This window comes from Thiomonas sp., assembly GCF_054608695.1.
In genome coordinates, this window is record NZ_JBTRXV010000005.1 from 1 (window position 1) to 57,339 (window position 57,339).

The 57,339-nt window shown below is 65.5% G+C and carries 45 protein-coding genes and 1 pseudogene; 11 read left to right on the forward strand and 35 right to left on the reverse strand.

The genetic code is table 11. The features are described 5' to 3' along the window. Positions 1 to 1,208: porin (locus tag ACYCUK_RS03885; protein WP_461593522.1), on the forward strand; the 1,208-nt coding region annotated here is incomplete at its 5' end. A gap of 169 nt (positions 1,209 to 1,377) precedes the next feature. Here the strand turns inward: ACYCUK_RS03885 and ACYCUK_RS03890 are convergent. The 6 genes from ACYCUK_RS03890 to ACYCUK_RS03915 form a co-directional block, all read right to left on the reverse strand. Continuing rightward, positions 1,378 to 5,376, reverse strand: coding sequence for a DUF3683 domain-containing protein (locus tag ACYCUK_RS03890; protein ID WP_461593523.1), 3,999 nt, complete (start codon positions 5,374 to 5,376; stop codon positions 1,378 to 1,380). Positions 5,377 to 5,537: 161 nt separating this feature from the next. After that, the gene (locus ACYCUK_RS03895; protein ID WP_461593524.1) at positions 5,538 to 6,098 is read right to left on the reverse strand and encodes a TlpA disulfide reductase family protein; all 561 of its coding nucleotides are present in this window, start codon (positions 6,096 to 6,098) and stop codon (positions 5,538 to 5,540) included. Then, positions 6,076 to 6,645: a copper chaperone PCu(A)C gene (locus ACYCUK_RS03900; RefSeq protein WP_461593525.1), complete on the reverse strand. Its 570-nt coding sequence runs from the start codon at positions 6,643 to 6,645 to the stop codon at positions 6,076 to 6,078. Before ACYCUK_RS03900 ends, ACYCUK_RS03895 begins: the two co-directional genes overlap by 23 nt. Positions 6,646 to 6,742: 97 nt before the next feature. Continuing rightward, positions 6,743 to 7,801, reverse strand: a complete 1,059-nt coding sequence (locus ACYCUK_RS03905) for a transporter (RefSeq protein ID WP_461593526.1) — start codon at positions 7,799 to 7,801, stop codon at positions 6,743 to 6,745. Positions 7,802 to 7,918: 117 nt separating this feature from the next. Beyond that, on the reverse strand, positions 7,919 to 8,404 hold the full coding sequence (locus ACYCUK_RS03910; protein ID WP_461593527.1) for a hypothetical protein: 486 nt from the start codon (positions 8,402 to 8,404) through the stop codon (positions 7,919 to 7,921). A gap of 110 nt (positions 8,405 to 8,514) precedes the next feature. After that, positions 8,515 to 9,276, reverse strand: coding sequence for a class I SAM-dependent methyltransferase (locus ACYCUK_RS03915; RefSeq protein ID WP_461593528.1), 762 nt, complete (start codon positions 9,274 to 9,276; stop codon positions 8,515 to 8,517). Positions 9,277 to 9,421: 145 nt separating this feature from the next. Between ACYCUK_RS03915 and ACYCUK_RS03920 the strand changes: the two genes are divergently transcribed. Both ACYCUK_RS03920 and ACYCUK_RS03925 read left to right on the forward strand, forming a co-directional pair. Further along, complete coding sequence (locus ACYCUK_RS03920; protein ID WP_461593529.1) at positions 9,422 to 10,237, forward strand: helix-turn-helix transcriptional regulator; 816 nt, start codon at positions 9,422 to 9,424, stop codon at positions 10,235 to 10,237. A gap of 38 nt (positions 10,238 to 10,275) precedes the next feature. Further along, positions 10,276 to 11,346: a homocysteine S-methyltransferase family protein gene (locus tag ACYCUK_RS03925; protein WP_461593530.1), complete on the forward strand. Its 1,071-nt coding sequence runs from the start codon at positions 10,276 to 10,278 to the stop codon at positions 11,344 to 11,346. A 392-nt stretch (positions 11,347 to 11,738) separates the two neighbouring features. On the opposite strand, the pseudogene ACYCUK_RS03930 reads toward ACYCUK_RS03925, so the two are convergent. Both ACYCUK_RS03930 and ACYCUK_RS03935 read right to left on the reverse strand, forming a co-directional pair. Next, positions 11,739 to 12,113: pseudogene (locus tag ACYCUK_RS03930) on the reverse strand (PAS domain-containing protein); the annotation flags it as partial. A gap of 80 nt (positions 12,114 to 12,193) precedes the next feature. Continuing rightward, positions 12,194 to 12,790 carry a cyclic nucleotide-binding domain-containing protein gene (locus tag ACYCUK_RS03935; RefSeq protein ID WP_461593531.1) on the reverse strand — a complete coding sequence of 199 codons (597 nt, stop codon included), beginning with the start codon at positions 12,788 to 12,790 and terminating at the stop codon, positions 12,194 to 12,196. 90 nt (positions 12,791 to 12,880) lie between these two features. Here ACYCUK_RS03935 and metH point away from each other — a divergent pair, with 90 nt between their 5' ends. Further along, positions 12,881 to 15,628 carry a methionine synthase gene (gene metH, locus ACYCUK_RS03940; RefSeq protein ID WP_461593532.1) on the forward strand — a complete coding sequence of 916 codons (2,748 nt, stop codon included), beginning with the start codon at positions 12,881 to 12,883 and terminating at the stop codon, positions 15,626 to 15,628. Positions 15,629 to 15,782: 154 nt separating this feature from the next. On the opposite strand, the gene ACYCUK_RS03945 is transcribed toward metH, so the two are convergent. From ACYCUK_RS03945 to ACYCUK_RS03955, 3 genes are all read right to left on the reverse strand, one after another. Then, the gene (locus ACYCUK_RS03945; protein WP_461593533.1) at positions 15,783 to 18,878 is read right to left on the reverse strand and encodes an efflux RND transporter permease subunit; all 3,096 of its coding nucleotides are present in this window, start codon (positions 18,876 to 18,878) and stop codon (positions 15,783 to 15,785) included. Between the two features lie 74 nt (positions 18,879 to 18,952). Then, the gene (locus tag ACYCUK_RS03950) at positions 18,953 to 20,095 is read right to left on the reverse strand and encodes an efflux RND transporter periplasmic adaptor subunit (protein ID WP_461593534.1); all 1,143 of its coding nucleotides are present in this window, start codon (positions 20,093 to 20,095) and stop codon (positions 18,953 to 18,955) included. A 48-nt stretch (positions 20,096 to 20,143) separates the two neighbouring features. Next, the gene (locus ACYCUK_RS03955) at positions 20,144 to 21,631 is read right to left on the reverse strand and encodes an efflux transporter outer membrane subunit (protein ID WP_461593535.1); all 1,488 of its coding nucleotides are present in this window, start codon (positions 21,629 to 21,631) and stop codon (positions 20,144 to 20,146) included. 245 nt (positions 21,632 to 21,876) lie between these two features. Here ACYCUK_RS03955 and ACYCUK_RS03960 point away from each other — a divergent pair, with 245 nt between their 5' ends. Continuing rightward, positions 21,877 to 22,737, forward strand: coding sequence for a helix-turn-helix transcriptional regulator (locus ACYCUK_RS03960; RefSeq protein ID WP_461593536.1), 861 nt, complete (start codon positions 21,877 to 21,879; stop codon positions 22,735 to 22,737). Between the two features lie 557 nt (positions 22,738 to 23,294). Then, entirely contained in the window at positions 23,295 to 25,007 is a 1,713-nt protein-coding gene (leuA, locus tag ACYCUK_RS03965) for a 2-isopropylmalate synthase (protein WP_461593537.1), read from the forward strand. A gap of 44 nt (positions 25,008 to 25,051) precedes the next feature. Here leuA and fabA read toward each other — a convergent pair whose 3' ends face one another. Then, positions 25,052 to 25,567, reverse strand: a complete 516-nt coding sequence (gene fabA, locus ACYCUK_RS03970) for a 3-hydroxyacyl-[acyl-carrier-protein] dehydratase FabA (protein WP_461593538.1) — start codon at positions 25,565 to 25,567, stop codon at positions 25,052 to 25,054. A 97-nt stretch (positions 25,568 to 25,664) separates the two neighbouring features. Here fabA and ruvA point away from each other — a divergent pair, with 97 nt between their 5' ends. Both ruvA and ruvB read left to right on the forward strand, forming a co-directional pair. Further along, positions 25,665 to 26,243, forward strand: a complete 579-nt coding sequence (ruvA, locus tag ACYCUK_RS03975) for a Holliday junction branch migration protein RuvA (RefSeq protein WP_461593539.1) — start codon at positions 25,665 to 25,667, stop codon at positions 26,241 to 26,243. 5 nt (positions 26,244 to 26,248) lie between these two features. Then, positions 26,249 to 27,298, forward strand: a complete 1,050-nt coding sequence (ruvB, locus tag ACYCUK_RS03980; RefSeq protein ID WP_461593540.1) for a Holliday junction branch migration DNA helicase RuvB — start codon at positions 26,249 to 26,251, stop codon at positions 27,296 to 27,298. A gap of 66 nt (positions 27,299 to 27,364) precedes the next feature. Here the strand turns inward: ruvB and ACYCUK_RS03985 are convergent, their stop codons facing one another. The 17 genes from ACYCUK_RS03985 to ACYCUK_RS04065 all read right to left on the reverse strand — a co-directional run bounded on the left by ACYCUK_RS03985 (position 27,365) and on the right by ACYCUK_RS04065 (position 45,855). Beyond that, positions 27,365 to 28,624, reverse strand: a complete 1,260-nt coding sequence (locus ACYCUK_RS03985) for a DUF3443 family protein (RefSeq protein WP_461593541.1) — start codon at positions 28,622 to 28,624, stop codon at positions 27,365 to 27,367. 86 nt (positions 28,625 to 28,710) lie between these two features. After that, positions 28,711 to 29,211 (reverse strand): DUF2844 domain-containing protein, encoded by a 501-nt coding sequence (locus ACYCUK_RS03990; protein ID WP_461593542.1) that lies wholly within the window; start codon positions 29,209 to 29,211, stop codon positions 28,711 to 28,713. 313 nt (positions 29,212 to 29,524) lie between these two features. After that, positions 29,525 to 30,169 (reverse strand): histidine phosphatase family protein, encoded by a 645-nt coding sequence (locus ACYCUK_RS03995; RefSeq protein ID WP_461593543.1) that lies wholly within the window; start codon positions 30,167 to 30,169, stop codon positions 29,525 to 29,527. 118 nt (positions 30,170 to 30,287) lie between these two features. Continuing rightward, entirely contained in the window at positions 30,288 to 30,833 is a 546-nt protein-coding gene (locus ACYCUK_RS04000; RefSeq protein WP_461593544.1) for an acyloxyacyl hydrolase, read from the reverse strand. A 56-nt stretch (positions 30,834 to 30,889) separates the two neighbouring features. Continuing rightward, entirely contained in the window at positions 30,890 to 32,494 is a 1,605-nt protein-coding gene (locus ACYCUK_RS04005) for a DHA2 family efflux MFS transporter permease subunit (RefSeq protein ID WP_461593545.1), read from the reverse strand. A gap of 33 nt (positions 32,495 to 32,527) precedes the next feature. Further along, positions 32,528 to 33,769: an HlyD family secretion protein gene (locus tag ACYCUK_RS04010; RefSeq protein WP_461593546.1), complete on the reverse strand. Its 1,242-nt coding sequence runs from the start codon at positions 33,767 to 33,769 to the stop codon at positions 32,528 to 32,530. Between the two features lie 51 nt (positions 33,770 to 33,820). Next, complete coding sequence (locus tag ACYCUK_RS04015; protein ID WP_461593547.1) at positions 33,821 to 35,356, reverse strand: efflux transporter outer membrane subunit; 1,536 nt, start codon at positions 35,354 to 35,356, stop codon at positions 33,821 to 33,823. Between the two features lie 149 nt (positions 35,357 to 35,505). After that, positions 35,506 to 36,060, reverse strand: coding sequence for a MarR family winged helix-turn-helix transcriptional regulator (locus ACYCUK_RS04020; RefSeq protein ID WP_461593548.1), 555 nt, complete (start codon positions 36,058 to 36,060; stop codon positions 35,506 to 35,508). Between the two features lie 90 nt (positions 36,061 to 36,150). Continuing rightward, entirely contained in the window at positions 36,151 to 37,380 is a 1,230-nt protein-coding gene (locus ACYCUK_RS04025) for a deoxyguanosinetriphosphate triphosphohydrolase (protein WP_461593549.1), read from the reverse strand. Then, positions 37,377 to 38,516 carry a 3-dehydroquinate synthase gene (gene aroB / locus ACYCUK_RS04030; RefSeq protein ID WP_461593550.1) on the reverse strand — a complete coding sequence of 380 codons (1,140 nt, stop codon included), beginning with the start codon at positions 38,514 to 38,516 and terminating at the stop codon, positions 37,377 to 37,379. Before aroB ends, ACYCUK_RS04025 begins: the two co-directional genes overlap by 4 nt. Positions 38,517 to 38,744: 228 nt before the next feature. Then, on the reverse strand, positions 38,745 to 39,365 hold the full coding sequence (locus tag ACYCUK_RS04035; protein WP_461593551.1) for a shikimate kinase: 621 nt from the start codon (positions 39,363 to 39,365) through the stop codon (positions 38,745 to 38,747). Between the two features lie 77 nt (positions 39,366 to 39,442). Continuing rightward, positions 39,443 to 40,471 (reverse strand): hypothetical protein, encoded by a 1,029-nt coding sequence (locus tag ACYCUK_RS04040; RefSeq protein WP_461593552.1) that lies wholly within the window; start codon positions 40,469 to 40,471, stop codon positions 39,443 to 39,445. A gap of 55 nt (positions 40,472 to 40,526) precedes the next feature. Next, the gene (pilQ, locus tag ACYCUK_RS04045) at positions 40,527 to 42,776 is read right to left on the reverse strand and encodes a type IV pilus secretin PilQ (protein WP_461593553.1); all 2,250 of its coding nucleotides are present in this window, start codon (positions 42,774 to 42,776) and stop codon (positions 40,527 to 40,529) included. 92 nt (positions 42,777 to 42,868) lie between these two features. Beyond that, positions 42,869 to 43,486: a pilus assembly protein PilP gene (locus ACYCUK_RS04050; RefSeq protein ID WP_461593554.1), complete on the reverse strand. Its 618-nt coding sequence runs from the start codon at positions 43,484 to 43,486 to the stop codon at positions 42,869 to 42,871. Beyond that, positions 43,483 to 44,166, reverse strand: coding sequence for a type IV pilus inner membrane component PilO (locus ACYCUK_RS04055; RefSeq protein ID WP_461593555.1), 684 nt, complete (start codon positions 44,164 to 44,166; stop codon positions 43,483 to 43,485). Before ACYCUK_RS04055 ends, ACYCUK_RS04050 begins: the two co-directional genes overlap by 4 nt. A gap of 7 nt (positions 44,167 to 44,173) precedes the next feature. Continuing rightward, complete coding sequence (locus ACYCUK_RS04060) at positions 44,174 to 44,797, reverse strand: PilN domain-containing protein (protein WP_461593556.1); 624 nt, start codon at positions 44,795 to 44,797, stop codon at positions 44,174 to 44,176. Further along, the gene (locus ACYCUK_RS04065; RefSeq protein WP_233224353.1) at positions 44,794 to 45,855 is read right to left on the reverse strand and encodes a pilus assembly protein PilM; all 1,062 of its coding nucleotides are present in this window, start codon (positions 45,853 to 45,855) and stop codon (positions 44,794 to 44,796) included. The genes ACYCUK_RS04060 and ACYCUK_RS04065 overlap by 4 nt, the downstream gene beginning before the upstream one ends. Positions 45,856 to 46,249: 394 nt before the next feature. Here ACYCUK_RS04065 and ACYCUK_RS04070 point away from each other — a divergent pair, with 394 nt between their 5' ends. Beyond that, positions 46,250 to 48,619: a penicillin-binding protein 1A gene (locus tag ACYCUK_RS04070; RefSeq protein ID WP_461593557.1), complete on the forward strand. Its 2,370-nt coding sequence runs from the start codon at positions 46,250 to 46,252 to the stop codon at positions 48,617 to 48,619. A 2-nt stretch (positions 48,620 to 48,621) separates the two neighbouring features. Here the strand turns inward: ACYCUK_RS04070 and cyaY are convergent, their stop codons facing one another. Further along, complete coding sequence (gene cyaY, locus ACYCUK_RS04075) at positions 48,622 to 48,939, reverse strand: iron donor protein CyaY (protein ID WP_461593558.1); 318 nt, start codon at positions 48,937 to 48,939, stop codon at positions 48,622 to 48,624. A gap of 37 nt (positions 48,940 to 48,976) precedes the next feature. Here cyaY and lptM point away from each other — a divergent pair, with 37 nt between their 5' ends. Together lptM and lysA are read left to right on the forward strand one after the other, a co-directional pair. Further along, complete coding sequence (gene lptM / locus ACYCUK_RS04080) at positions 48,977 to 49,135, forward strand: LPS translocon maturation chaperone LptM (protein WP_112484679.1); 159 nt, start codon at positions 48,977 to 48,979, stop codon at positions 49,133 to 49,135. 92 nt (positions 49,136 to 49,227) lie between these two features. Continuing rightward, positions 49,228 to 50,526, forward strand: a complete 1,299-nt coding sequence (gene lysA, locus ACYCUK_RS04085; RefSeq protein ID WP_461593559.1) for a diaminopimelate decarboxylase — start codon at positions 49,228 to 49,230, stop codon at positions 50,524 to 50,526. A 29-nt stretch (positions 50,527 to 50,555) separates the two neighbouring features. On the opposite strand, the gene ACYCUK_RS04090 is transcribed toward lysA, so the two are convergent. The 5 genes from ACYCUK_RS04090 to ACYCUK_RS04110 all read right to left on the reverse strand — a co-directional run bounded on the left by ACYCUK_RS04090 (position 50,556) and on the right by ACYCUK_RS04110 (position 57,323). Further along, entirely contained in the window at positions 50,556 to 51,248 is a 693-nt protein-coding gene (locus ACYCUK_RS04090) for a protein-methionine-sulfoxide reductase heme-binding subunit MsrQ (RefSeq protein ID WP_461593560.1), read from the reverse strand. A 14-nt stretch (positions 51,249 to 51,262) separates the two neighbouring features. Then, complete coding sequence (gene msrP, locus ACYCUK_RS04095; RefSeq protein WP_461593561.1) at positions 51,263 to 52,273, reverse strand: protein-methionine-sulfoxide reductase catalytic subunit MsrP; 1,011 nt, start codon at positions 52,271 to 52,273, stop codon at positions 51,263 to 51,265. Positions 52,274 to 52,615: 342 nt separating this feature from the next. Then, positions 52,616 to 54,064, reverse strand: a complete 1,449-nt coding sequence (gene ccsB / locus ACYCUK_RS04100; protein ID WP_461593562.1) for a c-type cytochrome biogenesis protein CcsB — start codon at positions 54,062 to 54,064, stop codon at positions 52,616 to 52,618. Between the two features lie 13 nt (positions 54,065 to 54,077). After that, positions 54,078 to 56,276: a cytochrome c biogenesis protein ResB gene (locus ACYCUK_RS04105; RefSeq protein ID WP_461593563.1), complete on the reverse strand. Its 2,199-nt coding sequence runs from the start codon at positions 56,274 to 56,276 to the stop codon at positions 54,078 to 54,080. 318 nt (positions 56,277 to 56,594) lie between these two features. Beyond that, on the reverse strand, positions 56,595 to 57,323 hold the full coding sequence (locus ACYCUK_RS04110) for a c-type cytochrome (RefSeq protein ID WP_461593564.1): 729 nt from the start codon (positions 57,321 to 57,323) through the stop codon (positions 56,595 to 56,597). Positions 57,324 to 57,339: the final 16 nt, after the last annotated feature.

Here is a 57,339-nt window from a genome sequence, read left to right on the forward strand (position 1 = left end):
CGGCCGGCACCGAGCCCAAGCCGGCTTGCTACGCAGCGGTAGGCAGCATCGCGGCAAACCGTTTTATCCAACAATCTTCTGGAGATGCATCTATGAAAAAATCACTACTCGCCCTGGCAGTTCTGGGCGCATTCTCGGGCGCAGCTTTCGCCCAAAGCAGCGTGCAGCTGTACGGCATCATCGACCTGGGCGTGGCCCACTACAGCAACGGTAATAGCAGCGTCACCAAGCTGGGCACCGGGATTCAGGCCGGCTCACGTATTGGCATCAAGGGCACGGAAGACCTGGGCGGTGGTCTGTCGGCGTTCTTCGACGCTGAAACCGGCTTCTGCGCCAACGGCGGCACGTACGCCAGCGCGCCGGGTAACGTCGGCTTTTGCACCGGCGGTAATCTTGGTTATGGTGGCGGCGGCGGCTTCATGCAGCGTCAAGCCTTCGCCGGCTTGAAGGGTAATTTCGGTGCCGTGTCCTTCGGCCGCCAATACACCCTGACCTTCCTGGACCAAGCCAATATCGACCCGTTCGGTTACGGCATGACCGGCACCATCAGCAACATCGGCTTGATCGGTGCTCCGGCTCGCGCCAGCCAGTCGATCATTTATCAATCGCCGAATTTCAGCGGTTTCAATGTCGCCGGCCTGTATGTGTTTGGTGATGGCATGTCGTCTGGTGGTGCGCTGACGCCGCCTGCCGGCTCGACCTACAACACGACTGGCCAATATAACCTGCACGGCGGATACAACAACGGCCCGATCATGGTCGGCGTGGACTACCTGCGCGAAAATTGGTACAATGGTAATGCGGCCGCAAAGCACACCATGATCGTTGGCAGCTATGACTTCGGCGTGGCCAAGCTGGCGGGCATGTATGCCCAAAACCAACAGGGCACTGTTGCTGGTACAAGCGGCGACAAGCTGGACGTCTGGATGCTGGGCGCGACCGTGCCCGTGGGTCCTGGCTCCATCCTGGCTTCCTACACGGCGGAGAAAGACAAGACCACGGCAGGTCTGGGTGCCAAGCAGTACGCGATCGGCTACACCTATTCGCTGTCGAAGCGCACCAACCTGTACACCTCGTATGCGCACATTTCGAACGATACGGGCGCTGCCTTCACCGTGCAAGATGCGACTGGCAACAACGACGCACTAGTTGCCGGTACGGGCTTCACCTCCAGCGGCTTCGCCCTGGGCATCCGTCACCAGTTCTGATCAGCGCAAGCTGCTTCGTCTGTGATTTTGAAAGCCGCCTTCGGGCGGCTTTTTTTTCGCCCCTGCGATCCAAAATAGAAAAAAGGTTTTGCCTGTTTTGGCTTGACGCCGCCGGGACTGGCTGCGAGATCGCACGGCCCTCTCGAAGAGGGCCCCATCGGACGCGCCGCTACACCAGCACCCGCTCGATGCCACCCGCATTGGCCGCTTGCACATACTTCGGCATCCAGTCTTCGCCGAGGATGTGGCGGACCATCTCGATCACGATGTAGTCCGCCTCCAGCAGGCCGCTTTGCAGGTCGTCGCGGTAGCGCGACAGGCCTTGCAGGCAACTCGGGCAGGAGGTGAGGATCTTGATGTCGCCGCTGTGGCCCTGCGCCCGCAGCGCGGCCTCGTCGGCGCGCAGCTCCTCTTCCTTGCGAAAGCGCACCTGGGTGGAGATGTCGGGCCGGCTCACCCCCAGGGTGCCGCTCTCGCCGCAGCAGCGCTCGCTCTTGCGCACGCCGTCGCCCAGCAGGGCTTTCACCGTTTTCATCGGCTCCTGCTGTTTCATCGGGCTGTGGCAGGGGTCGTGGTAGAGGTAGGCGGTGCCGCTGGCGGGCAGGGCCACGCCCTTTTCGAGCAGGAATTCGTGGATGTCGACGATGCGGCAACCGGGAAAAATCTTGTCGAAGTCATAGCCCTGCAACTGGTCGAAGCAGGTACCGCAGCTCACCACCACGGTCTTGATGTCGAGGTAGTTCAGCGTGTTGGCCACGCGGTGGAACAGCACCCGGTTGTCGGTGATGATCTTCTCGGCCTTGTCGAACTGACCCGCGCCGCGCTGGGGGTAGCCGCAGCACAGATAGCCCGGCGGCAGCACGGTCTGCACCCCCACCTGCCACAGCATGGCCTGGGTGGCCAGGCCCACCTGTGAAAAAAGGCGCTCGGAGCCGCAGCCGGGGAAATAGAACACCGCTTCGCTGTCCACCGTGGTGGTGGCCGGGTTGCGGATGATGGGGACGAAGTCCTTGTCCTCGATGTCGAGCAGGGCACGCACGGTTTTCTTCGGCAGCCCGCCCGGCATGGGTTTGTTGATGAAGTGAATGACCTGCTCGCGCAGCGGCGATTTGCCGGTGGTGGCGGGCGGCGCGGCGGTCTGCCTTTTCGCCGGGCCGCGCAGCAATTTCACCGCCGCGTTCTGCGCCTTGAAGCCCCATTGCATCAAGCCGGTTCGCACCGTCTTGATGGTGCGCGGGTCGGTGGCGTTGAGGAAGAACATGGCGGCGCTGCTGCCGGGGTTGAAGCTCTTCTTGCCCATCTTGCGCAGCAGGTTGCGCATGTTCATCGACACGTCGCCGAAGTCGATGTCCACGGGGCAAGGTGTGAGGCATTTGTGGCAGACGGTGCAGTGGTCGGCCACGTCCTCGAACTCTTCCCAGTGGTGGATGCTGATGCCGCGCCGGGTTTGCTCTTCGTACAAAAACGCTTCGACCAGCAGCGAGGTGGCGAGGATTTTGTTGCGTGGCGAATAGAGCAGGTTGGCGCGCGGCACATGGGTGGCGCACACCGGCTTGCACTTGCCGCAGCGCAGGCAGTCTTTGATCGAGTCGGAAATCGCGCCGATGTCGCTTTGCTGCATGATCAGCGACTCGTGCCCCATGAGCCCGAAGCTCGGCGTGTAGGCGTTGGTCAGGTCGGCGGGCAGCTTGGGATCGCGCAGCAGCTTGCCCTTGTTGAAGCGGCCTTCGGGGTCGACGCGCAGCTTGTAGTCGCGGAACGGGCCGATCTCGGCCTCGGTCAAGAACTCCAGCTTGGTGATGCCGATGCCATGCTCGCCGGAAATCACGCCGTCCAGATTGCGCGCCAGCGCCATGATGCGCGCCACCGCAGCTTGCGCGGCTTGCAGCATGGCGTAATCGTCCGAGTTCACCGGGATGTTGGTGTGCACGTTGCCGTCGCCGGCGTGCATGTGCAGCGCCGCCCAGACGCGGCCCTTGAGCACGCGCTTGTGGATGGCGTCGAGCTCGCGGCGCAGCGGCTCGAAGGCGCCGCCGGCGAACAGCGCGTGCAGCGGCCGGCGTATGTCCGCCTTCCACGACACCCGCAGGCTGTGGTCCTGCAGCAGATGAAAGAGCTGCGCCCGCGGCTGGCGGTGCAGCATCTGCATCGCTGCGGTTTCGGCCGGGGGCAGCCCGAGTGCGGCGAAGTGCGACAGGGCCTGCGACAGCGGCGCATCCAGCGCCTGCAGCAGGAAGCTCCAGCGGGCGTGCACGCCGCCCAGCAGCTCCAGCGCCTGTTCGCGCGCGGCCTCCAGCTCGTCGGCCGCGACCGGGGCCTCGCCCTCGCTCAGCTCCTCGTTCTTCGCCAGCGGCAGGCGTCCGCGCAGGAAGCGGTCCAGCTCGGCGGCGAGCTGCAGCTTGTTCGTCAGCGAGAGTTCGATATTGATGCGCTCGATGCCGTCGACATACTCGCCCATGCGCGGCAGCGGAATCACCACGTCTTCATTGATCTTGAAGGCGTTGGTGTGGCGGGCGATGGCGGCGGTGCGCTTGCGGTCGAGCCAGAATTTCTTGCGCGCCTCGGCACTGACGGCGACGAAGCCTTCGCCGACGCGGGCATTGGCCATGCGCACCACCTCGGCCGTGGCGCGGGCCACGGCGGCGGCGTCCTCACCCACGATGTCGCCGAACAGCACCATTTTCGGGAAGGCGCCTCGCTTGCTCTTGGGCGCATAGCCCACGGCTCTCAGATAGCGCTCGTCCAGATGTTCCAAGCCGGCGAGGATGGCGCCGCCGGGGCGGTTCTCCAGGAAGTTCTTGATCTCGACGATGCTGGGAATGGCCTCGCGCGCCTGGCCGAAGAACTCCAGGCAGAAGGTGCGCACTTGCGGCGGCATGCGGTGCAGCACCCAGCGCGCGCTGGTGATGAGCCCGTCGCAGCCTTCCTTCTGGATGCCGGGCAGGCCGGCGAGGAATTTGTCGGTCACGTCCTTGCCGAGGCCGGCCTTGCGAAAGCGCGCGCCTTCGATTTCCAGCACTTCGCTGCTCAGCAGCGTGCGCATGTCGGCGGCGAAGGTCTCCACCTGGAAGCGCGCCAGTTCGACGTCGTGAATCTTGCCCAGGTTGTGGTCCAGGCGCGTGACCTCGACCCAGCGGCCTTGCGGGTCCACCAGGCGCCACCAGGCGAGGTTGTCGATGGCGGTGCCCCACAGCACGGCCTTCTTGCCGCCGGCGTTCATGGCGATATTGCCGCCAATGCAGGAGGCGTCGGCGGAGGTGGGGTCGACCGCGAACACCAGGCCGGCGCGGTCGGCGGCGTCGGTCACGCGCTGCGTCACCACCCCGGCGCCGCTGCGGATGGTGGCCACGGGCTCGGCCAAGCCGGGCAGTGCGATGTGCTCCACCGCGCCCAGGTCTTCCAGCTTCTCGGTGTTGATGACGGCGCTGTTCCACACCAGCGGCACCGCGCCGCCGGTGTAGCCGGTGCCGCCGCCGCGCGGCACGATGGTCAGGCCCAGCGATACGCAGGCCTGCACCAGCGGCGCCATCTCGGCCTCGGTGTCGGGGCAGAGCACGACGAAGGGCACTTCGACGCGCCAGTCGGTGGCGTCGGTCATGTGCGAGACGCGCGCCAGACCGTCGAAGCGGATGTTGTCGCGCCGGGTGTGGCGCGTCAGCTCGCGCAGCGCCCGCTTGCGCAGCGCCGCGACCGCGTCGAACCAGGCGGCGAACGCGCCCACGGTGGCGCGGGCGCGCTCCAGCAGTTGCAGCACCAGGGCGTCGCGCGCGCTGGCGTGCGCGTCCTGCGTGTCGGTGCCGTGCCTGCGCTTGTCGATTTCGCGCAGGCGGTGCCAAAGGGCGTCGATCAGCGCACGCCGGCGCTTGCCCGAATGCAGCAGGTCGTCCTGCAGGTAGGGATTGCGCTTGAGCACCCAGATATCGCCCAGCACCTCGTACAGCATGCGCGCGCTGCGCCCGGTGCGGCGCTCCTGGCGCAATTGGTCGAGCCAGCCCCAGGCTTCGGCGCCGAGCAGGCGGATGACGATCTCGCGGTCGGAAAACGAGGTGTAGTTGTAGGGAATCTCGCGCAGGCGCGCCGGGGCGTCCGCCAGCGACAGGGCCGCGGCAGGCGCGGCGTCGGGGGTTGGCGCGGGAACTTCGAGCGGCGGAATTTGAGGGGCGTTCATGGCGGGCACCGAAACCGGCATTGTAGAAACTGGGGTTTCTCCTGGGGCGCGAGGGGCTGTCAGGCGCAGCGATGCTCGCCGCCGCGTCGAGGCGCGGTCGGGGTTGCCGGTGCGGCGTCATGACGCGCGGCCGGACGGCGCACGCGGCGGGCTTGACCAGCCTAGGTCGCGCGCGACAGCAACGGGGTGACGACCTGGCGGAGTCGTGCCTCGGTCCAGGCCGGCTGGTCGTCGTCCCAGCCGTTGTCGGCGAGCTTGCCGGCACGGTCGATGGTGAAACTCACCGGAATGCGCCAGACGCGGCCATAGCCTCCCGCGTAGGCGCTGCCCAGCAGGCCGACGGGAAAGCTCAGCGTGGCGGCCACGTCCCGCACCTTGGGCAGGTCGGCCGGCGCGTCCAGGCTGAAGCCCAGCACCTGCAGGCCCTGCGCGGCGTGCCGCTTTGCATAAGCGGAGAGGATGGGCAGCTCCTCGCGGCAGGGGTCGCACCAGGTGGCCCAGAACGTCACGATCACCACCTGGCCGAGCAGGTCCCGCGTGGCGATGTTGCGTCCGTCCAGCGCGTGCAGCACCAGGGGCGGTGCCGGTTGCCCGAGTTTGAGCGCGTCTGCCCGGGCCAGCGGCGCGAGCAGGCCGCCCGCCGCGGCTAGCCCGAAACCGGCCGCGCGGCGCAGCAGGGCCCGGCGGGCGGGGACGTGGTCAGTGTTGGCCGTGCATGTCATGTTGTCCGCTCATATCCATGCCTTTCATGCCGCCCATGTCCATGCCCTTCATGGTGCCAGGACCGCTGGCGCCGGGCTTGCGCACCTCGAAGTCCACGGTCAGCATCTTGCCGCCTTCGAACTGGAAGGTGATGGGCACCTTGTCGCCGGGCTTGACCTCCTTCTTCGGCTGCATCAGCATGATGTGGTAGCCGCCGGGCGAGAAGGCCATGTGGCCGTGCGCGGGGATGGTGATCTTGTCGACGTGGATCATCTCGCTCACGCCGCCTTTGCTGACGGTCTGGTGCAGCATGGTGTTGCCGTAGTCCGGGCTTTCGGCGCCCACCAGCACCGCAGGCTTGTCGCCGGTGTTGCTGAGTTGGACATAGCCGCCTGCCGGCAGATTGGCAGGCAGCCAGCGGATCCAGGCGCCCTTGGCCTGTACGGTGGGCGCGCCCACGGCGAAGGCCGGCGCGATAGTCACGGCCGCCACGGCGACGCAGGAAGCCAGCAGGGCGCGGCGCGCGATGCCGTGGGACTTGTGGTGTGGGGTAGGCATGCTGCTCATCTCAACTCTCCTTCAGGATCGAAACAACAAAGCGGGCGCGGCGGCCCGCGGAAATGCCACCGTGCGCAAGGGGGCGTTCTCCTGCGCACGGCGGGCATCAAAATGCGTAACTCACGCCCGCGCTGGCGGTCCATTTCGGGAACACCTGGTAGCCGTCGAGCTTGCTGTAGACCGGCAGCTGGACGAAACCATACAGCTGCATGTTCCGCATCAAGCTCACGCTCACGCCGGGGCTGAGATAGGCCACAGTGCCGGCGGTGTCCAAAGTATCGGCCAGCGCGCCCTGGTCATGGCTCTTGCGGCTGATGTTGACCTGCAGCTGCGGCACGATGGTCGGGTCTTTCTCGTAGCGCAGCCCAAAGCTCACCGTGGCCAGATTGCCGGGGCGATAGTCTTCGCCGGGTTGGTCGAGCTTGTGCAGCATCGCGGCCTGGAATTGGCCGTTGACGAAAGCATCGAAGTTCTGGCTCACCGCCTGGTAGTAGTAGGCGCCGACGATGAGGTCGGTGCTGCCGGTGCCGGGTTGCAGGCTGGTGTCGAGCCACTGCCCGGCGCTCGGTCCGCTGGAGAAGGCCACGGGGCTGTTGCCCACCACCCCGGTGCCGGCCGCGTTCGGTCCGCCATAGCGTCCCGTGGGCAGTTTCACGCCCAGCTGCAGACCCAGGGCGTGGGTCGGCAGCAAGCCCTGCCAGCTGCCGATGAGCTTGACGTCGCCCAGGCTGGAGCTGTGCGAGCCGCTGAGATTGGCCGCGTTCAGCTGCGCGCTGTCGAACGGCGCCGAGGTCGTGTCGGTGTAGCTGGTGTGGCTGCGGTCGACGTAGGGAATCTGCAGGTTGATGTTCCAGTCCGCGTTGGGGCTGTAGCTCAGGCCCAGGGTCGTGTAGCGGTTGATGGTGTCGTGCTCCAGCTCGCCGGTGGTCGGGGCGTTCACCACCTGGGCCGGCGAAACCGTGCTCGTGCCGCCGCGAAGCTGGTTCTGGTTGATGTAGTCGTACTGCAGGCTGATGCGCCAGCCGGAGGCGGCCGAATAGCCCATGGCCGCGTCGCTGGACAGCGAGCAGCCGCAGGTGGCGCAGGCGAAGGCCGACACCGGGGCGGCGGCCAGGAACAAGCCGGCCAGCGCGGCGCGCGGCAGGCGGACAAAAAGGTGTTGCATCGATGGACTCCCGCGCTTTGCGCACCGTGCCTTCGGGAGCATGGCCCGGAGGGATGGCGTGCGCAAAGCGCCGCAGGAAAGAAACCGGCATGGCCCACGGGGCCCTGCCACGGTCGATCAGGCTGCGGTGTTTTCTGCGGGAGGTGCGCGGGTCTGCGGCCGCGAGTAGGCCAGCGCGGCGGGTTTGGGGGCGTCTTGCCGGGGTGCGGTGCAGGCCGCGCAAGGTGTGATGGCGGGCAGGAAGGCGGCGCCGGCCGGCAAAGCCGCTTGCGGACCGGAGCCTGCCGGGCAGGCGTTGGGCGTGAACAGCACCAGCAGGTGCGCATGCGCAGGGGTGTGGCCCTGCACCGGGCTTTGTCCGGCAGCTTCCGGGGCGAGTCCGCTGGCTTCGGCCACGCCCCGCAGGGCTGATTCGTGCTGGGTGGCGTGTGCCCGTTGCGCCGAGGCCGCGCTCACAGCGCCTGCGCAATACGGCATCTCCACCCATTGCGCCTGGGGCTGCAGCGCCTGCGCCAGCGGCATGGCCGCATGGGCCAGCACCAGCAACCAGACCAGGCTGGCTTGGCGGCGAGCCCACAGACGCAGGCGGGGCAGGAAGGGCATGGATGTCAGGGGCATGCGAGGCAAGCGGGCAATCTTAGTCCCGCCGTGCGGAGCGGGGCTGATTTTGCGTCTGGGCAAAAATGCCAGGCCCGCTCCCGCGCCACATTGCGTCAAGCCACAGGCCGCGTCTGCAGCCAGGCCACATCCAGGCGGAACGAGCCGTCGGGCTTCACGTCGAAGTGCTGCCGGGCCTCCTGCGCTGCGTGGGCGAGCACGTCGCGTACCGCGTCGGCGCGCAGCGCCGGGGTGCGCATGCGGGCGGTCCAGGAGGCGAACTCCATCGGCAAGGTCCAGCTGTCCGATGCGGGCGCCGCGAAGCCGGCGGCCTGCAGCATGGCGCTCCATTCAGACACCCGGTAGTCGCGTATATGCGAGGCGTCGCGCAGGATTTCCACGGTCTGCAGCACGGTATCGAACAAGGGGTTTTCGGGGGCGACCGCATCGATCACCACCAGCGTGCCGTCCGCCTTCAGCACGCGTCGCGCCTCGGCCAGAGCCGTTTTCACGTCCAGCCAGTGGTGCGCCGAGAAGCGCGTGGCCACGAGATCGAACGTGGCGTCCGCGAAGGGCAGGCATTCAGCCGGCCCTTGCTGGGTGCGCAGGTTTTCAAGGCCGCGCTGACGTGCCTCGGCGGCCACCACGTCGAGCATGGCCTGGGAGATGTCATAGGCCGTCACGCGTGCGCCGCCCTCGGCCAGCGCATAGCTGGCGTGACCGGCGCCGCAGCCCAGGTCGAGTGCATCTTGGCAGCCCAGTTCGCGCGCCAGGCGGCCCAGGCGCTGCAAGTCAGCGCCTTGCAAGTGCACGCAGCTGGTGAGGTAGGACTGGGCGGTGGCGCCGAACTGCGCGGCGGCGAGGTTTTGCTGTTTCATGGCGTTTTGCGTGGTTGAGGGGAGAGATGTGGCGCAGCATCGCGTCCACTGGGATGAACATAGTTCTGCTTCCATCCTGGTACAAGATAAGAAAATATCCTGGTATAAAAGATGCCAGCGCTACCGCCGCAAGATTCGAACACCCATGTCCAGCCCCGAGCTACAGACCGCCGATGCCGCGCCCGCGCTGCGGCGCGAACACCTCGGCGCCTTCATCCGCCTGCACCGCCAACGTCTGCAGCCGCAGTCTGCCGGCATCGCACCCACCGCGCGCCGGCGCACGCCCGGCTTGCGCCGCGAGGAGCTGGCCCAGCTATGTGGGGTGAGCGCCGCCTGGATCACCTGGCTCGAACAGGGGCGGCCGGTGGCCGCGTCCGCCGCCATGCTCGCCCGGCTTGCGCAGGCGCTGCAGTTGTCCGGGGCCGAGCGGGTCTATCTGTTCGAACTCGCCGGGCGACTGGACCACGCAGCACCCGGCGAGAAGCCTCGCCCCGTGGATGCCGTGCTGCGCAGCGTGCGGCACATGACCTGCCCCGCCTATGTGCTCGACCGCCGCTGGGATGTCGCCGCCAGCAATCCGCAGGCTGCCGAGCTTTTCCTCGATTGGGGCGCGGCGGGGGCGCCGCAGCCACCCAACCTGCTGCGTTTTCTGTTTCTCGATCCCGCCGCGCGCAAGCTGATCCACGATTGGGACGCCCGCAGCCATCGCCTGGTGGCCGAATTCCGCGCCGACTGCGGCTTGCAGATCGACACGCCGCCCTTGCGCGAACAAGTGGATGCGCTGGCCGCCGAAAGCGTCGACTTTGCCCGCTGCTGGCAGCGCCACGATGTGCTCGCGCGCGAAGGCGGCGAACGCCGCTTCCACCATCCCCGGCTCGGCGAGCTGGTGTTCGAGCAGATCACCCTGCGCCCCGCCCTGCATGGCGACCTCAAGCTCGTGATGCTGCTGCCGCAGTCCTGAGCGCGCCGCATGAATCCATCCCCTCCTAGAATCCGCGCATGACCTCCGCCACCCCAGCACAGCCCCAGCCCGCCTACACGCGCGGCGCGCAACTGCCGGCGCTGTTGCGCCAGCGCATCCTCATTCTCGACGGCGCCATGGGCACCATGATCCAGCGCTTCAAGCTCAACGAGGCGCAGTACCGCAGCGAACGTTTCAAAACTTGGCCGAAGGACGTCAAGGGCAACAACGAGCTGCTCAACCTCACCCAGCCGCAGATCATCCGCGACATCCACGATGGCTATTTCCAGGCCGGCGCCGACATCGTCGAGACCAACACCTTCGGCGCCACCACCATCGCGCAGGACGATTACGCCATGGCCGGACTGGCCGACGAGATGAACCGCGCCGCCGCGCGCATCGCCCGCGCCAGCGCTGACGCGCACAGCACGCCGGCCAAGCCGCGCTTCGTCGCCGGCGCTTTCGGCCCCACGCCCAAGACCGCCAGCATCAGCCCCGACGTGAACGACCCCGGTGCGCGCAACATCACCTTCGAGCAATTGCGCGCGGCCTACTACGAGCAAGCGAAGGCGCTGGGCGAGGAAGGGGTGGACCTGTTCCTGGTGGAAACCATTTTCGACACCTTGAATGCCAAGGCGGCGCTGTTCGCCATCGACGAGTGGTTCGAGGCCAGCGGCGAGCGCCTGCCGCTGGTCATCAGCGGCACCGTGACCGACGCCTCCGGGCGCATCCTGTCCGGCCAGACCGTGCCCGCGTTCTGGGCCAGCGTGCGCCACGCCCAGCCCCTGGCCGTGGGGCTGAACTGCGCCCTGGGCGCCGCGCTGATGCGGCCGTATCTGCAGGAACTGGCGAAAGCTGCCGGGGACACTTTCATTTCCTGCTACCCCAACGCCGGCCTGCCCAACCCGATGAGCGACACCGGCTTCGACGAAACGCCGGACGTGACCTCGCGGCTGCTGCACGAGTTCGCCGCCGAAGGCTTGGTCAACATCGTCGGCGGCTGCTGCGGCACCACGCCCGAGCACATCGCCGCCATCGGCCGCGCGGTCGATCACCAAAAGCCACGGCTGCTGGCTGGGCGCGGTCCGTTCTACCAGCGGGCGGCGTAAGCCGGGCGAATCTGGCGCGGCAGCAGGGCTGAGCTCGCCCGCCGGCCCGCCGTCCTTGCGCAGCTGACTGCGCAGAATGGCGGCAAAGTGCTGCAAGACCAGATCGCCCCTGGCATGCCCGTAGCCATCGTTGATGCGCTTGAAAGGGTCGAGGTCGCAATCAGGACCGTCGCCCTGGCCTGGGGCGAGCTGCGCAGGCGGGCCAGCTCCTGCTCCATGCGCGCCATGAAACTGCGTTGGTTGGGCAGTTGCGTCAGGTCATCGACCGAGGCGGGCAGGCGCAACTGCCGCTCGGCCTCCTTGCGCTCGGTGGTGTCGGTGACGAAGCCGCGCCAGACGGTGCTGCCGTCCTTGCAGCGGATGCGGTGCTCCACGGTGTAGTCGGGCGTGCGCTGCTCGAAATGCGCCTGCATGGCGGCGCGGACCTTGGGCAGGTCGTCGGGATGGATGCGCCCATAGCTGTCCTCGATCCGCGTCGAGAGTTCGTCGGCGTCAAAGCCCAGAATGGCCGTCCAGCCTGGGGAGTCGCGAATGGTTCCAGCCTGGACGTCACGATCCCAAACGCCGGTGCCGCTGCCTCCGATGGCCAGGTCCAGGATGTCGAGGTGTTCGCTGCGCTCCTGTTCGACCCGGGCGACATAGTCGGCGATGCGCGCGCTCCGCCGCAAGCGCCGCGAGCGTGGCCGGGTCGCGCTGCTGCAGGGCTTCGAGCAAGCAGGCCATGATCTCGGCCAGGGGCGCACCCCGGTCCATGCAGGCGAAAACATCGGCGTGGGTGAGGTGCTGCATGGGTGGCATCGAGGCGGTCTGGGACGGCGGCGGTCGCACTGGCGATGCTTGCCGCCGCCTACTGCCGGCGCGCCTTGTTGCGCTTGAGCCCGCCGACGAGGGTGGAGGCGTCGAGCGTGGGATGCATGGCCGCCGTCACTTGCGACAGCGTGGACAGCTTGCTGGACGTGGAGCGCAGGCGCTCGGCCAGGCGCGAGGCGATGCCCAGGGCCAGCTTCGCGGCCACCGGCGGAAATTCGCTGACCAGACGCTCCAGCGCCTCGCGCGTGAGCAGCGCCAGCACCACGTCGGTGTAGGCCACGCAACTGGCGGAGCGCGGCGCGTCGTTCAGAATGCCCATCTCGCCCAACAGCGCGCCAGGCTGGGCGATGGACACGACCAGGCTGTCGGCCTGCTGGTTGGCGCTTTTCTCGACGCTGACCTCACCGTCCAGCAGCAGCATCATGCCGTCGGCGTGGGTGGGGTCGTCCTGGCGGATGAAGACGATGCCGGCCGGCACGAACTGAATGTCCATATACCCGGCGAGGATGCGCGCCTCGGTCTTGCTCAGGCGCAGCCAGGCCGGCATGCGCAGCAGCACGTCGACGATGCGCGGCGTCCAGTCGCGCAGGGTGGGCGAGGCGCGCGACGCGGGTGGGCGGCGAAACAAGGGCATGGAGCGTTGCCTAGAATCTTCTGGTTTTGGGAATCGCTCTACATTCTCGCACCGCGTCAAGCAGCGCGGGTTTCCCCAGACACCAGATCCATGACCGCGCCCGCAGACACCGCCTCCTTCGACACCACCACACCTCCACCGCTGATGCTGTCGGGCCTGGAGCCGCTCGTCGTTGGGCCGGGTTCGCTGTTCGTCAACATCGGCGAGCGCACCAACGTCACCGGCTCCAAGGCCTTCGCCCGCATGATTCTGGCCGGCGAGTTCGACAAGGCGCTGGCCGTGGCGCGTCAGCAGGTGGAGAACGGCGCGCAGGTGGTGGACGTGAACATGGACGAGGCCATGCTCGACAGCCAGGCGGCGATGGTGCGCTTCCTCAACCTGATGGCCTCCGAGCCCGACATCGCCCGCGTGCCGCTGATGATCGACAGCTCGAAGTGGAGCGTGATCGAAGCCGGCTTGCGCTGCGTGCAGGGCAAGGCCATCGTCAACTCCATCTCGATGAAGGAAGGCGAGGCCGAGTTCCGCCGCCAGGCGCGGCTGGTGCGGCGCTACGGCGCCGCCGCCGTGGTCATGGCCTTCGACGAGAAGGGACAGGCCGACACCTTCCGGCGCAAGATCGAGATCTGCGAGCGGGCTTACCGCATCCTGGTGGACGAGGTGGGTTTCCCGCCCGAGGACATCATCTTCGACCCCAACATCTTCGCCATCGCCACCGGCATCGAGGAACACAACCATTACGCGGTGGACTTCATCGACGCCACGGCCTGGATCAAGAAGAATCTACCCGGCGCCAAGGTCTCGGGCGGGGTGAGTAATGTGTCGTTCAGCTTCCGTGGCAACGACGGCGTGCGCGAGGCCATCCACACCGTGTTCCTGTATCACGCCATCAAGGCCGGCATGGACATGGGCATCGTCAACGCCGGGCAGATGGGCGTGTACGACGACCTCGACCCCGAGCTGCGCGAACGCGTGGAGGACGTGGTGCTGGACCGCCGCCCCGACGCCGGCGAGCGCCTGGTGGAGATGGCCGAGTCGGTCAAGGGCAAGGTCAAGGACGAGAGCGAGAAAAACGCCTGGCGCGTGCATCCGGTGGAGCAGCGCCTGAGCCATGCGCTGGTGCATGGCATCACCGACTTCATCACCGAAGACACCGAGGAGCTTCGCGCCCGTTTCGCCGCCGAAGGCCGGCGCCCGCTGGCCGTGATCGAAGGCCCGTTGATGGAGGGCATGAACATCGTCGGCGACCTGTTCGGCCAGGGCAAGATGTTCCTGCCGCAGGTGGTGAAGAGCGCGCGGGTGATGAAGCAGGCGGTGGCCCACCTGCTGCCCTACATCGAAGAGGAAAAACGCCTGATCGAGGCGGCTGGCGGCGATGTGAAGTCGCGCGGCAAGATCGTCATCGCCACGGTCAAGGGCGACGTGCACGACATCGGCAAGAACATCGTCACCGTCGTGCTCCAGTGCAACAATTTCGACGTGGTGAACATGGGCGTGATGGTGCCGTGCCAGGAGATTCTGGCGCGCGCCAAGGTGGAAGGGGCCGACGTCATCGGCCTCTCCGGCCTCATCACGCCCAGCCTGGAAGAGATGCAATACGTGGCCGCCGAGATGCAGCGCGACGACTATTTCCGCATGAAGAAGATTCCGCTGCTGATCGGCGGCGCCACCACCAGCCGGGTGCATACGGCGGTGAAGATCGCGCCGCATTACGAAGGCCCGGTGGTCTACGTGCCCGACGCCTCGCGCAGCGTGGGCATCACCCAAAACCTGCTGTCGGAGCAAGCCGGGAGTTTCGTCGCCGAGACGCTGGCCGATTACGACCGCATCCGCACCCAGCATGCCGGCAAGAAGCAAACCCCGCTGGTGACGCTGGCGCAGGCGCGCGCCAACAAGCTCAGGCTGGACTGGTCGCAGGGCTTGCCGCCGGCGCCCAAGTTCATCGGCCGGCGGGTGTTTCGCAATGTCGATCTGCACGAGGTCGCGGCCTTCATCGACTGGGGGCCGTACTTCCAGACCTGGGATCTGGCCGGGCCCTACCCCGCCATCCTGGACGACGTCGTCGTCGGTGAGCAGGCGCGCAAGGTGTTCGCCGACGCCCAGGCCATGCTCAAGCGCATCGTCGACGGTCGTTGGCTGCAGGCACACGCCACCATCGGCCTCTACCCCGCCAACAGCGTGCACGAGGACGACATCGTGCTCTACACCGACGCCAGCCGCACGACTGAGCTGATGACCTGGCATGGCCTGCGCCAGCAGACCGAGCGTCCGGTGGTCGACGGCGTGCTGCGCCCGAACCTGGCGCTGGCCGATTTCATCGCGCCAAGGGGCGCGGGCGAGGACCACATCGGCCTGTTCGCCGTCACTTCCGGCCTGGGCGTGGAGAAGAAAGTGGAGGAATTCATGGCCGAATTCGACGACTACAACGCCATCCTGCTCAAAGCCCTGGCCGACCGCCTGGCCGAGGCCATGGCCGAGTGGCTGCACCTGCGCGTGCGCACCGACTTCTGGGGCTATGCGGCGGGCGAGCAACTCAGCAACGCCCAACTCATCGCCGAGCAATACCGCGGCATCCGCCCCGCCCCCGGCTACCCCGCCTGCCCGGAGCATTCGGTGAAGGAGGCCATGTTCCGCGTGCTCGCTGCCGACGACATCGGCATGAGCCTGACGGAAAGCTGGGCCATGCTGCCGGCCGCCAGCGTCAGCGGTTTCTACCTCGCCCACCCGGAGGCGCGCTACTTCCATGTCGGCCCGGTGGACGAGGACCAGGCTGCCGACTGGGAACGCCGCAGCGGGCGCAAGTTGCAGGCGGTGCAAAGGGCGTCCGACCGGCTGGTGTGAGCGGCCCCGTGCCGCCTGCAGGGAGGGCGCTGGAAGGCCTCGCCATGCCCGCAGCGGTTTGGCACACGCGCCGCAACCGCTGCGGCGGGAACGGTCGCTTGGTGAAATCGGCCGTCACCCGGCCGCTGCCAGCCGGTTTTCCCAGTCCCTGCGTTCAGCTGCCTTGCGGCGCGGCCTCGGCGCCGCGCAATGCCTTGGCGCGGGCTTCGTGGCTGTGGTCGGCGCCCAGCATCATGTACATCGCCGGCACCACGAACAGGGTGAACAGCGTGCCGATGGACAAGCCGGTGGCGATCACCAGGCCCATGTTGAAGCGGCTGACGGCGCCGGCGCCCGTGGCGGTGATGAGCGGAACGACGCCGAGCACCATGGCGGCGGTGGTCATCAGGATGGGACGCAGGCGCATGCCGGCGGCATGCTCGATGGCCTCGCGCTTGGTTCGGCCTTCGCGCTGCAGGTTGTTGGCGAATTCCACGATCAGAATGCCGTGCTTGGAAATCAAGCCGATGAGCGTGACCAGGCCGACCTCGGTGTAGATGTTGAGGGACGCACCACCAATGCCGAGGTTGATGAACAGCAACGCGCCGGAGATGGCCATGGGCACCGACACCAGGATGATGATGGGGTCGCGGAAGCTCTCGAACTGCGCCGCCAGCGCCAGGAAAATGATGACCAGGGCGAAACCGAAGGTCAGCACCAGGCCGCCCGATTCCTGCTCGAACTGGCGCGAAGGGCCGGCATAGTCGAAGCTGTAGCCGGCCGGCAAGGTGCGCTGCGCCAGTTGCTTGAGGTCATTGAGCGCCTGGCCCTGCGCCACGAAAGGCATGGACACGCCCTGGATGGTGGCCGAGTTGAGCTGCTGGAAGTGGTTGATGGTCTCGGGCTGCACCGTGGTTTTCAGGTGCACCACGGTGGACAGCGGCACCATCACCCCGCTGCTGGTGCGCGCGTAGTAATGCTTGAGCTGGTCGGGGTTGAGGCGGAAGCGCTGCTCGACTTGCGGGATGACCTTGTACGAGCGGCCGTCCAGCTCGAAGAAGTTGACATAGCCACCGCCCAGCATGGCCGACAGCGCCGAGCCAATCTCCTGCATGGTCAGGCCGAGCTGCGCCGCCATATTGCGGTCGATCTCGATGCGCGTCTGTGGCAGGTCGATGCGCAGGTCGGACTGCAGGAAGATGAACTTCCCGCTCTTGAGCGCCTGCTGCAGAAACTGCTGCGACACGGTGTAGAGCTTGTTGAACGGCTCGGTGGTGGTGATGACGAACTGCACCGGCAGGCCGCGCGCCCCAGGCAGCGAAGGTGGCTGGAACACGGCGATCTGCGAGCCGGCAATGTGATTGAGCTTTTGCTGCAGCCCCGGCTGCAGTTGGTTGGAGGTTTTTGTACGCTGATCCCAGGACTTGAGCACCATGCCGGCAATCACCTGGCTGGGCGTGTTGAGCTGGAACACATGGTCGGTTTCCGGGTAGGTCTTGAACACGTCGTAGACCTGCCTGGAATACAGCTCGCGCTGCGCCAGGGTGGCCGTGGGGTTGTTGAAGGCGATGGCGATGAGCACGCCCTGGTCTTCCTGCGGAGCCAATTCTGACTTGGAGGTGCTGTAGAGGAAATAGATGGAGCCGAGGATGATGACGGCCATCACCGCCGTCACCGGCAGGAAGTTCAGCGAGCCGTGCAGAGTGCGCTCGTAGCGCTTGTGCAGGCGCTCGAAGCTGCGGTCGAGGAACAGCACCAGGCGGTCCTGCCAGCTGCGGCTTTGCGGGTCGGGCGCTTTCAGCAGGCGCGAGCACATCATCGGCGACAAGGTGAGGGCGATGATGGCCGACATGACCACCGTGCCCACCAGGGTGAAGGCGAACTCGGTGAACAGCGCGCCGGTGAGCCCGCCCATGAAGCCGATGGGCACGTACACCGCCACCAGCACGATGGTCATGGCGATGATGGGATTGGCCAGCTCGCGCGCCGCGCGCACCGCGGCGTCGAAGCGCGTCATGCCCTCCTCGAGGTGACGGCTGACGTTCTCCACCACGATGATGGCGTCGTCCACCACCAGTCCGATCGCCAGCACGATGGCCAGGAGCGTGAGCAGGTTGATGGAGTAGCCCAAGGCCAGCATCACCGTGAAGGTGCCGATGATGGACAGTGGAATGGCGATCAGCGGAATGATGACCGAGCGCAGCGAGCCGAGGAAGATGAACACCACCGCAGTGACGATGAGAATGGCCTCGAACAGCGTTTTCACCACCTCGTCGATCGACGAGGTGACGAACTTGGTCGAGTCGTAGACGATCGTGCCCTTGAGCCCGGCTGGCAGTTGCGCCTGGATGTCGGGGAAGGCCTTGCGCACGCGGGCAACGACGTCGAGCAGATTCGCCCCCGGTGCAACCTGGATGCCGATATAGACCGAAGTCTTGCCGTCGAACGCCACCGAAGTGTCATAGTCGTCAGAGCCCAGCGTGACGTTGGCCACGTCGTCCAGCCGCACCACCTGGCCGTTCACGCTTTTCACCACCATGTTTCTGAAGCCGGCGAGCGACTTCAGGTCGGTGTTGGCCGAGAGGTTGATCTGCACCATCTGGCCCTTGGCGTTGCCCGTTGCGGCCAGATAGTTGTTGGCCGACAGCGCCGTGTAGACGTCAGCCGCCGTCAGGCCGTAGGCCGCCAGCTTCTGCGGATTGAGCCAGGCGCGCAGGGCGAAATTCTTCGCCCCGAGCAGCTCGGCGGTCTGCACCCCTTCGATGGCCTGCAACTTCGGTTGCACCGTGCGCACCAGGTAATCGGTGATCTGGTTCGGCTTGAGCACATCGCTGTAAAAGCCGATGTACATGGCGTCGATGGTCTGGCCGATGCTCACGGTGAGCACAGGTTTTTGCGCCGCCGGCGGCAGCTGGTTGAGCACCGAGTTCACCTTGGTGTTGATCTCGGTGAGGGCTTTGTCCGGGTCGTAGTTCAGGCGCAGGTTCGCGGTGATGGTGCTTACGCTCTGGACACTGCTCGACGTCATGTAGTCGATGCCGTTGGCCTGGGCGACGGCGTTTTCCAGCGGCGTGGTGATGAAGCTGGCCACCAGATTGGCGTCGGCGCCGGGGTAGGCGGTGGTGATGGTGACGACGGCGTTCTGCGTATAGGGATACTGCAGCACCGGCAGCAAGCCGACCGAGCGCAGGCCCAGCACCAGAATCACCAGGCTGACCACGGTGGCCAGCACCGGGCGCTCGATGAAAATATCGGTGAATTTCTTGTTCATGTGCGATGCCGCGTGGTGTTCAGGTTGGACGTTCAGGCTCGATGCTCAGCTTCGACGGACGGACGCTCAGACGTTCAGGAGTTCGGCACTTGCGGGTTCGCGCTGTTGGCCGGCTGCACACTGTTGTTCACCAGAATGGGCGAGCCGTTGCGCAGCTTGAGCTGGCCAGCCGTCACCACCGTCTCGCCGGCCTTCACCCCCTTGAGAACCGCCACCTGGTCGCCACGCGTCGGGCCGGTGGTGATGAAGCGCTGCTCGGCAATCAGCTTGGGTTTGCCGTCCGGCCCCTTGCCGTCATCCTTCACGATGAATACCGTGGCGCCATAGGGGTAGTAGGCCACCGCGGCATTGGGCAGCGTGATGTACTGCCGCGGCTGGCCCTGGGTGATGTGCACCGTGGCAAACACGCCTGGCAGCAACTCGCCCTTGGGGTTGGGCACGCGGGCACGCACCGTGAGGTTGCGGGTGGTGGTGTTGACCTGGGGCTCGACCGCCGTGACCTTGGCCTCGAAGGTCTTGCCGGGCACAGCGCTGGTCTGGACCTCGGCATTCATGCCCACATGCACCAGATCGATCTGGTTCTGCGGCACGGTGAAATCGACTTCCATCGGGTCGAGCTTTTGCAGCGTGACCACGGCCGTGCCCGGCGCCAGATACTGGCCCAGATTGACTTGGCGAATGCCAAGCTGGCCGCTGAACGGGGCGGTGATGGTTTTCTGCGCAATCAGCGCCTGCTGCGCCGCGACCTGGGCTTGCGCACTTTTCAGCGTGGCGGCGTCGGTATCGACCACGGCCTGGCTGATGGCCTGCACCTTGAGCTGCGCCGTATCACGCTTGAGGTTGAGCTCGGCCAGCGCCGCCTGCGCCTGCAGCTGAGCGAGTTGGGCTTTCAGCGGCGACGGGTTGAGCTCCACCAGCGCTGTGCCGGCGCGAACCTTCTCGCCCGAATCGAAATGAATCGCCGTCACCAGGCCGCCGACTTCGGCGCTCAGGCTGGCCTGTTGGCTGGCGCTCAGATTACCCAGCGCCTCCACCGTGGGCTGCCAGCTCGACTCCTGCGCCACCATGGTGGACACGGTCTGCGGCGGATTCGACATGCCCTTGATCGCCTTGCCGATCATGGTGGTCTTGAACTGCTGAAACCACACCAGGCCGCCTACCACCACGGCGGCGATGATGAGCATGATGATCATGCGTTTGGTGGTGCCTTTGGTCATCGATGACTCCGTTTTTGCTGTTTTGTGCAAGGGGTTGAAGGCCGGGCATCAGTGCCCCGCGGCTGGTTCGGCCGTGGTGACCACACCGCCGCCCATGGCCTGGTAGAGCGCCGCGCTGTCGGCCAGGCGCGCTGCCTGTGCGGCAATCAGGCCGATGCGGGTCTGCTGCGCCTGCTGCTGCGCGGTGAGCAGTTGCAAATAGCTGGCCGCGCCGAGCTTGTATTGCTGCTCGACGAGCTTGAGCGATTCCTGCGCCGAGGCATCCGCCGCGGCCTGTGCTTGCAGGGTCTGGGCGTCGTTGTCGAGCTGGCGCAGGGCATCGGCCACATTGCGCAGCGCCTGCAGCACGGTCTGCTGGTAATTCGCACCTGCGGCTTGCAGGCTGGCTTCGGCGGCATTCGCGCCAGCCTTCAGCCCGGCGTTGAACAGCGGCTGCGCCAGCGAGCCGGCCAGGCTCCAGATCATCGAGCCCGGCCCGAACAACGCGCCGGTGGTGAGCGCCTGCGTGCCCAGGCTGGCGCTGAGGTTGAGCTGCGGGTAGAGGTTGGACACCGCCACGCCATACTGCGCCGTGGCCGCGTGCAGCAGCGCGGTGGAGGCCTGGATGTCAGGGCGCTGCCGCACGAGCTCGGAGGGCACGACCAGCGGCAAGGTCGCGGGCAATTGGAAATCGGCCAGGGTGAAGCGCGGCACGTCGGCCGCACCCGGCGCCTGGCCGATCAGCACCGCCAACAGATGGTCGGCCTGCTCCAGCTTGTTGCGCAGCGGCGGCAAGGTGGCGCGGGTTTGCTCCACCTGGGTTTGCAGGGTGAGCACGTCGGCCTTGGCGGCGGCGCCCAGCTCGAAGCGTTTGTGGGCAATATCGAGCTGGCTTTGCTGCGCCTTGAGGATGGCTTCGGTGGCCCCGATCTGCGCCGCCACCTGCGCCTGGCCAAAGACGGTGGTGACCACATTGCCAGCCAGGGACAAACGCGCGCCGGCCAGCTGGTAGGCCTGGTAGTCGGCCTGCGCCGCCAGTGCCTCCAGGGCGCGGCGATTGCCGCCGAACAGGTCGAGGTTGTAATTGACGGCGATGCCGGCGTTGTAGAGGTTGTAGATGTTCTGGCCACCGCCCTTCTGGCCGAAGCTCGATGCATTGGAGGCATTGCGGCTGGCCCCGAGCTTGGCGTTGACCGTGGGGTACAGCGTGGAGCCGGCTTGCGCCGCGTAGGTTTGCTGCGCCTGGCGCAAGGTGGCTTCGGCCGCGGCCAGGGATGGACTGTTTTGCAGCGCCTGGGTCACCAGCGTGTTGAGCCGCGCCGCGCCGAAGCTGGTCCACCAGTCGGCCGCAACCGCTTGGGTCGCGACCAAGTTCTGCGCCCCGCCCATGGCGCCGGGCGCCGATGCGATGCCAGCCGGCAGTGCTGCGCGCGTGTAGCCACCCACCGCGGGGGCGGCCGGCGTCTTGAAATTCGGCCCGACCGTGGTGCAACCAGCCAGCAGCGCGGTGCCCAGGGCCATCCATAAGGCGCGCCGGGGCGCGGTCAATCGGTGCATAGCCATCTAGTCCTGTTTGCAGTGCGGCATGGTGACGACGAGCGAGCCGGCGGGGAATCGGCATGGGGGGCCATCGCGCCAACTTGCGCGGGTCGCGCGGCCAAGCCAATGGACGCCGATTCTAGGGAAAGGCCCCCATTCCTGCCGCGGCCCAAACCAAGCAGTCGATCCATCTTAGGCGCACAAATCCTGGCGCAGTCGCTTTACTATGCCAACTTATATCGCGAACCAGCCAAACCAGAACCATGGGACTTTCTTGTGACATCCAGCAGATCATCGACAGCGGTGGCGGCGCCGAACTCATTGCCGTCAATGTGCGCAATGAGGTGGCCTTCGATCCGACCCCCCATGTGCACGCGCGCGGCACCCTGTTCCTGCTGACCGAGGGCTTGGTCGCGGTCGAAACCGCACGCGGGCGCTTCCTCGCGCCGCCGCGCGGCATCGGCTGGATGCCGCCGAGCGTGCCGCACGCGGTGCAGTCCTACGGCCCCACGGCGGGTTTCGGCGCGTTCCTGGCCGCAGAATTCTGCGGCGACCTGCCGGCCGAGCCCACCAACTTCCAGGCCAGCCCGCTGGCCGTGATGGTGATGCAGCGAGCCGTGGCCTGGGCGCCCGATAAGCCCTTGGGCCCGGCGCAGATGCGCCTGCTGCTGGTGCTGCTGGACGAAATCCGCCAGACTCCCACCGAGCCGCTGCAACTGCCCTGGCCGACGGATGCGCGCCTGCTCGCCATCGCCCGCGCCCTGCTGGCCGATGTCGCCAACCCGCGGCGTCTCGAGCAATGGGCGCACTGGGCCGATATCAGCTCGCGCAGCCTGAGCCGCAAATTCGTGCAGGAAACCGGCATGACCTTCGCGCAGTGGCGGCAATGGGCGCGCCTGACCCAGGCGCTGGAATGGCTGGCCACGGGCCAGGCCGTCAAGCATGTGGCGCTGTCGCTGGGGTATGACAGTGTCAGCGCCTTCATCAAGGTGTTTCGCCAGGCCCTGGGAACCACTCCGGCGGCGTATTTCCAGAACCGGGGGGCGCTGCGCGACGCCGGCGCCACTCCTGGTCAGGAAGGCGTGGCCAGCGCTGAGCCAGGTGGCGCCGTTCCCGTGGCTTGAGGCCAGCCGGGATCGTATGGGGGGGTCGATCGGCACGCGCCGGAGCTGCTCTGGCGCGGAGCCGGCGGCGCGGCGTACGCTCTGGGCGTTCATTCCCCTTGCGTTTGACGCAAGGCAGCGTTTTTGCTACTGTTGCAGGGCTATGAAGCCTTGTTCATCCACCATGCGCATCTCCACCACATGCACCTCGGCCGCAGCCCTGATGGCCATGCAGCGTGCCCAGATGCTGCGCCTACTGCGTGTGGATGGCGCGCGGCGACTGCGCCCGGCGCGCCCCTGATCCGCCCCCGCACGGCTCTGCCGCCGTCCCGCCCGGGATCGAATCGCTGCACCCCAGCGCAAGCCGCAGAACCCGCCTCTGACCCAAAAGCTCCGCCCCATGTCGCCATTCGCCACGCTCACCGCACGCATCACAACCAGCCGCCTCCTGCTACGACTACGCAGCGGCAGCCTGGCCCTGCGCGCGCGACAGTCAGGCTGCCATCAGTCGCTCCTTGAAGTTCAGCGTTTGCGCTGAACGCCTTCCGATTTCGATTGCCTTGCCGGAGATTGCCGCCATGTTGAAGCACCCGCAGACCAAATACCGCCCCATGCCGCCCGTGGGTTTGAAAGACCGCACCTGGCCCGACCAGGTCATCAGCCAGCCGCCCATCTGGATGAGCACCGATCTGCGCGACGGCAACCAGGCGCTGTTCGAGCCGATGGACGCGCAACGCAAGATGCGCATGTTCAAGCTGCTGTGCGGCATTGGCGTCAAGCAGATCGAGGTGGCGTTTCCCTCGGCTTCGCAGACCGATTTCGACTTCGTGCGCGAGCTCATCGAAGGCGGCCATATTCCGCATGACGTGACCATCGAAGTGCTGACCCAGGCGCGCGAAGACCTCATTCGCCGCAGCTTCGAGTCGCTGCATGGCGCCAAGCAGGCCATCGTGCATGTCTACAACGCCACGGCGCCGAATTTCCGCCGCATCGTGTTCAACGTGGACGAAGCCGGCTGCACGCAAATCGCGGTGAACGCCGCCACCCTCATCAGGCAGCTCGCCGCCGAGCGGCCCGAGACGAAATGGACCTTCCAGTACAGCCCCGAGGTGTTCAGCGGCACCGAACTGCCGTTCGCGGTGTCGGTGTGCAATGCCGTCACCGAGGTCTGGCAGCCCACGCCCGAGAACAAGATCATTTTCAACCTGCCGGCCACGGTGGAGATGAGCACGCCCAATGTTTACGCCGACCAGATCGAGTGGATGCACCGCCACCTGGACCGGCGCGACAGCATCGTCCTGTCGGTGCACCCGCACAACGACCGCGGCTGCGCCGTGGCGGCGGCTGAGCTGGCGGTGATGGCCGGGGCCGACCGCATCGAGGGCTGCCTGTTCGGCAACGGCGAGCGCACCGGCAACGTGGACCTCGTCACGCTCGCGCTGAACCTGTATTCGCAGGGCATTCATCCGGGGCTGGATTTCTCCAACATCAACGCCGTCGCGCGCGCGGTGGAAGACTGCAACCAGTTGCCCATCCACCCGCGCCACCCGTATGTGGGCGACCTGGTGTTCACGGCGTTTTCCGGCTCCCACCAGGACGCCATCAAGAAAGGCCTCGCGGCGCAGAAAGCCACCGCCATCTGGGAAGTGCCCTACCTGCCGGTGGATCCGGCCGACCTCGGCCGTGCCTACGACTCGGTCATTCGCGTCAACAGCCAGTCGGGCAAGGGCGGCATCGCCTACCTGCTGGAGTCGGCTTACGGTCTGGTCATGCCGCGGCGCCTGCAGGTGGAATTCAGCGGCGTGGTGCAACAGCACACCGACGCGACTGGCCTGGAGGTCACGGCGCAGGAGCTGTGGGCCATGTTCGAGCAGACCTATGTGAAGGCCGAGGAGCCGCTGCGCTATGTGACGCACCACCTCATCGAGCACGGCCAGCAGCAGGGCATTCGGGTGGAGCTGGAGGTGGACGGCCGGCGCGTCTCGCTGCGCGGCGAGGGCAACGGCCCGATCGACGCCGCGGTGCAGGCGCTGCACTTGCCGCTGGTGGTGCAAAGCTATGAGGAACGCGCGCTGGGCCTGGGTTCGGGCGCGCGCGCCGTGGCCATGGTGGAAGTGGCGATGGAGGGCATGACGGCCTCGACCTTCGGCGTCGGCATCGACCCGAACATCGTCACGGCATCGATCCGCGCCATCATCTCTGGCGCCAACCGCCTGCTGGAGCGCGCCGACGCCGCCGAACGCGAGCCCCTGCTCAAGGGCCTGCAGGCCAAGCTCAGGGCCGTGGCCTGAAATTGCCCGGGGGCGGCCGCGCACTGCACGGCACCCTCGGCTCGTCAGAACCCTTCGGTGGACGTGAACAGGCCGACGCGCAAGTCTTTGGCGGTGTAAATCTCACGGCCATCGACCGACATCACGCCGTCGCCGATGCCCATCACCAGGCGGTGGTTGATCACGCGCTTGAGGTTGATGTGATACGTCACCATCTTGGCCGAGGGCAGCACCTGGCCGGTGAATTTCACCTCGCCCACGCCCAGCGCCCGGCCGCGGCCCGGCGCGCCCATCCAGCCGAGATAAAAACCCACCAGTTGCCACATCGCATCCAGCCCCAGGCAACCGGGCATCACCGGATCGCCGTCGAAATGGCAACCGAAAAACCACAGCTCGGGCTTGATGTCGAGCTCGGCGCGGATCTCGCCCTTGCCATAGCCGCCGCCGTGGTCGGCAATGTGAACGATGCGGTCCATCATCAGCATGTTGTCGAGGGGCAACTGGGCGTTGCCGGGGCCGAACAACTTGCCGTGGCCGCAGGCCACGAGCTCGTCGTGGGTGTAGGAGGACTGGGGTTTCATGGGCGCAGATGCAGCGAAACCTTGCAGTTTAGTCGGCCCAGGCTGGCGCTGGCCGCTTCAGGCGGCCGTGTCGGGCCGGGCTGCTAAAGTCCTCGGCATGATCGGACGCATTCACGGCACCCTGCTGGACAAGACCCCACCGCAACTCCTGGTGGACTGCGCCGGTGTCGGCTACGAGATCGACGTGCCCATGAGCACGCTCTACGGTCTGCCCGCCGTGGGCCAGCCCGTCACGCTGCTGACGCATCTGGCGGTGCGCGAAGACGCACACCAGCTCTACGGCTTCGCCACCGCGCAGGAGCGGGAGGCGTTTCGCGCACTCATCAAGATTTCCGGCGTGGGCGCACGCATCGCCCTGGCGGTGCTGTCGGGCCTGAGCGTGAACGAGCTGGCCCAGGCCATCGCCGCACAAGACCCGGCGCGGCTCACGCGCGTGCCCGGCATCGGCAAGAAAACCGCCGAACGCCTGTTGCTGGAATTGCGCGGCAAGCTCGGCCCCGACCTCGGCCGCCCGGTGGGCGGCATCACCGCGCCCGGCCATGCCGACGTGCTGCAGGCGCTGCTCGCCCTGGGGTATTCCGAGCGCGAAGCCAGCGCCACAGTCGCCAAGCTGCCGGCCGACAGCGGCGTGGACGACGGCATCCGCCAGGCGCTCAAGGCGCTGGCCAAGGGCTGAACGGCATGAGCATTCAGGCCGACAACTTCGACGCCGCACGCGTCATCAGCCCGGCACCCGCCTCGCCGCAGGAAGAGGCGGTGGAGCGCGCGCTGCGCCCGCAGGTGCTGGCCGACTACATCGGCCAGGCCAAGGTGCGCGAGCAGCTCGACATCTTCATGAGCGCGGCGAAAAAGCGCGGCGAGGCGCTGGACCATGTGCTGCTGTTCGGCCCCCCGGGGCTGGGCAAGACCACGCTGGCGCACATCATCGCCCGCGAAATGGGCGTGAACCTGCGCTCCACCTCGGGGCCGGTGCTGGAGCGCGCCGGCGACCTGGCGGCGCTGCTGACCAATCTCGAACGCAACGACGTGCTGTTCATCGACGAGATCCACCGCCTCTCACCCGTGGTCGAGGAAATTCTCTACCCCGCGCTGGAGGACTACCAGATCGACATCATGATCGGCGAAGGGCCGGGCGCGCGCAGCGTGAAAATCGACCTGCAGCCCTTCACCCTGGTGGGCGCCACCACCCGCGCCGGCATGCTCACCAACCCGCTGCGCGACCGCTTCGGCATCGTCTCGCGGCTGGAGTTCTACACCACCGGGGAACTCACCACCATCGTGCAGCGCTCGGCGGCTTTGCTGCAGGCGCATATCGAGCAGGACGGGGCGCTGGAAATTGCCCGCCGCTCACGCGGCACGCCGCGCATCGCCAACCGCCTGCTGCGCCGCGTGCGCGATTACGCCGAGGTGCGGGCCGACGGCCGCATTGCCCGCGACGTGGCCGATGCGGCGCTGAAGATGCTGGACGTGGACCCTCTCGGCTTCGACCTGATGGACCGCAAACTGCTGGAAGCCATCGTCCACCGCTTCGGCGGCGGGCCGGTGGGGCTGGACAACCTGGCCGCCGCCATTGGCGAGGAGCGCGACACCATCGAGGATGTCATCGAGCCCTTCCTCATCCAGCATGGCTACATCCAGCGCACCCCGCGCGGCCGCATCGCCAGCCCCGCCACCTATGCCCACCTGGGCCTGGCGGCACCGCGCGCCCCAGGCGACTTGTTCGGCGGCTGATGCGGCATCCTCCGCCTGCAGCCTTCGCCGCCTGGCCGAAGGCGCCGCAAGAGCGTTGACAGTTCCCTAGAACGCGACGAAACCGTAGTCGTTCGAATTCGGAGCCTGCTGGATGCCGGTGCCGATCGTGCGCCCGTAGAAAAACGGCAGACCCAGATCCACCTGGCCTGTAATGGCCGCCGTGCCCCCAAGGGCCGGCAGCGCGGCATTGCCGGTCTGGAACATGGTGTCAGCGTTGGCGATGGTGATGCTGGTGCTCGACGACGCCGCCCCCGAACTCAGCTGCAACGCCACGTTCGCCGCCGGGCTCGGGCAATAGAAACCGCTGGATTGCGTGCAGGCCGGCAGGTTCAGCGCGGTGTAATAGCCGTTCGAGCCGCTGTCGATGAAGCCGGTGCCACTGCTGCCGTTGACCGCGATCGGCAGGTTGCCGTAGCGATCGAGCGCGAACACCTGCGCCCCAGCCGGCAACTGGTTGTTGCTCGCGGTATTGATGCCAAAGATCAGCACGCCGGTGGCCGCTTGTGAGCCCCAGGGCAGCGAGGCGGCAGGCAAGGTCAGGATGCTGCCGTTGTTGTAGCTGGCAGGAAAAGCGGCAATCGGATTGATGCCTTGCTGCGCATAGCTGGCGCTGGTTTCCGTGCAGGTGCCGCCATTGCAGTCGTAGTAGACGCCGGGACTGGGCGTGTTTTGAGTGGCATAGGCCGATGGCGGATAGGTGCATGCGACGCCGCAGTCGTACTGAAAATTACTGATGCCGAGAATGCCGTTGACCACGCTTCTTAACGACTTGGAAAAATCTTGGCCCTGGTTCTGGCAGGCTTGCGGCGCCGTCTGGGGAATGCTGGTGTCGCCGATGACTTCGATCGGAATCGCCCAGCCGGTGCTCAGGCCCCCGATCTGCACCATGGCCGAGCGCATGCTGCCCCAGGTGTAGCCCGAGGCGAACTGGGCGCAGGCCGCGAGTTCACCTCCTGTACCGGTGGTCACGGCCGGCAAGTTCAGGCTATTCAGCGCGGAACTGGCGAACAGGCGCAGGCCGGCGGAGCCGGTATCGACCAGCACATCGGGAATGCTGACGCAACCGCCAGAGCTGTTGCAGACCGTCACCGTGACATAGGGTGTGTTGGCGGTATTCGAGCCGGTGCTTGCGAGCTGCAGGATGCTGACTGGCACCACGTTGCGCCCGCTCGGCGGATTCGCCAGGCTGACGGGTGGGTTTCGGGTCGCGGGCGGGTCACTCGGGGCGCTGCCCCCGCCACCGCCGCCGCAGCCCGCCAACAAAGCCGCAACAGTCAGCGCGGCACCAAGAGCCAGATGGCGCAAGGCCGCACTCCCGCCTATCGGTGGGACGTTGCGCCACGGGCCTCGAAGGCCGCCCAGTGATGGGCCCCGCACTCGAGTCGGCGCCCTCATGGCTGCAACCCCGCGACATCGAAGCCCGCGGGCACCAGCGACGGCACCCAGGCCACGCCGTAGAAATTGCGCATGCGGCCGAAGCTGTGCACGACGATGTCGTCGCCATGCACCACAGAAGCGGTCAAGCCCAGGCCGGCACGCGGACTGCCTTGGACGAAGGGCGCGAAATACTGGCCGAGCAGTTGCCGCAGATCCGGCTTGAATGGCCCGCGCCAAGTGATGGCGAACACGGGGCCGGAGGCGCCGGCGTACTCCGTGACGCTGGCGCCCTGCGGGGTCTGGATCGATTGGCTTTGAATCGGCAACGCCGCTGCGGGGGTAGAAGCAGAAGCGGCCTTCGCCGTCAGACGCGCGCCGGATGCCGCGGCGATGGGGGTGCCGTCCTGCGCCGCGGCCGACAACGGTTGGCCGAGGCCAGCATCGGCCGGCGTACTGCCGAGGGTGAGCGCGAGGCCGGCGGCCATGCCCAAGGAAACAACAAAACGCATGCTCATGCTGAAGAATCGCTCAGTGATGGGTTCAAGGCCAGGCTCAGCGCAAAAACCCTGCGCCATACCGCAGGAGCAATGCTGCGTCCCGCGCCGAGTTGACCTGGCGGCCCGAAGGGGCCATTGCATCACACCGCAGCCTAGCAGCCATACAGTCCTTGGTGGCTGGCTGGGCGGGCCCGCGCTGGCCGAGGTGGGCTGCGCACCACCGCATCGCCGTTGCGCAGATTGCGGATGAACACCTGCGCCGTGATGCTGATCCCCTTGCTGTCGATGAAGCGTGGCCGGTGTCGTGGTTCGGCGCCTGAACCCGGCGCCATCAACCCAGGGCTTCGTCCAGACCGCTGTCCAGGTGCCCGCCGTCGTTCCAGCCCACCAGGGTCATGCGGCCCTCGGCCACCAGCACGCGGTTGATGGCAGCGTTGCGCAGCTCCCAGGTGCGTGGCGCATGCAGCTCCTGGCTGGTGGCGCAGCGGTGCAGGCAGTCGAGCGCACCGCCGTGGGTGACGATGGCCACCGTTTGCCCCGCATGGCTCGCAGCGATGCGCCGCACGGTGGTGGTGACGCGGGCGTAGAAGTCATCCAGCCGCTCGCCCCCGGGCGCGGCGAAGCTCGGGTCGCGCTTGCGCCAGCGCTCGCAGGCCTCGGGGTGGATGGCTTGCAATTGCACGAAGCTGGACCCTTCGAAAGCACCGAAGGCGCGCTCGCGCAGGCCAGGGTCGGTGTGCAGGGGCAAGCCATGGGCTTGGGCGATGGGCTGGGCGGTTTCACTGGCGCGCAGCAGGTCGCTGGCGTAGACGGCATGGATGTCGGCATCAGACAGGGCCGCGGCCACGGCCCGGGCTTGGCTGCGGCCCTGCGCGCTCAGGGCGATGTCCGTGTGCCCTTGGATGCGCGCGTCATGATTCCACTCGGTTTCGCCGTGGCGGATGAGCAGCAGCAGCGTGGCTTGGTCCTGGAACATGCGCGCATGGTAAGGGCAGCGCGGGCGGGCGCTGCAAGGCGGCTGCCGTCGCGGCCGAGTGGTGGGCGTTGCGGCCGAACCGAGGCCGGCGACCGTCCGCGCGTCGCCCTTGGGGCGCTCAGTCGAAGTTGTAAGCCACGCGCAGTTGCAGATAGTCCTGCCCCGGGTTGGGGCGTTTGATGTCGGCGTTGGAATAGTGGGTGAGGCGCAGGCCCAGGCTCCAGGGGGTGCTGGCGAAGCGGTGGAAGACACCGATGGAGTCGCCGAACTGGTAGGCGGTGGAGATGCGTTTGTCGCCGAGATGGGTGCCAGAAAACACATTCGCACCAATGCCGAGCTCGATGCCCGATTGCGGCGTGAGCCACCAGCGCGCCATGGGAGTCAGTCCGACATGCCACAGGGACTGGTGATCCGAGCCCGATGGCCCGGTGACTTGGCCAACCGACCCCTCCAGGCTGAGGTCGAGCTTGCCATGGGCAAAGTCGTGCACCCAGAAAGGATCGGTCTGGTAGGCCAGGGTAGTGTTGTGATAGCCCCGGTACGCGCCCCAGAGCGCGGACAGTTCGGAAGCCCGCGCCTGCGCCAGACAGGTGGCGGCCAGGAAGGCGGCCAGCAGTGCGTGGCGCGAGAAGGCGTATGCACGGGATGGGGATGATGTGCGCATGACGATGGTTTTTTCGAGTGAACGATGTGTGAGGTGATGCCATGAACCCGGCCGGTTCAATGTGCGCCGGCCGCCTCGGCGCTGGCTGCGCCACCCCGTGCCGGCTTGATCATCCAGACCAGGACAATCATGGCGAGGAACAGCCAGGCGCTGAGGCGGAACATGTCGTCGACGGCGATGGTGTAGGCCTGCTGGTCGATGAGGCGGTTGATCACGCCCAGCGCCTGCTCGTGGCTGAAGCCGCGCGCCTGCAGGCCCTGGATCACGGGGCTGGCCACCGGACTGCCGGCGTAGATATGACTGACGAGTTGCTCATGGTGCAGGTCGGCGCGGTCGGCCCACCAGGTGGTGTAGATGGACGTGCCGAACGAGCCCGCGGTGATGCGGGCAAAGTTCGACAGACCAGAAGCCGCGGCGATGCGATGCCCCGGCAAGCCCCCCAGGATGATGCCCAGCAGCGGGATGAAGAACGTCGCCGTGGCAATCCCCTGAATCACCGTTGGAATGCTGTACTCCCAGTAGCTGTCGCCGGTGGTGAACTGCGAGCGCATGTAGAACACCAGGGCGAAGACGATGAAGGAGAAGGTGGTGACCCAGCGCGAATCCAGCACGGGCAGATAGCGGCCGATGACGGGCGACAGGAGGAGGGCGAACAGCCCGACCCACGCCAGCACTTCACCGGCCTGGGTGGCGGTGTAGCCGATGAACTCCTGCAGCCACAGCGGCAGCAGCACCAGGCTGCCGAAGAACATGCCATAGGCCAGCGCCAGCATGATGGTGCCGAGGGTGAAGCTCGGAATCTTGAACAAGGTGAGGTCGACCACCGGATGGTCGTCGTAGATTTCCCAGATGAGGAAGAGCGTGAAGCCCACCACGGCCGCCACCGCCAGGGCAATGATGACGGGCGAGGAAAACCAGTCGAGCTCCTGCCCCTTGTCGAGCATGATTTGCAGCGCGCCGACCCAGATCACCAGCAGCCCGAGCCCGGTCCAGTCGATCGGCAGCTTGCGGATCGGGGTCTCGCGGCGGGTGTAGATGCTGGCGGTCACGGCGGCGGCGATGAGGCCGACGGGGACGTTGATGTAGAAAATCCACGGCCAGGAAATGTTGTCGGTGATCCAGCCGCCGAGCAGCGGGCCGAGGATGGGCGCGATCAGCGTGGTCATCGACCACATCGCCAGCGCCATGCCCGCGCGCTTCTGCGGATAGCTGGAGAGCAAGAGGGTTTGCGACAGCGGAATCATCGGCCCGGCGCTGGCGCCTTGCAGCACGCGGAACAGGATGAGGATTTCAATGCTGTGGGCCTGCCCGCACAGAAACGAGAACAGCGTGAACAGCAGGATGCTGGCGAGGAACACCTTCACGGCGCCGAAACGCTGGGTGACGAAACCGGTGAGCGGCACGGCGATGGCATTGGCCACGCCGAAGGAGGTGATGACCCAGGTGCCTTGCGAGGAACTCACCCCCAGATCGCCGGCAATCGCCGGGATGGAGACGTTGGCGATGGAGGTGTCGAGCACGTTCATGAAGGTCGCCAGCGACAGCGCGATGGTGCCGAGCACCAGCATGCTGCCCTTGAGCGGCACCATGTGCGCGGGGGTGGCCGGCGCGGCGGGCGTGGCCCCGGCTGCGGCCTCTTCGATGTCGAGTGAGCTGGCCATATGCGTGGTCCTTGGTCGCGCGCTTGCGCTGCCTCAGCGCTTGCCGCCGGCGTTGGCGGCGACGATGGAATCCACCAGGGCATCGGCCTTCTTCCAGTCGGCGGCATAAACGTCGGTGCTGGCGGCCGGGCCGGTCGGCGGCATGTCCGTCACCAGCGGGCCCTTGTGGTCGCTGATGGTGATGGTCACTTCCGTCGACATGCCCACGCGCAGCGGGTGGCTGGCGAGCTGCTTCGGGTCGAGTGCGACGCGCACCGGCAGGCGCTGCACCACCTTGATCCAGTTGCCCGTGGCGTTCTGCGCCGGCAGCAGCGAGAACGCCGCGCCCGTGCCTGCCGACAGGCCGACCACGCGCCCGGTGTAGGTGAAGCTGCTGCCATAGGTGTCGGCCACCACTTTGGCCGGCTGGCCGATGCGCACGTCGCGCAACTGGGTTTCCTTCAGGTTGGCGTTGATCCACACATCGTTCAGCGGCACCACCCACATCAGCGGCACGCCGGGAGCCACGCGCTGGCCGAGTTGCACCGTGCGCTGCGCCACCACGCCACTGACCGGCGCGGGGATCATCGTGCGCTCGTAAGCCAGATAGGCCTCGCGCACCTTGGCTGCGGCCAGCTTGACCGAAGGGTTGTCGGCAATCACCGTGCCTGCCGTGAGCGCCTCGCCGCTGGCGAGCTGTTCCTGCGCCGCCATGACGCCGGCCTGCGCCGTGGTCAGCGCGGCTTTCGCCGCCTGCACCGCGATCTGCGCCTGGCGCAATTCTTCCGCCCCCACCGCGCCGGTGCCGGCGAGTTCCTGACGGCGTCGCTGCGCGTCCTCGGCCTTGGCCAGATTGGCTTGCGCGGTGGCGACATCGGTCTGCCGCACCGCCACTTGCGCCGCCAGCGTGCCGTTGTTGGCAAAGCTCACGCGCACCTGCCGCACCGCCTGCGCCAGCATGGCCTCGGCCTGCTGCAGGGCGACATGGGTGTCGGCGCCGTCCAGCTGCACCAGCGGCTGGCCGACCTTCACCAGCTGCGTGTCGTCACCGTCGATCGCCACCACGGTGCCGCCCACCTGCGGCGTGACTTGCACCAGGTTGCCCTGCACGTACGCGTCGTCGGTGTAGGCGTAGCGCAGCGACTGCCAGTAGTTGTAGCCGCTGTACAGGGCGCCGGCGATGATGAAGAAGACGATGGCCACGATCATCAGCTTGCGGCGCTTGGCCGCTTTGCCATTGCCATTGCTGGCGGCGGGGGAGCCGTTCGGGGTGTTGGATGGTGGGTTGGCGCTCATGCAAAGCTCCGTGATGTTGTTGTGTTGATGACGACGCTCGATCGCCGCGGCTCAGGGCCGGGCTGCGGTGCTTGGGGTTGCCGGGGCCGCAGGGGTTGTTGGCGTTTGTGGACTTGCCGCTGCCGGGGCGATCTCGGCCGTCGCCCCCGGCAGCGCCGGCAGTTCGGTGGTCGCATAACCGCCGCCCAGGGCGCGGATCAGGGCCAGATCGTCCACCAGCGCCTGCGCCTTGAGGCTGGTGCCGATCTGCTCCAGCTGCAGCACCCCGTTCTCGGTGGTCAGCACATTGAGGTAATTGCTCAGGCCGGCCTTGTAGCGCTGTTGTGCCAGCCGCTCGGCGTCCTGCGCGAGCTGGAGCGCATCTTGCTGCTGGACGATCTGCTGCTGCAAGAAGCGCCGGTCGCTCACCGCGTCGGCCACTTCGCGCACGGCGTTCACCACCGTGGCGTTGTATTGGGCGATGGCCGCATCGGCCGCCGCCGATTGCCCGCGCAGATTGGCCCGCAGCTTGCCGCCTTCAAAAATGGGCAGCGTCAGCGCCGGGCCCACGCCATAGGCGCGGCTGCCGGCCGCAAGGAATTGACTGAAACCCAGCGCGGTGAAGCCGGCAAAAGCGGTCAGGCTGATGTTGGGATAGAAGGCCGCGCGCGCCGCCTTCACGCCCGCCAGCGCTGCCTGCGCCTGCCAGCGCGCGGCCACCACATCGGCCCGGCGGCCGATGAGTTCGGCCGGCAGGCTTTGCGGCAGCGCCGGCATGGGCAGCGTCTGCAGGCTGGGCTTGAGCTTGGCCGTGGCCTCTGGGCCTTGCCCGAGCAGGGCAGCCAGCGCGTGGCGCGCCTGGGCCTGCGCCTGCGCGTTCTGTTCGAGCTGCAGCTTGATTTGCGGAATCTCGGCCTGGGCCTGGCGCTGCTGCAGCGAGGTTTCCAGGCCGGCGCGAACGCGGTCTCCCACCAGCCGTTCGATGTGCTGGCGCTGCGCCAGGGTGCGCTCCAGCACATCGCGCTGCGCGTCCAGCCGCGCGAGGTTGACATAGGCGCCCGCCACATTCGCCGCCAGCAACACGCGCGCCGCCTGGGCCTGGGCTTGGGCCGCGCGGGCTTGGCCGATGGCCGCCTGGAGCTGGTCCTTGTTGCGGCCAAAAAAGTCGAAGGTGTAGCTGCCTTGCAGCAGGGCCTGGTTTTCGGTGTAGGTGCCGCCGCCCAGAGGCGGGGGATAAATATCGTTTGCGCTGAAGCGCTGGCGGGTGGAGTTCACCGCGGCATTCAGGCTCGGCTCCAGGCTGCTTTGCGCCACACCCACCGCCGCCTGCGCCTGGCGCATGCGCGCCTGCGCTTCCTGCAGGCTGGGGTTATCGGCCAGGGCTTGGGCGATCAGGCGGTTCAACTCGGGAGCGTTGAACTGCGTCCACCAATCTTCTTTCGGAAACTCTGCCGGGTTGACGGCGTTGTTGCTCAGGCCGAGTTGCGCCGGCTGCAAGGCTTGGGCCATGGGCTGGATGCGGCCGGTGGAGGCACAACCGGCCAGCAGCAGGGCCGCCAGCAGTGGCGCCAGGCACAGCAGGCCGCCACGGGCCGTATGGCCATGCATGGCTCGGGTTCGAAAGGGTGATGGAAGCGGCATGATGGAGAACAGGTGTTGGTCGTGCGGGATGTGCGGTGAGCCAGGGTGATTCAGGCGATGCGTCGGGCGGTCATGCAGTCTGCTGCCTGCGCATTCGGGGGCGGTGACGTGCGCCTTCAGCCCTCGTCCAGGGTGAGCTTGGGGCCGGGCCCGGCATTGCTGGCAGCGGCGAGGGCGTCGCCGTTGTCGACGAAGCGCCGCAGCAAGTCCATCAGCGTGGCGAAGTCTTGGGCCGTGAACCCGCGCAGGTGTTCGTTGAGCACTTCGGCCAGCACGGCGGGCACTTGCTGGGCCACTTCGCGCCCCTTGGGCGTGAGCGCGAGATGCACCACGCGGCGATCCACCGTGCTGCGTTCGCGCACCAGCAGGCCTTTGGTTTCGAGGCGGTCCAGCATGCGGGTCATGCCGCCGGCGTCGGTCTGCATTTCGCGGGCGCAGGCGGCCACGGTGTCGCAACCTTCCAGCACATGAATCAGCGGATGCCATTGCGTGCCCGTGAGGTCGAGCGCCTGCATGCGGTGCTCCAGGTTGCGCAATAGCACGGCCAGGCAGCGCTTCATCAGGAAGCCGACCGAGTTGTCCTTGCAGTAGGTGTCGCCTTCGTAAAAGCGCGGCGGTGCAGCCGTCGCTTGGGCGGGCTGCTCTGGAGTTTTCACATTCATGTCTGGCATGCTATTGCCTAGGCAAACAATGCGCTGACATTTTTAGATACGCCCATTCGCCACGCGGGATTCGTCCCAGTCCGTCCTCTCCCGCGCGCGCTACCAGTCCTGCACGGAAAACAGCTTGCGATGCTCCTTGATCGCGTAGCGGTCGGTCATGCCGGCGATGTAGTCGGCAATGGCGCGCAATGGATTGGTGCCCGCCGGGCGCTGGTGGTCGAACGGCAGCAGGCGCGGCTCGTCGGCATAGGCGGTGAACAACTCGCGCAGCACCCGCGCCGCCTTGGTGGTGGAGCGCAGCACCTGCGGGTGCCGGTACAGCGCCTGGCGCAAGAACTGCTGCAGCCGGGTGAGTTGTTCGCGCACCGGGGCGCTGAAACCCACCAGCGGCGCGCCCGCGCGCACTTCTGCCGGGCTCTGCACGCCGGCCGCCACGATGTTGGCCTGGGTCTGCGCCACCAGATCGGCGATGAGCGCGGAAATCATGCGGCGGATGGTTTCGGCCACCAGACGCTTGGTCACAAGGCCCGGATAGGCAGCGCGCACCGCATGCAGATGACCGCCGAAAAAGCCGATGGCTTCGAGCTGATCGAGCTGCAGAAGACCCGAGCGCAGGCCGTCGTCGATGTCGTGGTTGTTGTAGGCGATCTCATCGGCCAGGTTGGCCACCTGCGCTTCCAGGCTGGGCTGGCCGCCATGCAGAAAACGCGCCGCCACCTCGCCCAGGTGCGCGGCATTGCGCCGCGAACAATGTTTGAGGATGCCCTCGCGCGTCTCGAAGGTGAGGTTCAGGCCATCGAACGCGGCGTAGCGCTCCTCCAGTTTGTCCACCACCCGCAGCGACTGCAGGTTGTGCTCGAAGCCACCGCCGTCCATGTCCCCCATGGAACTGGCGACGCCGTCTCCATCCTCCGAGCGCGGGCGTAAAACCTGCAGCGCCCTGCTGCGCATGCAGTCATTCAGCGCATCCTGTCCGGCGTGGCCGAATGGCGTGTGGCCGAGGTCGTGCGCCAGAGCGATGGCCTCGGTCAAGTCTTCGTTCAGGCGCAGCGCGCGGGCGATGGAACGCGCGATCTGCGCCACTTCCAGACTGTGCGTGAGCCTGGTGCGGAACAGATCGCCCTCGTGGTTGAGAAACACCTGGGTCTTGTACTCCAGCCGCCGGAATGCGCTGCAGTGGATGATGCGGTCGCGGTCGCGCTGGTAGTCGCTGCGGTCGCGCGGCGCCGGTTCGGCGTACCTGCGGCCGCGTGAAGTGGCGGCGGTATTGGCGTAAGGCGCCAGCCGCGCCTCGTGCGCGTCGGGCGATTCCGCTGCTCGCAGATTCATGGGGATGTCGACGCCGTTGCCCGCCCCTGCGCGGCTGGCTCGGACACCGTCGCCAGAGCGCCATGCGCCAACAGGCTGGCGTTCACCACATCGGCCGGAGCCGGGCGCAACAGGGCATGGCCCAGGCCCTGCAGCAGCACGAAGCGCACGCTGCCGGCCTCGTTCTTCTTGTCCACCTGCATCAGTTCCATGTAGCGCGCCAGCGGCAGCGGCGGCGCCTGCACCGGCAAGCCGGCACGGCGCGTGAGTTCGCGCAGCCGGGCCGCCGAGGCCGCATCCAGCAGGCCCAGGCGCACCGAAACATCGGCCGCAATCACCATGCCGGCGCCCACCGCCTCGCCGTGCAGCCACTGGCCATAGCCCATGCCAGCCTCGATGGCGTGGCCGAAGGTATGGCCGAAGTTGAGGATGGCGCGCAGACCGGTCTCGGTTTCGTCCTGCGCCACCACGGCGGCCTTGATCTCGCACGAGCGCCGTACGGCGTGCGCCACGGCCTCGGGGTCGAGCGTGCGCAGGCGCTCCATATGGGTTTCGAGCCAGTCGAAAAATGTGGCGTCGGCAATCGCGCCGTGCTTGATGATTTCGGCCAACCCGGCAGACACCTCGGCGGGCGGCAGGGTGCCCAGGGTGTCGATATCGGCCACGACCAGCCGCGGCTGGTAGAACGCGCCGATCATGTTCTTGCCCAGCGGATGGTTGATCGCCGTCTTGCCGCCCACCGACGAATCCACCTGCGCCAGCAAGGTGGTGGGCACCTGCACGAAGGGCACGCCGCGCATATAGCAGGCGGCGGCAAAACCGGCCATGTCGCCAATCACCCCGCCCCCGAGCGCAAACAGCGTGGTCTTGCGGTCGCACTGGTGTTCGAGCAGGGCGTCGAACACATGGTTGAGGGTGGGCCAGTCCTTGTGCTCCTCGCCGTCTGGCAGTACGCAACTCAGCACCTTGGCGAAGTGCGGCGCCAGCGCCTGCTGCAGTCGCTGCATGTAGAGCGGCGCGACGGTGGTGTTGCAGACGATGAGCGCGCGCGCCTCGGGCGCCGCAACCTGAGCAAAACTTTCAGGCCGCGCCAGCAGACCCGCGCCGATGTGGATGTCGTAGGCACGCTGATCGAGTTCGACGCGGACGATGGTCATGGCTGGGGCTTGTCGGGCTGGGCTGTGAATGCTCGATTGTAGGAAGCCCCCTGTAGGCCGGTTCGTCCGACCGGCGATCCACGTCCGCTCTCATGGGTGGGCAGATTGGGCACCTGGGCTGGGCCTCTCTGCCCTATCAGGTTGGATGAGACCCGCAAAGTCCATGCGATCAGGTCGCCACGGGCACTGCATTGGCACGAGACCGTAGGCCCGTAACGGGCAAGCCGTCTACCGCTCGGAGCGGCGTGTGCGAGTGTGAGCACCGCCAGAATAGCCACCCGAGGCGCCAGCCGAAGCCGCACCAGTGACGTATGCCGCCGGATCCAGAACCCCAGCCAGCTCCAGTTGGGTGAGGACCAGATTTGCGAGCATCGCCACCGAGGGACGGCCGGTGTCGATGATGAAATGGGCTGTTTCGCGGTACAGCGGGTCACGCTGGCGGAACAACTCGCGCAGTTTGGCGCGCGGGTCGCCCGTTTGCAGCAAGGGGCGGCTGCGGTCATTGCGGGTACGGTGCGCCAGCTCGTCGGCACTGGCGCGCAAGTACACGACCACGCCGCGGTCATGCAAGGCGCGCCGGTTGTCCTCGCGGAGAACCACCCCGCCACCGGTGGCGAGAATCAGCCCGCCGCGCTGAGTCAAGGCGTCGATCGCCCGCGCCTCGACCTCCCTGAACCCGGCTTCGCCATCGCGCGCGAACAGGGCCGCAATGCTGCAGCCTTGCTCCCGCTCGATTTCGTGATCGCTATCGACAAACTCCAACCCCGTGCGCTGCGCAAGCGAGCGGGCAACCGTCGTCTTGCCGGCGCCCATCAGGCCAATGAGAAAGATCCGACATGGTTTTTCCACTGATAACGGTGCTGATGCTGCTTATGGAAAACTGAAACAGCGTAGACAGCCTAAATTGTTATGGGGAGTGCAAAGCGTTACTGGACATACATAGTTACCGACTGTGTAGCTTGCGCCAAGCCGCCAGATGAAGTCGGGTAACTCACCGTGACATTCACCACGTCATAACCGCCCTGTCCACCACTGGCGTAATTCACATAAGCAATGCCATTTGTATTAGTTGTGGCCGCTACGGTGGTAGTTACGTTGTTTTGATTATTTAGGACGCCAGCTTGAACTAAAGCTGTACTGGGCTTCCCAGGATTATTTGTTGCGTGATCCGTGCAAGTAGGCCCGGTAGTTGGCGCTCCAGTGGAAGTGTTGCAGTACCCGACGGTTGCAGAAGTTGTTGTGCTACCCATAGTGAAACTTACGCTTGCGCCAATAACTGGCTTATTATTTGAATCAACCACAAACGCTGCTAGTCGCGTCCCATATCCAACGTACTGCAAACCAGAAATCGGATCAACTGTGTTTGCACTTAATGGTCCACAGAATAGAGAGCTACCATTCACATTTGTTCCGATTGAACAAGTTCCCTGAGTTGGCACGCCAGAAAGATTAAGCGTCCAACCGCTAGGAGCAGAAGTTGTTACAGAAATCGAGGTAGATTGACTAACCTCGTTAACATTAGCTGTGCCAACGGATGCCACAATCACATCGGTGCCCGCTTGCTGACCAGCCTGATATCTGACATAAGCGGAGCCATCTGTTCCAGTGGTAACAGTCACGGCGCTTGTTGATCCATTGAGAGTCGGTCCAGACGAAGCACTACCAATCGTAAAAGTTACCTTTGTATTTGAAGCTGCACTTCCGTTAGCGGTCACGACCGCTTTAAGTTGATAAACGGAATTTGTTGCAACATTCAAAGCTGCTGGCGTAAGAGAGATTTGATATGCAAGATTTGCCGTTGGCTTAGAAGCTCCCAAGCCCCCGGAACTAGCTGTACTTCCTGCCCCCAAGAGTGGAGTCCCGGCAGTCCCACCGCCGCCGCCGCATGCAGCCAATGAAATTATGAATACGGCTGCAAGCAGGCTTTTAACAAAACGCGGCGTGTATGGTGACATTTAAAACCTCAAATTATCTATACTCATTAAATCGATAACATGCAAAACTGGTTTGTTAGCGACTTAGGTCCGCATTGCTAACAATCTTAGGAGTCAGAAAAACCATCAATTCGCTTTTCTGAATAGCCTTGCTCTTCACCTTAAATAAATAACCTAGAACCGGAATATCACCAAGCAAAGGAACCTTATTGGTCTGATTTTGCTCAGATGAAGTGTAGATGCCTCCAAGAACGACCGTTCCACCGTTTTCCACCTGCACCTGAGTCGTCACGGTATTGGTGTTGATGGAGGGCACACCATTGGTCGCAGCGCCTTGACTATCCTTGTGAATTTCGACGTTCATGATGACGTTGCCGTCCGGTGTGATCTGAGGAGTTACATCAAGACTCAGCACAGCCTTCTTAAAAGTCACGGAGGTGGCGCCACTCGAAGTCGCTTGTTGATAAGGAATTTCGGTGCCTTGTTCAATGGTGGCTTTTTGCAAATCTGAAGTAATCACGCGCGGGGAAGAAATGATCTTGCCCTTGCCATCGGCCTCCATCGCAGATAGTTCCAGATTGATGAAGCGGTTGGCTGCGGAACTGAATAGGCTCACTGCAACGGCGCTGGGCACAGCGCCAGCCAGAATGCTTCCGGCCAAACCAAAGGCTGGAAGATTGACAAACTGTGAATCCGTCAGCGTCGCGCCGGAAGAGCCGGGCTGGTTGGTTTGATTGGCCACGCCGAGATAGTCGCCAGTCACGGTGGCATAGGTTGAACCACCAACATTGACACCTGGAACCCCTCCCTGGATGCCACGTGCATCGGTATAACCCAGCTTGGCCCCAAGACTGCGCCCGAACTGGTCGGAGGCCTCGACGATGCGCGCCTCGATCAGCACCTGACGCACCGGCTTGTCGATCTTGCCGATGAGACGGCCGATCTCTTCCAGTTTCGATGGGATATCCGTGACGAAAATCTGGTTGGTGCGTGGGTCGGCAATGACCGTGCCACGCGGCGAAAGGATGCGCGATGTTGGCGCGCCGGCCCCCGAGTAGAAGCCTGGAATCGGAGGCATGGCCGCCGCTCCGCCAGCACCGCTTGACTGCGCGCCACCTGCCGCGCCTGTCAGCAGCCCCACCACGGTGGCCGCCTTCTGGTAGTTCAGTTGATAGGTCTCGGACTTGAGCGGCTCGAGATCCTGGATGGACTTCTTGGCCTCGAGTTCGGACTTTTCGCGAGCCAGGATTTCGTCGCGCGGCGCAATCCACAGCACATTGCCTTCCTTGCGCTCCCCCAGGCCCTTGGCCTGGAGGATGATGTGCAGCGCCTGGTCCCAGGGAACGTCTTTCAAGCGCAGGGTGAGGTTGCCGGTGACCGAGTCGCTCACCACCACGTTCAGGCCGGTGAAGTCGGCGAACACCTGCAGCAAGGAACGCACATCGATGTTCTGGAAATTGAGCGACAGCTTCTGCCCGTGATAACCCGGGCCGTTGCCGGGCGCGAGCTGGTTGGGGTTGGGCGTCTCGGGCCGCACTTCCAGCACGAACTTGTTGTCGGCCTGGTAAGCGCTTTGCTGGTAGGCGCCGCTGGGCTGCACCACCATGCGGACGTTGTCGCCCATCTGGAAGGTGGTGATGGATTTCACCGGCGTGGCGAAATCACCGACGTCCAGCCGGCGCCGCAGTTCCGGCGGCAAGGCGGTTTTCAGGAAGTCGACGACGATGTTCTGGCCTTGCTGGCGGATGTCGACGCCAACCTGGTTGTTGGGCAGGTTGACGACGACCTGTCCTGAGCCGTCAGGGCCACGGTGGAAATCCACGCCGCGCAACGGGAGTTGCTGGGTGTTGAGACTGTCGGCGAAGTGCACCGGCTGCGTCAGCGATGCGCCGGAACCGACGGAGGCATTCAGCGGCGCGGAGGCCACGGGGCTGATGAGCACCAGCAGGCGCTTGCCCAGAATCTCGGTTTTGTAGGTGGTGGAGCTGCGCAGGTTGAGCACAACACGAGAACGGCCTTGCGCCTCGACCACATTGGCGGAACGCAGATTGCCCTGATCGAAGCTGACGGCGCTGCGGCTGACTTCGGACTTGACGCCGGGGAAGTCGAGCACGATGCGGGCTGGCTGGTCAATGGTGAAGCCGGCCGGTGGCGCCGCCAGTGGCTGCGCGAACTCGAGTTGCACGACGATTTCGCCGCCCTGGCTGCTGGCGCCCACGCTTTGCAGCACATTGGCGGATTGGGCCGCAGCCACACTCGCGAAGCCGAGCAACAAGGTCAGGCTGGCGGCCACCCGACCCAGCCATGGCGCCGCAAGGCGAGCCATGAAACGCCGGGCCGCTCCCAAGTTTGCTTGACTCCCATGGGGGTCGTGGCAGCGCAGCGCGCCGTCCTTGGGGGCACAACAACGCTCGGACATCATTTGCTGCTCTCCTGCAATTGAAGGGTTGCGGTGCGTTGCACCCAGTCGCCAGTGGCATCCTGCACCAACTCCTGCAAAACAACCTGGTTTTCGTCGATTTTGGTGATGCGCCCGTAATGCTGACCGGCGTACTCGCCCACATGCGCGCGGTACAACAGATTGGCCGCCTTGAGCAAGGCGTAGTCCTGGCCCTTGATCTTGAGGCTGCCCACCATCTGGATCTGGTCGAGCGAATACTGCTCGAGCGGCTGCTTCGGCCGGTTCATCTGCGCCAGAACCTCGGGGCTGAGCTTGTTCATTTCCTGCCGCACGCCGGTTTCCAACTTGGCCGGAGAGAATGGATCGGTCTGGTCGGCAAGGCTGTAACTTGCAGGTGTAAACGGCTTGGGCGCCTCGATGGGTTGCACATGCGGATGCAACTTCGCGCGTTCCTGGCTCATCCAAAGGCGCAGGTCTTCATGCGGTTGGCCACCGCAACCGGCAAGCAACAAGGCCGTCAGCGGCGTGAGCATGAGCCAGGCCGGGCGGCGGCCAGCGAACGCGCGGCGGCGCATGGGCAGGGCTGCGGGCGGCGCTTTGCGGAATTCGCCTTTGAGGCGGCGCAGCGGGCTCATGGCTTGGCCCCCGGTTTCTTGGCCTTTTGCTGCGCCGCGACTTCGTCGGCGTCGAGGTAGCGGAAGGTCTTGGCGGTGGCCTCCATGGTCAGCTTGCCACCGGGCGCCGGGCCGGCCGGGCTGGTGATGGCGATGTTGTTGATGGTGACGATGCGCGACAGCTTCGCCACGTCGGAGGTGAACGCCGCGAGATCGTTGTAGGTTCCTTGCACCTTGATGGCGATGGGCAGCTCGGCGTAGTAGTTCTTCACTTCGACCTGGCCTGGGCGGAACAGGTCAAACTGCAGACCGCGGCCGATGCCGGCCTGGTTGATGTCGGACAACAGCGCATCCATCTCGGCCTTGCTGGGCAGTTGCTTTTCCAGCAGCAGGACATATTGCTGCACCTGGGCTTTCTGCGCCTTGAGCAGATCCAGGCTCACCGCCTGGGCCAGCTTGCTTTTGTATTGGTCGCGCAATTGCACTTCCTGTTGCTGCGCCTGGTCGAGCTGGTCTTTCACGCCCGAAAGCCAGGCATACCAACCGACCGCCAGGGCCAACACCAGGGCGAAGGCATAGGCCGTGGCTCGGGGCAGCGGCGGCCAGGTGCCTGGGTCGTTCTGGTTGAGCCCGCGAAACTGGCTGGCGATGCGCTCCTGGAGCGCCGGGAAATCGATCTGCATCTTGAGGGATTTGGCCATGCTGTCCTCAGCCTGCAGGGTTGGTGTTGGCCGGGGCCGCGCCGGAAGCCGAACCCGCCGGCGCCCCCGGGCGCTTGAGCGTGGCACGCAACTGGAAGGCCGACACGGTCTGGGTGTTGCCCTTGGAAATTTGGGTGGTGACGGAGCGGATCTCGATCAACTCGGGCTTTTCCAGCCAGCCCTTGGTGTCGGCCAGATTGCGCAGCAGATCGGCCACGCGCTCCTGGCTCAAAGCCGTGCCCTGCACGAGCACCGACTGCCCTTCCTGTTTGATCGAGGTGATTTGCACCCCAATCGGCGTGTCCCTGGTCAGGTCGTCGAACAGGTAGACCGGCAGATTGCGATCCGACTGCAGGTTTTCCACCGCCTGCTGGCGTGCGCGCAGGCTTTCAATCTCCTGGCGCAAGGTGGCGATATCCTTGATTTGCGCGTCGAGCTGGGCGGTTTGCGCCTTGAGGAAGTCGTTGCGCGACTGCTGCTGGTCGATCATCGCGCTCAGCACGGTGTAAGCCAGGCCCAGCAGCAGCAGGCCGACGATGAGCGACGCCGCCACCCCGACGAAGAAGGCCTCGCGCCGCTTCTTGCGCTTGGCCTCGCGGTGCGGCAACAGGTTGATCAGGACGATGTTCATTGCAAAAACCTGCGCATGGCCAGACCGCAACATGTGAGATAGCTCGGCGCTTGCAGGCGCAGTTTTTTCTCACGCACCTGATCGCCGATGGCCATGCCCTCGAAGGGGTTGAGCACCAGGCAGGCGGTGGACGTCAGCTGGGTGATTTTCTCCACCAGGCCGGGCAGCGAGGCGGTGCCGCCAGCCAGCAGCACATAATCGACCTTGCTGTTGGGGGTGGCGCGGAAGAAGAACTGCAGTGCGCGGGCCAACTCCTGCGCCATGCCTTCGATGAAAGGCTCCAGCACCTGGGAGGTGTAGTCGTCGGGGAGGTCGGCATTGCGCTTTTTCGCCTCGGCTTCTTCCTGCGAGAAACCGTAGTGGCGGGCGATGGCCTGGGTCAGTTGCTGGCCGCCGAAAGTCTGGTCGCGGTCATACTGGGTTTCGCCGTTGCGCAGCACCTGCATCGAGGTGCTGGAGGCGCCAATTTCAAACAGGGCGACGAGCAGGTCGTGGCCCCCGCGCGGCAGGCGCTCGATCAGCCTGCCGGCAGCCAGCCGCGAGGCGAAGGAGTCGATGTCCATGATCTGCGGCTTGAGCCCGGCCGCTTCGGCGATGGCCTGGCGATCCTGCACCTTGTCGCGGCGCGAGGCGGCGATCAGCACCTCCTGGTCGCCAGGGGAATTGAGGCTGGGGCCGAGGACGCTGAAATCGAGCGCGACGTCTTCAATGGCGAAGGGGATGTACTGGTTGGCCTCGGTCTCGACCTGAACCTCGACCTCCTCTTCGCGCAAGTCGCCGGGCAGGACGATTTTCTTGCTGATGACGGCCGATGATGGCAGCGCCAGCGCCACGTTTTTGGTTTTGGTGCCGCTCTTTTTCACCAGCTTGCGCACGGCGTCGACCACGTCATCGTGTTTTTCGATGTTGCCGTCGGTGATGGCGCCTTTCTCGAGTGGCTCGATGGCGGCGCGCACCAGGGTGTAGCGGTTTTGCTCATCCAGCGCCAACTCGACCAGCTTGACACTGGAGCTGCTGATGTCCAGGCCGATCAGCGGCGCGTAGCGCTTGCGAAGCATGCTGCTGAAGATGGACAACACAACCCCCTGAATGAGTGGAACTTGAAAAAGCTCGCTGGGAACTGATGGCCGCATCGACCCGGGCGGCATGAGTTCAATGTTTTTTTCAATCCTAACAACAAGTGTTTGATTGTTTGTCAGGTTTTCCCGCGGCCAACCGTGATTCGTTGCAAAAGACCCACGGGTGCACAGACGAAGGCGGCGCGCCAAACGGAAAATCCCGATGGCTCTCCGAGAATTTTTACAATCGGACATCTTCTCGGGGCTGGCGCATCAACCCGGTTTCGCGCCCCCCACCGTCTTCCCGGCCTTCGTCAGCGTTCGGATCGCGCTCGCCCCTGGCCCCGCGACCCAACCGGCCCACCTCCTGCACCGCTCGCACCTCCCGAGATCTATGGCGATATCCCCGCCCACCAAACCTCCGCCCGACCCTTCCACCGCCCCTCGCAGCCTGGGAGTTCGGCTCGTGGGTGGCCTCATTGCCATGCTGACGGGTCTGTTTTTGGCCGCGGTTCTGCTCGTCGGCGTGGTTCTGGCTTTCGCCTGGCCGCGCCTGCCCGATGTTCAGCAACTGCTGGACTACAAGCCCAAGCTGCCGCTGCGGGTGTATTCGGCCGACCATGCCTTGCTCGGCGAGTTCGGCGAGGAGCGTCGCGACTTCGTCCCGATCGGGCAGATTCCCAAAGTCATGAAGCTGGCCGTGCTGGCCACGGAAGACGACCGCTTCTATCAGCATGGCGGCATCGACTGGACGGGCGTTGCCCGCGCCGCGCTGGCGAACCTGCACAAGGCGAAGAGCCAGGGCGCCTCGACCATCACCATGCAGGTGGCGCGCAACTTTTATCTCAGCAGTGAAAAGACATTCACGCGCAAGCTCTTCGAGCTGCTGCTGGCGCTGAAGATCGAGCGCGAACTGAGCAAGGACCAGATTCTGGAGCTCTACATGAACCAGATCTACCTTGGCCAGCATGCCTACGGCTTTTCAGCCGCGGCGCAAACCTATTTTGGCAAGCCTTTGGCGCAAATCAGCCTGGCGCAGGCGGCCATGCTGGCCGGGCTGCCCAAAGCGCCTTCGGCCTACAACCCCTTCGTCAACCTGCCGCGCGCCAAGATTCGCCAGCAGTATGTCCTCGGCCGCATGCGCGCTTTGGGCTGGATCAGCGCCGACGACTACGCCCAGGCCCAAGATGCCGCACTCGGCCTGCGCGCCAGCCGCGCCGCCGAAACCTCGGTCCATGCGAGCTATGTGGCGGAGATGGTGCGGCAGGCCATGTTCGCGCGCTATGGCGAGCAGGCTTACACCCGCGGCCTCAACGTCACCACCACCATCGTCAGCCGCGATCAGGACGCTGCCTGGCGAGCCCTGCACACGGGGGTGATGCGCTACGAACTGCGCCAGGTCTGGCGCGGCCCCGAGGCCTATATCGACCCCCCGACCCAAGCCTCGCTGTGGCCGCAAACCGTCGACGACGCCTGCAACGATCACCCCGACACCGAGGGTCTGCGCTGCGCCGTGGTGACGGCGGCCAGCCCGAAGCAGGTGCAGGTGATGCGCCCGGGCGGCGAGTTGCTGGACGTGGCCGGCGACGGCCTGCAGCAGGTCGCCGCCCTGGGGCTGGGGCCCAAGGCGCAGCCCAACGTGGCCTTGCGCCCGGGCGCCGTGGTGCGCATCTGGAAGCAACCTCAAGGGCGCTGGGTCATCACCCAGATCCCCCGCGTGCAAGCGGCGTTCGTGGCGATGAACCCGAACGACGGCGCGATCCAGGCGCTGATCGGCGGCTTCGACTTCCAGCAGAACGAGTTCAACCACGTCACCCAGGCGCAGCGCCAGCCGGGGTCGAGCTTCAAGCCTTTCGTCTACTCGGCCGCGTTGCACAAGGGCTTCATGCCGCCGACCATGGTGAACGACGCGCCGCTGTTTTTCGACGCGGCCGCCACCGGCGGCCAGGCCTGGGAGCCGAAAAACTATGACGGCACTTACGACGGGCCGATCACCCTCAAGCAAGGCGTGGCGCAGTCCAAGAATATGGTCGCCATCCGCGTGCTCGACAGCATCGGGCCGAAGTACGCGCAGCAATGGAGCCGCCGGTTCGGCTTCGACGCCAGCAAGCAACCGCCCTACCTCACCCTGGCGCTGGGCGCGGGCTCGGCCACGCCGATGGACATGGTGCGTGCCTACGCGGTGTTCGCCAATGGCGGCTATCTGTTGCAGCCTTATTTCATCAGCTCCATCAGCGACGCCTCGGGCCGTGTGCTGGCCGCGCCCAAGCCCCAGCGCGCCGGCGACCCAAGCCTGCGCACCATCACGCCGCGCAACGCCTTCGTCATGAGCACCTTGCTGCAAGAGGTGACGCGCACCGGCACGGCGGCGCGCGCCCAGGCCGAACTCAAACGACCCGACCTCTACGGCAAGACCGGCACCACCAACGATTCGGTGGACGCCTGGTTCTGCGGCTACAACCCGCAACTCGCGGCCGTGGCCTGGGTGGGTTACGACACACCGCTGAAACTGGGGGCGAAAGAAACCGGCGGGCGCGTGGCACTGCCCATCTGGATCGACTTCATGCGCACCGCGCTGCAAGGCGTTGCCGTGACGCAATACGCCCCGCCTCCCGGTGTCGTGCAGCTGGGCAACGACTATGTGTACGACGACTATGCCGCCGGTGGCGGCGTGCATGCGCTCGACATTCCAGCAGCAGCACCGCCGCCAGCCGCTTCAAGCGCGGAAGACGCCCTCTCCAAGCTGTTCCCGACGCGCAACTGAATTCAGAGCGGCGCCAGCAACGGCCCGCCTTGTTGACGCACCGCCTGCTGCACCAAATCCTCGAAGCGCAAGCCGCTGCGCGTGTCCAGCCACTGCCCGGCGCCGTAGCGGAAGTGATAGGCGCCGGATTTGCTTGCCAGCCATAATTCCTGCAGCGGCGCTTGCAGATTGATGATGATTTTCTCGTCGTTGTCGAGTTCCAGGGTCAGCACCGAGCCTTCGCGCTTGGAGTCGATATCGGCAGCGTCGGCGGCCGTTTCCACCCGGCTCAACATGGCATCGGCAAGGCTCAAATAGTCGGTTTGCGGCAGGTCGTTCATGAGGTGGTTTTCCGGGTGCGGCTGATACACTGAATCGATGCTTGACCGAACCATTCTAGGAACAAGATTTGCCCGTACAGCGCGCATTGTCGGACTCGCCGTGCTGCTCGCCGCATGCGGTCTGTTGAGCGCTTGCGGCCAGCGTGGGCCGCTGTATTTGCCCAAGCCGCCGCCCGCCGCTCCGAGCCAGGGCTGATCGTCTCAGCCGTCACGCCCATTGCGCCAGGCCGCGTTGTTTCGCCCGTGCGCCATGGACCCAAACCCTTCCTCAACCACGACAACCAGCCCATGTCGCAACCCTCTGCTGCCTTCACCGAACTTCCCGGCCATCCGCACCTGGCCTACCGCAATGGCGCCTTGATGGTCGAGGCGGTACCTGCGGCCGAGCCGGCGCGGCAATTCGGCACGCCGCTGTATGTGTACTCGCGGGCCGGCATCGAGCAGGCGGCGGGCGCGTATCAGGCTGCGGCGCAGGGCAAGCCGGTTTCGCTGCGCTACGCGGTCAAGGCCAACTCCAGCCTGGCCGTGCTGCAACTGCTGGCGCATCTGGGTTGGGGTTTCGACATTGTTTCCGGCGGCGAACTGGCGCGGGTGCTGGCCGCCGGCGGCGAGGCGTCCAAAGTGGTGTTCTCGGGCGTCGGCAAGCTCGACGCCGAGATGCGTGCGGCGCTGGAAGCTGGCGTGCAATGCTTCAACGTGGAGTCGCAAAGCGAACTGCGGCGCCTGAGCCGCATTGCCGGCGAGCGCGGCGTGGTCGCCCCGGTCAGCCTGCGCATCAACCCCGACGTCGACGCGAAAACCCACCCCTATATTTCCACCGGCCTGAAGGGCAACAAGTTCGGCATTCCCCAGGGATTGGCGCGCACGGCCTATACCGACGCGGCGCTGCTGCCGAACCTGCGCGTCGTCGGCATCGACTGCCACATCGGCTCGCAGATCACGCAGATCGGACCCTACCTGGACGCGCTCGACCGCATCCTCGATCTGGTGGCCGACATCGAGCATCACGGCGTCAAGCTCGAGCACATCGACCTCGGCGGCGGGCTCGGCATTCGCTACGCCGACGAAACCCCGCCGAGCATCGCCGCCTGGATGGGCGCCTTGCTCGAACGCCTGGCGCAGCGCGGCTATGGCCACCGACAGGTGATGTTCGAGCCGGGGCGCTCCGTGGTGGGCAATGCGGGCCTGCTGCTGACCGAGGTGGTCACGCTCAAGTCCAGCCTGGAGCGCCACTTCGCCGTGGTGGACGCCGCCATGAACGACCTGATGCGCCCGGCGCTCTACCAAGCGTGGCAGGCCATCGTGCCGGTGCAGCCACGCGACGGCAAGCACAGCCTGCGCTACGACGTGGTCGGTCCGGTGTGCGAGTCCGGCGACTGGCTGGGGCGCGAGCGCGAACTCGACCTGCGCGAGGGCGACCTGCTCGCCGTGCTCTCGGCCGGCGCTTACGGCATGGCCATGGCCTCGAACTACAACACCCGCCCACGCGCCGCCGAAGTGCTGGTGGACGGCGCTCGAGTCCACCTCATTCGTGAACGCGAAAACCTCGAGCACCTGGTGGCGGGCGAACAATTGCTGGTGTTCTGAACGCCGGGCCCCGGCCCGCCATCACGCCATCAAACCCGCGCCGGCAACTGTGCGCGGCGCGCCTGCAGCCGTCGTTCCTGCCACGCCTTGGCCACACGCCAGCCGAGCAGCACGGCAAGCATCAGGGCGTAGATCTTCGGATCGGCCGTGTTGTTCTTCGCGAGCTTGCCCCACCAGTCATGGAACACGGCGACGATGGCCACGACATAAACCAGCTTGTGCAAGGCCTGCCAGCGCGCTGCACCCAGGCGCTTGATCATGCCGTTGGTCGAGGTGGCGGCCAGCGGCAGCATCAACGTGAGCGCCGTCATGCCGGCGAGCACGAAGGGATGTTTGACCACATCCTTCAGCACGGCATCGAGGCTGAAATCATTGACCAGCCAGAGATAACAGGTGAAGTGCAGGCTTGCGTAGCTGAAGGCGAACAGCCCGAACATGCGCCGCAGCCGCGCCAGCTCGGCCCAGCCGGTGAGTTTGCGCAGGGGCGTGATGGCAAGGGTCGCCAGCAGGAAGCGCAAGGCCCACAGCCCGGTGGTCCAGATCAGCGTCTGCTCGGGGTTGGGGCCGAGTTCCACCGTGAAGGCTCGCCACACCAGCAAGGACAGCGGCAATAGGCACAGGACGAAGACCACGGGCTTGAACCAGCGGGCCTGCAGGGTTGCACGGCGCCAGCGAAGTGACAGCCGAGCCTGTTTCGGGGCCAAAGGCGTGGAGGCGTTCATGATCCCGGAATCGCTCAAAAAGCTTGGGTCAGGTTCATGCCCTTGTACAGGCTGGCGACTTGCTCGCCATAGCCGTTGAACATCTTGGTGGGAATGCGAGGCGAGAACAGGCCGCCAAAACCACCCTGGCCGATACGGCGCTCGTTCGCCTGGCTCCAGTTCTGCGGGCTGACGTTGGGGTTGACGTTGGAGTAGAAGCCGTACCACTGCGGCACCGCGCGCATCCATGAGGTGATCGGCTGCTTTTCCACGAGACGGATTTTGACGATGGACTTGCCGCCCTTGAAGCCGTACTTCCAGGGAATCACCATGCGCATGGGGGCGCCGTCCTGATTCGGCAGCACCTCGCCATACAGGCCGAACGTCAGCAGCGTGAGCGGGTGCATGGCTTCGTCCATGCGCAGGCCTTCGAGGTAGGGCCATTGCAGGATGGGGTCGTTCTGCCCCGGCATCTCGGCATGATTGAGCAGCGTGATGTATTCCACATACTTGGCGTTGCCCGTGGGCTGCACCGCCTTGATCAGGTTGGAGAGCGAATAGCCCAGCCAGGGGATGACCATGGACCAGCCCTCGACGCAGCGGTGGCGGTAGATGCGTTCCTGCATCGGTGCGAGCTTGCGCAGGTCGTCGATGTCGAAGGTGCGCGGCTTGCCCACTTCGCCCTCGACCACCACCGTCCAGGGCTGCGTGCGCAAGCTGCCGGCGTTCCTCGCCGGGTCGCTCTTGCTGGTGCCGAATTCGTAGAAATTGTTGTAGCTGGTCACGTCCTTGTAGGGCGTGAGCGCCTCCTTGGTGGAGAGCGCGACGTCCTTGGTGGCGGGCAGCAGCGGCAGGTTTCCGGGATGGGCCGCATCGGCCACCGTCGCAGGCACGGCGTGCGCGCGCTGCGCTGCGACCGCAGCGACCGTCGCTGCGGCACCGGCCCCGGCTGCGGCGAGGAAGCGCCGCCGATCGCGATAGGCCTCGCGCGGGGTGATGTCGGACGGCACGGGATGCTCGAAACCTTGCTCTTGGCGCTTGTTCATGACGACCTCTCGGTGGTGTGCAGTGAGTGTGCAGTGTTGGAGCCCCGCTTCATCGCCCGGTTTCAGGCGCTGTGAGCCTAGACATTCAGTTCAGACATTCGCCTCGGGCCCCTGTGCCTGTGGATGGACGAGAAACCGGCAGGTTTATTCCGGCCTTGCTCCCCATGCCCATCCCCGCGGGTGTTGCGGTTAGGGTTTGGTCGAACCATGGCCCGAAACCTTACACGTGCGCGCCAACCCTGTTTTGCTGACGGCTACTTTCTTCTACGCCGCATCCCGGGGCACAGATTCGCTGCGCAACAAAAAGGCCCCGAAGGGCCTTTTTATGGCTTCAAGTGCCAGTCACAGCTTGCCGTAGGAATGCAGGCCGGAGAGGAACATGTTGACGCCGAGGAAGGCAAAGGTCGTCACCAGCAGGCCGGTGAGCGCCCACCAGGCCGCCACTTGGCCGCGCAAACCCTTCATCAGGCGCATGTGCAGCCAGGCCGCATAGTTCAGCCAGACGATGAGCGCCCAGGTTTCCTTCGGGTCCCAGCTCCAGTAGCCGCCCCAGGCTTCGGCAGCCCACATCGCACCCAGAATGGTGGCGATGGTGAAGAAGGTGAAGCCGATGGCGATGGACTTGTACATCACGTCGTCCATGACTTCCATGGAGGGCAGATGCATGGCGATGCGCTTGCGGCCGTAGAGAATGCCCCCGACGATCAAGGCCGAGATGCCGGCGAACACACCCCAATACTCGGAGATGCCGCCCTGACGGAACACCATGGGTTCGAAGAACATGGTGAAACCCAGCAGCCACAGCGGCGCCAACTTCCACAGCGACGTGGTGGTGGCATGGGCCTTGATGAGGTAGGCGAAACCGACCATGGCGGCAATGGCGAAGGTGCCGTAGCCGATGAAGTTGGCCGGGACGTGAATCTTCATCCACCAGCTTTGCAAGGCGGGCACCAGGGGCTGGATGACATAGCCGCTTTGCGCGAAGCTGAACCACAGCAGGAACACCACCGCGGCACTGACCACGAGCATGGCGAAAGCGCCCATGCTGCGGGTCTTGTACTTGTATTCGAAATACAGGTAGAGAGCGGTCGTGAGCCAGGAGAACAACACGAACACTTCATACAGATTCGACAGCGGGATATGGCCGACGTCGGCGCCGATCAGATAGCTCTCGAACCAGCGCATCATGGTGCCAACCAGCGCCATGGTGATGCCGACCCAGGCCAGACGCGAGCCGAACAGTTGCGGAAAGTTGGATTGCCAGCCGCGCCCATCGCGAATCATGGCGCCTTCACTCACTGGGCCGCCCGCTGTCATCGTGCCGCCGGCCAGGGATTGTGCCGGCCCTGTGAACATGCCCACCCAGTACGACGCGGTGCTGAGGAAGAACAGGAAGGCCATCCACATGATGGCGGTCTGGCTGGAGAGGAAGTACTTGAGGAAGAAGTTCTGCTCGCCACGCGCCAGCACGGGCACACCGGCGGGGCCGTTGTACAGCCAGATGCCGAAGAGCGACAGCACGGCGACGGCAATCGCCAGATTCTTGATCGCCGTCCAGCCCCAACCGAGGAACAGCAGGGAGGTCGTCGCGCCCAGGAAAATGAGCTTGACGTAGTAGTTCATATCCTGGCCGTAGCGGCTCAGGACGTAGGCATCCCCGCCGGCGATCAGCGCGAGAAAGATCCAGTCGTAGGTCGATCGACGGCGCAAGTAGGCCAGCGGGCCGGTCTGCTTCACATCTTGCAGGCCCGAACCCAGGCCTAAGGTGTGGGATTTACTGGTGAGTTCCATGGCGAAAGTCCCTTCAGGGGTGATCCGAACCCGGCGCTGCAGATGCCGCAGAAGCCGGTGCCTGTGATCCTACGCCCAGGGAGGCAGAGCGTAGGGTTTCAAATTCTTTTTCAAATTCGAGTGTGCGGCGATTGGTGCTCATGGCCATCAAGGTCTTGCTGCCCGATGGGCCGTTGTCGCGCACCAGGAACCACACCCGGCGCTCGCGGATATAGAGCATGGAGAACACGCCGAGGATGAGCAGGATGGCGCCGAAGTAGACGATGTATTTGCCCGGGGCACGCGCCACCTGGAAGATGCTGGCCTGGACCTGTTTGAAGTTGGTGAGCTGCAGATACAGCGGCGCCGGGTAGAAGGTGGAGTCGGACAATGCGAGCACGGCCGCATTGAAAAAGCGGTTGTTGTCGGGAGTGTCGACCGCCGGCGCCTGGCCGGCCTGGGCACGCGAGACTTGCCACAGCTGCCACAGCGTGCCGTTGAGCACGCGGATGAACACATCGGATGCCTTGGTCAATTCAGCCTTGGGCACATTGAGTTCCAGGAACTCGGCCAGGGCCGGCAGGCCGCCGGGCGCCTTCACCAGGGGCTGTCCGGTCTTGGGATCGCGCGGAATATTGCCGGCAAAGATATCGAGGGTGCGGCCGGCCGTGGCCCGCAACTGCTGCACCAGAGCCGGTGCCGCGCCTGGAGGCAGTGACTCTTTCACGTAGGCATCGACGGCCTGCTGGCGTGCGGTGGGGTTGTCGAGCGCGGCGCGGAAGTTCATCCAGCCATCGACTGAATCCTTCGAGTCGGCGGGAATGCGCAGGTAGTGGTAGGCACCGCCGAGTTCGCTGCGCTCCCCGGCGAGGAAAATCTTGGTGCCATCGAGTTCGACTGGCAGCATGTAGTTGAAAAACTCGTGGGCCTGCCCGGCAGCATCGCGCAATTTGTAGATGACAGCCGGACCGACATTGGTCAGCTGGTTGGTTTCGTTGCGCTTGACGGCGGCGCCCAGGTGCTGCTCGAACAACTGCGTGAGGCCCTGGCCGGCCGGCTTCTTGCCGCTTTCCTCGGCACGGCTCAGGTTCTCCACATTCATCAGGCGAAAACCGGTGAGTTCGAGCCGCAGGGCCTGATTGCCGTTGGTGAGCTGGCGTGAGCTGCCGACATCGCCCTTGAGATCGAAGGTTTTGTCGCCCGGGCCTTGCATCGGCCAGGCCTTGAGCATCAGATGCGAGCCGCCGTCGTCGAAGCCGGACTGGAACACCGTGACGCCGTCGTACTCCAGCGGCTCGTTCACCTTGATCGTCGCCGGGAAGGTTTTGCCGGTTTTGCGGTCGGTGATTTCCACATTGCTGGCGAACAGCCGCGGCATGCCGGTGGAGTAGAAATCGACCACGAACTTCTTCAGCGTGATGATGAACGGCAGCGGTTGCAGCACCGAGCCGTCACCAATGGTCAGCACCGCGGTGTTCGAGCTGCCGCCTTCGGGGATGGACAGGTTGCCACGGTAGGTGGGGTTGTGCACGGACAGGATGTTCTGCGGCGGAACCTGGGAGATTTCCATGTTCGACTTCAGCGCCTGCTTGCCCGTCAGCAGCATCTGCAGCCTGATCATCAGGTCGCCGTCGAGCAGACCGCCGAGGCAGATGAGCACGAAGGCGCTATGCGCGAGGATGTAGCCGATGCGGTTGAGCCCGCCGGTCTTGGCCGCCACCATGGTGGCGCCTTGCGGATCGCTCTCCACCGGCTGCACCTTCACGCCATAGCCATGCCCCTTGAGCTGGGCCACGAGGTGCGCCACCATGTTCTCGCGTGGCGCATCCACCTCGACCTCGGCCTTTTCGTGGAAGGAGCGCAGTCCCTGCTCACGAATATTCGCCTTGTAGCTCTTCAGGTCGGCAATGATCTTGGGCGTGTTGCGGGTCAGGCACAGGGTGGTGGACGCCGTCAGGAACCCCATGATGAGCAGGAACCACCAGGAACTGTAGACATTGAACAGGTCGATGCGGTGGAACACCGTGGCCCAGAACGGGCCGAACTGGTCGATGTAGTTGTTCAGCGGCTCGCCCTGCTGCAGCACCGTGCCGATGATGCTGGCAATGGCCACGACCACCAGCAGCGAAATGGCAAAGCGCATGGACGACAGCAGTTCGACGAAGCTGCGCCAAGAGCGGGAGCCGCGGCGCAACTGCAAACCGGAAGTGCTGACGTTGGATAGGGATGACATGGATTTCGGATTCGAAGCCGGCGGTGCGCCGATCAGGCTTTGCCGCGGATGCGGCCATTGCAGCGGGACATCAGCGTCGGTTGCGCCCGACTGGATCGGGCTGCAGGCAGAACAATGGATGTCGCCAGAAATGCCAAGACCCGCTCCCGATTGCGCCCAAATACGGGCCTGAGTATGAGTCGACGTTGGTCCAAGCGGTTTTTTGAAGGGCTTTTCGACATCTGCACTATAGCAAAACCTGCCTTTTCCGCCCTTGCCATATCCACGGTTGATTGATGGAAACCCATCATGGCATGGAGCAGCACCGGGTGGAAACGTTCAACGCAAACCTGCAACAAAATCTGACACATCACGAATCTGGCGATCGCTCATGCGCGAGGCAATCTCATGCATGGGGGTATTGTCGCCCCGCGCCCCGGTGCGAAAGGCGTGCAGTTGGGCTGCGACATACTCCGACCATTGTCCGGCCAGTCGCGGATACTCTCCGGGGAGACCCAGGCCGCCAGGGCCATGGCAAGCGGCGCAGGCCGGCACCATGCGGTTGGCAATGCCACCGCGCCAGATCCCCTCGCCAATCTTGACCCATTCGGCATGGGTCGCGATGGCGGGCTTGATGGTCTGGCGGCTGTAGTAATCGGCCAGATCCCGCATGTCCTGCGGCGACAAGGTGGATGCGATGCCGTTCATGATGGCATTCACCCGCTCCGGCTTCTTGCCGGGGGCGGCAGGTTTGAAGCGCGTCAACTCCTGGACGATGTAGCCGGAGCGCTGCGACGCCAGCTTGGGAAACTGCGTGCTCGTGGCGTTGCCGTCGATCCCGTGGCAGGCGGCGCAGGTCTGCGCCAGTTGCTTGCCATGCGCAAGCTGCGCCGCCGTAGGCGCGGTGGCCGAGACTTCGAAGGTCGGTGCGGTGGGCGCAGCGCCTTCTGCAGCGGCGGCCGCGGCCGCCACGGCAAGCAGCAATGCCCCCAGCGCAGCCCGAACGGGCACGAAGGCGCGGTGGTCAGGAGCTGGGGTTGGACGCAAACCTTCCTCGTCTGGCAGCATGGCGACTTGTATGGGG

What these genes read in the sequence shown, in the direction of transcription:
- ccsB (WP_461593562.1), bottom strand. Translation starts at nt 54,064, where the DNA reads ATGGAACTCACCAGTAAATCCCACACCTTAGGCCTGGGTTCGGGCCTG.
- ACYCUK_RS04090 (WP_461593560.1), bottom strand. Translation starts at nt 51,248, where the DNA reads ATGAACGCCTCCACGCCTTTGGCCCCGAAACAGGCTCGGCTGTCACTT.
- ACYCUK_RS04070 (WP_461593557.1), top strand. Translation starts at nt 46,250, where the DNA reads ATGGCGATATCCCCGCCCACCAAACCTCCGCCCGACCCTTCCACCGCC.
- ACYCUK_RS04025 (WP_461593549.1), bottom strand. Translation starts at nt 37,380, where the DNA reads ATGAATCTGCGAGCAGCGGAATCGCCCGACGCGCACGAGGCGCGGCTG.
- ACYCUK_RS03900 (WP_461593525.1), bottom strand. Translation starts at nt 6,645, where the DNA reads ATGAGCAGCATGCCTACCCCACACCACAAGTCCCACGGCATCGCGCGC.
- ACYCUK_RS03910 (WP_461593527.1), bottom strand. Translation starts at nt 8,404, where the DNA reads ATGCCCTTCCTGCCCCGCCTGCGTCTGTGGGCTCGCCGCCAAGCCAGC.
- metH (WP_461593532.1), top strand. Translation starts at nt 12,881, where the DNA reads ATGACCGCGCCCGCAGACACCGCCTCCTTCGACACCACCACACCTCCA.
- ACYCUK_RS04040 (WP_461593552.1), bottom strand. Translation starts at nt 40,471, where the DNA reads ATGTCACCATACACGCCGCGTTTTGTTAAAAGCCTGCTTGCAGCCGTA.
- ACYCUK_RS04000 (WP_461593544.1), bottom strand. Translation starts at nt 30,833, where the DNA reads ATGCGCACATCATCCCCATCCCGTGCATACGCCTTCTCGCGCCACGCA.
- lysA (WP_461593559.1), top strand. Translation starts at nt 49,228, where the DNA reads ATGTCGCAACCCTCTGCTGCCTTCACCGAACTTCCCGGCCATCCGCAC.
- msrP (WP_461593561.1), bottom strand. Translation starts at nt 52,273, where the DNA reads ATGAACAAGCGCCAAGAGCAAGGTTTCGAGCATCCCGTGCCGTCCGAC.
- ACYCUK_RS04055 (WP_461593555.1), bottom strand. Translation starts at nt 44,166, where the DNA reads ATGGCCAAATCCCTCAAGATGCAGATCGATTTCCCGGCGCTCCAGGAG.
- ACYCUK_RS03895 (WP_461593524.1), bottom strand. Translation starts at nt 6,098, where the DNA reads ATGACATGCACGGCCAACACTGACCACGTCCCCGCCCGCCGGGCCCTG.
- ACYCUK_RS03905 (WP_461593526.1), bottom strand. Translation starts at nt 7,801, where the DNA reads ATGCAACACCTTTTTGTCCGCCTGCCGCGCGCCGCGCTGGCCGGCTTG.
- fabA (WP_461593538.1), bottom strand. Translation starts at nt 25,567, where the DNA reads ATGAAACCCCAGTCCTCCTACACCCACGACGAGCTCGTGGCCTGCGGC.
- aroB (WP_461593550.1), bottom strand. Translation starts at nt 38,516, where the DNA reads ATGACCATCGTCCGCGTCGAACTCGATCAGCGTGCCTACGACATCCAC.
- ACYCUK_RS03915 (WP_461593528.1), bottom strand. Translation starts at nt 9,276, where the DNA reads ATGAAACAGCAAAACCTCGCCGCCGCGCAGTTCGGCGCCACCGCCCAG.
- ACYCUK_RS03950 (WP_461593534.1), bottom strand. Translation starts at nt 20,095, where the DNA reads ATGACCAAAGGCACCACCAAACGCATGATCATCATGCTCATCATCGCC.
- ACYCUK_RS04010 (WP_461593546.1), bottom strand. Translation starts at nt 33,769, where the DNA reads ATGAGCGCCAACCCACCATCCAACACCCCGAACGGCTCCCCCGCCGCC.
- pilQ (WP_461593553.1), bottom strand. Translation starts at nt 42,776, where the DNA reads ATGGCTCGCCTTGCGGCGCCATGGCTGGGTCGGGTGGCCGCCAGCCTG.
- ACYCUK_RS03935 (WP_461593531.1), bottom strand. Translation starts at nt 12,790, where the DNA reads ATGCCCTTGTTTCGCCGCCCACCCGCGTCGCGCGCCTCGCCCACCCTG.
- ACYCUK_RS04105 (WP_461593563.1), bottom strand. Translation starts at nt 56,276, where the DNA reads ATGTCATCCCTATCCAACGTCAGCACTTCCGGTTTGCAGTTGCGCCGC.
- ACYCUK_RS04065 (WP_233224353.1), bottom strand. Translation starts at nt 45,855, where the DNA reads ATGCTTCGCAAGCGCTACGCGCCGCTGATCGGCCTGGACATCAGCAGC.
- ACYCUK_RS04110 (WP_461593564.1), bottom strand. Translation starts at nt 57,323, where the DNA reads ATGCTGCCAGACGAGGAAGGTTTGCGTCCAACCCCAGCTCCTGACCAC.
- ACYCUK_RS03890 (WP_461593523.1), bottom strand. Translation starts at nt 5,376, where the DNA reads ATGAACGCCCCTCAAATTCCGCCGCTCGAAGTTCCCGCGCCAACCCCC.
- ACYCUK_RS03990 (WP_461593542.1), bottom strand. Translation starts at nt 29,211, where the DNA reads ATGAGCATGCGTTTTGTTGTTTCCTTGGGCATGGCCGCCGGCCTCGCG.
- ruvA (WP_461593539.1), top strand. Translation starts at nt 25,665, where the DNA reads ATGATCGGACGCATTCACGGCACCCTGCTGGACAAGACCCCACCGCAA.
- lptM (WP_112484679.1), top strand. Translation starts at nt 48,977, where the DNA reads ATGCTTGACCGAACCATTCTAGGAACAAGATTTGCCCGTACAGCGCGC.
- ACYCUK_RS04050 (WP_461593554.1), bottom strand. Translation starts at nt 43,486, where the DNA reads ATGAGCCCGCTGCGCCGCCTCAAAGGCGAATTCCGCAAAGCGCCGCCC.
- ACYCUK_RS04020 (WP_461593548.1), bottom strand. Translation starts at nt 36,060, where the DNA reads ATGCCAGACATGAATGTGAAAACTCCAGAGCAGCCCGCCCAAGCGACG.
- ruvB (WP_461593540.1), top strand. Translation starts at nt 26,249, where the DNA reads ATGAGCATTCAGGCCGACAACTTCGACGCCGCACGCGTCATCAGCCCG.
- ACYCUK_RS04005 (WP_461593545.1), bottom strand. Translation starts at nt 32,494, where the DNA reads ATGGCCAGCTCACTCGACATCGAAGAGGCCGCAGCCGGGGCCACGCCC.
- ACYCUK_RS03960 (WP_461593536.1), top strand. Translation starts at nt 21,877, where the DNA reads ATGGGACTTTCTTGTGACATCCAGCAGATCATCGACAGCGGTGGCGGC.
- cyaY (WP_461593558.1), bottom strand. Translation starts at nt 48,939, where the DNA reads ATGAACGACCTGCCGCAAACCGACTATTTGAGCCTTGCCGATGCCATG.
- ACYCUK_RS03945 (WP_461593533.1), bottom strand. Translation starts at nt 18,878, where the DNA reads ATGAACAAGAAATTCACCGATATTTTCATCGAGCGCCCGGTGCTGGCC.
- ACYCUK_RS03925 (WP_461593530.1), top strand. Translation starts at nt 10,276, where the DNA reads ATGACCTCCGCCACCCCAGCACAGCCCCAGCCCGCCTACACGCGCGGC.
- ACYCUK_RS04015 (WP_461593547.1), bottom strand. Translation starts at nt 35,356, where the DNA reads ATGCATGGCCATACGGCCCGTGGCGGCCTGCTGTGCCTGGCGCCACTG.
- leuA (WP_461593537.1), top strand. Translation starts at nt 23,295, where the DNA reads ATGTTGAAGCACCCGCAGACCAAATACCGCCCCATGCCGCCCGTGGGT.
- ACYCUK_RS03920 (WP_461593529.1), top strand. Translation starts at nt 9,422, where the DNA reads ATGTCCAGCCCCGAGCTACAGACCGCCGATGCCGCGCCCGCGCTGCGG.
- ACYCUK_RS04060 (WP_461593556.1), bottom strand. Translation starts at nt 44,797, where the DNA reads ATGAACATCGTCCTGATCAACCTGTTGCCGCACCGCGAGGCCAAGCGC.
- ACYCUK_RS03995 (WP_461593543.1), bottom strand. Translation starts at nt 30,169, where the DNA reads ATGTTCCAGGACCAAGCCACGCTGCTGCTGCTCATCCGCCACGGCGAA.
- ACYCUK_RS03955 (WP_461593535.1), bottom strand. Translation starts at nt 21,631, where the DNA reads ATGCACCGATTGACCGCGCCCCGGCGCGCCTTATGGATGGCCCTGGGC.